Annotated in this window: 42 protein-coding genes (1 of these 42 running past the window's edge); 10 read left to right on the forward strand and 32 right to left on the reverse strand. The window is 39.7% G+C overall.

The window, feature by feature from the left end; genetic code table 11:
* Positions 1–3: 3 nt before the first annotated feature.
* The 5 genes from KK060_RS10720 to KK060_RS10740 all read right to left on the reverse strand — a co-directional run bounded on the left by KK060_RS10720 (position 4) and on the right by KK060_RS10740 (position 6,534).
* The gene (locus KK060_RS10720; RefSeq protein ID WP_254153724.1) at positions 4–690 is read right to left on the reverse strand and encodes a DUF2461 domain-containing protein; all 687 of its coding nucleotides are present in this window, start codon (positions 688–690) and stop codon (positions 4–6) included.
* A gap of 23 nt (positions 691–713) precedes the next feature.
* Positions 714–1,373, reverse strand: coding sequence for an HAD family hydrolase (locus KK060_RS10725; protein ID WP_254153725.1), 660 nt, complete (start codon positions 1,371–1,373; stop codon positions 714–716).
* Between the two features lie 116 nt (positions 1,374–1,489).
* Positions 1,490–2,878: a non-homologous end-joining DNA ligase LigD gene (gene ligD, locus KK060_RS10730; protein ID WP_254153726.1), complete on the reverse strand. Its 1,389-nt coding sequence runs from the start codon at positions 2,876–2,878 to the stop codon at positions 1,490–1,492.
* Between the two features lie 73 nt (positions 2,879–2,951).
* Positions 2,952–3,290: a TfoX/Sxy family protein gene (locus tag KK060_RS10735; RefSeq protein ID WP_254153727.1), complete on the reverse strand. Its 339-nt coding sequence runs from the start codon at positions 3,288–3,290 to the stop codon at positions 2,952–2,954.
* A 220-nt stretch (positions 3,291–3,510) separates the two neighbouring features.
* Positions 3,511–6,534, reverse strand: coding sequence for a PAS domain-containing sensor histidine kinase (locus KK060_RS10740; RefSeq protein WP_254153728.1), 3,024 nt, complete (start codon positions 6,532–6,534; stop codon positions 3,511–3,513).
* 265 nt (positions 6,535–6,799) lie between these two features.
* Between KK060_RS10740 and KK060_RS10745 the strand changes: the two genes are divergently transcribed.
* The 3 genes from KK060_RS10745 (at position 6,800) to KK060_RS10755 (ending at position 9,578) form a co-directional block, all read left to right on the forward strand.
* The gene (locus tag KK060_RS10745; RefSeq protein WP_254153729.1) at positions 6,800–7,726 is read left to right on the forward strand and encodes an SDR family NAD(P)-dependent oxidoreductase; all 927 of its coding nucleotides are present in this window, start codon (positions 6,800–6,802) and stop codon (positions 7,724–7,726) included.
* Between the two features lie 128 nt (positions 7,727–7,854).
* The gene (locus tag KK060_RS10750; RefSeq protein ID WP_254153730.1) at positions 7,855–8,628 is read left to right on the forward strand and encodes a DUF72 domain-containing protein; all 774 of its coding nucleotides are present in this window, start codon (positions 7,855–7,857) and stop codon (positions 8,626–8,628) included.
* Between the two features lie 44 nt (positions 8,629–8,672).
* On the forward strand, positions 8,673–9,578 hold the full coding sequence (locus tag KK060_RS10755) for a glycoside hydrolase family 43 protein (protein WP_254153731.1): 906 nt from the start codon (positions 8,673–8,675) through the stop codon (positions 9,576–9,578).
* A gap of 10 nt (positions 9,579–9,588) precedes the next feature.
* On the opposite strand, the gene KK060_RS10760 is transcribed toward KK060_RS10755, so the two are convergent.
* From KK060_RS10760 to KK060_RS10835, 16 genes are all read right to left on the reverse strand, one after another.
* On the reverse strand, positions 9,589–10,815 hold the full coding sequence (locus KK060_RS10760; protein ID WP_254153732.1) for an alginate lyase family protein: 1,227 nt from the start codon (positions 10,813–10,815) through the stop codon (positions 9,589–9,591).
* A 12-nt stretch (positions 10,816–10,827) separates the two neighbouring features.
* Entirely contained in the window at positions 10,828–12,234 is a 1,407-nt protein-coding gene (locus tag KK060_RS10765; RefSeq protein WP_254153733.1) for a BNR-4 repeat-containing protein, read from the reverse strand.
* Between the two features lie 5 nt (positions 12,235–12,239).
* Positions 12,240–14,186 carry a heparinase II/III domain-containing protein gene (locus KK060_RS10770; RefSeq protein ID WP_254153734.1) on the reverse strand — a complete coding sequence of 649 codons (1,947 nt, stop codon included), beginning with the start codon at positions 14,184–14,186 and terminating at the stop codon, positions 12,240–12,242.
* A gap of 48 nt (positions 14,187–14,234) precedes the next feature.
* Positions 14,235–16,109 carry a heparinase II/III domain-containing protein gene (locus tag KK060_RS10775; RefSeq protein WP_254153735.1) on the reverse strand — a complete coding sequence of 625 codons (1,875 nt, stop codon included), beginning with the start codon at positions 16,107–16,109 and terminating at the stop codon, positions 14,235–14,237.
* Between the two features lie 34 nt (positions 16,110–16,143).
* Positions 16,144–18,198 carry a right-handed parallel beta-helix repeat-containing protein gene (locus tag KK060_RS10780; RefSeq protein ID WP_254153736.1) on the reverse strand — a complete coding sequence of 685 codons (2,055 nt, stop codon included), beginning with the start codon at positions 18,196–18,198 and terminating at the stop codon, positions 16,144–16,146.
* 97 nt (positions 18,199–18,295) lie between these two features.
* Positions 18,296–19,282, reverse strand: coding sequence for a DUF4466 family protein (locus KK060_RS10785; RefSeq protein ID WP_254153737.1), 987 nt, complete (start codon positions 19,280–19,282; stop codon positions 18,296–18,298).
* Positions 19,283–19,293: 11 nt separating this feature from the next.
* Positions 19,294–19,698 (reverse strand): SGBP N-terminal domain-containing protein, encoded by a 405-nt coding sequence (locus tag KK060_RS10790; protein ID WP_254153738.1) that lies wholly within the window; start codon positions 19,696–19,698, stop codon positions 19,294–19,296.
* A 22-nt stretch (positions 19,699–19,720) separates the two neighbouring features.
* Positions 19,721–21,568, reverse strand: a complete 1,848-nt coding sequence (locus KK060_RS10795) for a RagB/SusD family nutrient uptake outer membrane protein (protein WP_254153739.1) — start codon at positions 21,566–21,568, stop codon at positions 19,721–19,723.
* A 15-nt stretch (positions 21,569–21,583) separates the two neighbouring features.
* The gene (locus KK060_RS10800) at positions 21,584–24,676 is read right to left on the reverse strand and encodes a SusC/RagA family TonB-linked outer membrane protein (RefSeq protein ID WP_254153740.1); all 3,093 of its coding nucleotides are present in this window, start codon (positions 24,674–24,676) and stop codon (positions 21,584–21,586) included.
* A 278-nt stretch (positions 24,677–24,954) separates the two neighbouring features.
* Positions 24,955–27,408 (reverse strand): glycoside hydrolase family 2 TIM barrel-domain containing protein, encoded by a 2,454-nt coding sequence (locus tag KK060_RS10805; RefSeq protein WP_254153741.1) that lies wholly within the window; start codon positions 27,406–27,408, stop codon positions 24,955–24,957.
* Positions 27,409–27,458: 50 nt separating this feature from the next.
* Positions 27,459–28,625 carry an alginate lyase family protein gene (locus KK060_RS10810; RefSeq protein WP_254153742.1) on the reverse strand — a complete coding sequence of 389 codons (1,167 nt, stop codon included), beginning with the start codon at positions 28,623–28,625 and terminating at the stop codon, positions 27,459–27,461.
* Positions 28,625–29,791, reverse strand: a complete 1,167-nt coding sequence (locus KK060_RS10815) for a BT3233 family polysaccharide utilization protein (RefSeq protein WP_254153743.1) — start codon at positions 29,789–29,791, stop codon at positions 28,625–28,627. The genes KK060_RS10810 and KK060_RS10815 overlap by 1 nt, the downstream gene beginning before the upstream one ends.
* Entirely contained in the window at positions 29,788–30,960 is a 1,173-nt protein-coding gene (locus KK060_RS10820) for a glycoside hydrolase family 88 protein (RefSeq protein WP_254153744.1), read from the reverse strand. The genes KK060_RS10815 and KK060_RS10820 overlap by 4 nt, the downstream gene beginning before the upstream one ends.
* A gap of 244 nt (positions 30,961–31,204) precedes the next feature.
* Positions 31,205–32,236, reverse strand: a complete 1,032-nt coding sequence (locus tag KK060_RS10825; protein WP_254153745.1) for a LacI family DNA-binding transcriptional regulator — start codon at positions 32,234–32,236, stop codon at positions 31,205–31,207.
* Between the two features lie 410 nt (positions 32,237–32,646).
* Positions 32,647–33,039: a DUF5655 domain-containing protein gene (locus tag KK060_RS10830; RefSeq protein WP_254153746.1), complete on the reverse strand. Its 393-nt coding sequence runs from the start codon at positions 33,037–33,039 to the stop codon at positions 32,647–32,649.
* A gap of 62 nt (positions 33,040–33,101) precedes the next feature.
* Positions 33,102–33,620, reverse strand: coding sequence for a DinB family protein (locus KK060_RS10835; RefSeq protein WP_254153747.1), 519 nt, complete (start codon positions 33,618–33,620; stop codon positions 33,102–33,104).
* Between the two features lie 201 nt (positions 33,621–33,821).
* Here KK060_RS10835 and KK060_RS10840 point away from each other — a divergent pair, with 201 nt between their 5' ends.
* From KK060_RS10840 to KK060_RS10855, 4 genes are all read left to right on the forward strand, one after another.
* Positions 33,822–34,637, forward strand: coding sequence for an AraC family transcriptional regulator (locus tag KK060_RS10840; protein ID WP_254153748.1), 816 nt, complete (start codon positions 33,822–33,824; stop codon positions 34,635–34,637).
* 65 nt (positions 34,638–34,702) lie between these two features.
* Positions 34,703–35,167: a VOC family protein gene (locus KK060_RS10845; RefSeq protein WP_254153749.1), complete on the forward strand. Its 465-nt coding sequence runs from the start codon at positions 34,703–34,705 to the stop codon at positions 35,165–35,167.
* Between the two features lie 211 nt (positions 35,168–35,378).
* Complete coding sequence (locus KK060_RS10850) at positions 35,379–36,113, forward strand: hypothetical protein (protein WP_254153750.1); 735 nt, start codon at positions 35,379–35,381, stop codon at positions 36,111–36,113.
* A gap of 195 nt (positions 36,114–36,308) precedes the next feature.
* The gene (locus KK060_RS10855; protein WP_254153751.1) at positions 36,309–37,193 is read left to right on the forward strand and encodes an AraC family transcriptional regulator; all 885 of its coding nucleotides are present in this window, start codon (positions 36,309–36,311) and stop codon (positions 37,191–37,193) included.
* A gap of 13 nt (positions 37,194–37,206) precedes the next feature.
* Here the strand turns inward: KK060_RS10855 and KK060_RS10860 are convergent, their stop codons facing one another.
* The 8 genes from KK060_RS10860 to KK060_RS10895 all read right to left on the reverse strand — a co-directional run bounded on the left by KK060_RS10860 (position 37,207) and on the right by KK060_RS10895 (position 49,421).
* A complete protein-coding gene (locus KK060_RS10860) occupies positions 37,207–37,671 on the reverse strand; it encodes a hypothetical protein (protein WP_254153752.1) in 465 nt (154 codons plus the stop codon).
* Positions 37,672–37,697: 26 nt separating this feature from the next.
* On the reverse strand, positions 37,698–39,071 hold the full coding sequence (locus tag KK060_RS10865; RefSeq protein WP_254153753.1) for a DUF4302 domain-containing protein: 1,374 nt from the start codon (positions 39,069–39,071) through the stop codon (positions 37,698–37,700).
* Positions 39,072–39,086: 15 nt separating this feature from the next.
* Complete coding sequence (locus KK060_RS10870) at positions 39,087–40,445, reverse strand: zinc-binding metallopeptidase (RefSeq protein WP_254153754.1); 1,359 nt, start codon at positions 40,443–40,445, stop codon at positions 39,087–39,089.
* A 19-nt stretch (positions 40,446–40,464) separates the two neighbouring features.
* Positions 40,465–41,958, reverse strand: a complete 1,494-nt coding sequence (locus KK060_RS10875) for a RagB/SusD family nutrient uptake outer membrane protein (RefSeq protein ID WP_254153755.1) — start codon at positions 41,956–41,958, stop codon at positions 40,465–40,467.
* Between the two features lie 29 nt (positions 41,959–41,987).
* On the reverse strand, positions 41,988–45,623 hold the full coding sequence (locus tag KK060_RS10880; RefSeq protein WP_254153756.1) for a SusC/RagA family TonB-linked outer membrane protein: 3,636 nt from the start codon (positions 45,621–45,623) through the stop codon (positions 41,988–41,990).
* Between the two features lie 180 nt (positions 45,624–45,803).
* Entirely contained in the window at positions 45,804–46,859 is a 1,056-nt protein-coding gene (locus tag KK060_RS10885; protein WP_254153757.1) for a FecR family protein, read from the reverse strand.
* Positions 46,860–46,884: 25 nt separating this feature from the next.
* Complete coding sequence (locus KK060_RS10890; RefSeq protein WP_254153758.1) at positions 46,885–48,747, reverse strand: T9SS-dependent choice-of-anchor J family protein; 1,863 nt, start codon at positions 48,745–48,747, stop codon at positions 46,885–46,887.
* 110 nt (positions 48,748–48,857) lie between these two features.
* Complete coding sequence (locus tag KK060_RS10895) at positions 48,858–49,421, reverse strand: RNA polymerase sigma-70 factor (protein WP_254153759.1); 564 nt, start codon at positions 49,419–49,421, stop codon at positions 48,858–48,860.
* Positions 49,422–49,697: 276 nt separating this feature from the next.
* Between KK060_RS10895 and KK060_RS10900 the strand changes: the two genes are divergently transcribed.
* Together KK060_RS10900 and KK060_RS10905 are read left to right on the forward strand one after the other, a co-directional pair.
* A complete protein-coding gene (locus KK060_RS10900; protein ID WP_254153760.1) occupies positions 49,698–50,498 on the forward strand; it encodes a sensor histidine kinase in 801 nt (266 codons plus the stop codon).
* Entirely contained in the window at positions 50,492–50,911 is a 420-nt protein-coding gene (locus tag KK060_RS10905; protein ID WP_254153761.1) for a sensor histidine kinase, read from the forward strand. The genes KK060_RS10900 and KK060_RS10905 overlap by 7 nt, the downstream gene beginning before the upstream one ends.
* Before the next feature lie 80 nt (positions 50,912–50,991).
* Here the strand turns inward: KK060_RS10905 and KK060_RS10910 are convergent, their stop codons facing one another.
* Positions 50,992–53,436, reverse strand: a complete 2,445-nt coding sequence (locus tag KK060_RS10910) for an ABC transporter permease (protein WP_254153762.1) — start codon at positions 53,434–53,436, stop codon at positions 50,992–50,994.
* Positions 53,437–53,700: 264 nt separating this feature from the next.
* Here KK060_RS10910 and KK060_RS10915 point away from each other — a divergent pair, with 264 nt between their 5' ends.
* Positions 53,701–54,192, forward strand: a complete 492-nt coding sequence (locus KK060_RS10915) for a DinB family protein (RefSeq protein ID WP_254153763.1) — start codon at positions 53,701–53,703, stop codon at positions 54,190–54,192.
* Positions 54,193–54,201: 9 nt separating this feature from the next.
* On the opposite strand, the gene KK060_RS10920 is transcribed toward KK060_RS10915, so the two are convergent.
* Together KK060_RS10920 and KK060_RS10925 are read right to left on the reverse strand one after the other, a co-directional pair.
* On the reverse strand, positions 54,202–56,982 hold the full coding sequence (locus tag KK060_RS10920; RefSeq protein ID WP_254153764.1) for an outer membrane beta-barrel protein: 2,781 nt from the start codon (positions 56,980–56,982) through the stop codon (positions 54,202–54,204).
* A 171-nt stretch (positions 56,983–57,153) separates the two neighbouring features.
* On the reverse strand, positions 57,154–57,671 hold the final stretch of the coding sequence (locus KK060_RS10925; protein ID WP_254153765.1) for a family 8 glycosyl hydrolase. Its footprint extends 943 nt past the window's final position; only the last 518 of its 1,461 coding nucleotides appear in the window; the start codon falls outside the window, past its right edge — the gene reads right to left on this strand; it ends in the stop codon at positions 57,154–57,156.

Raw genomic sequence — 57,671 nt, forward strand, 5'->3', positions numbered from 1 at the left:
CATTTACAACGTCTCCCCATTCAAATCCGTACCCAGCACCTCACTCACATAATCAAAGAAAGGACGTATGGCTTTAAAGCTCTTGTTAACATTCAGTAAGAAATCATCAGCAAGTACTTCTTTATCTGCAAACGATCTTTCGAACCACAATTGCTTAAAACGCAAGAGTCCAATAGCAGGATGATCTTTTTCGAAACCTCGCGGTGCCGTTCGTACCTGTTCGCCCTGCATCGCCCCAAATGTAGACACAACAGTTTTCAACTTCAAAAGCTTATACCAGTCTTCATAGTTTACCTCTATGTCTTGCCGAATTCGTTTCAAATCATCAGGGTTAGGATGGGCAAATCCACATGCAATACGTGAATTGCCAGGCTTGATCCAGAAATAATACCCACCACGAAGAAAAGGTTTCCTTCGTTTAAGATATCCTGCGAAACGTGGATTATAGGGTGTCTTGTCGTCAGAGAACCGGACGTCATTATAAATACGGTACAAACTCTTTTTTCCTGAGGGCGTCTCCAGGTCGTCATGCTCATTCATCTTCGCGATAAGCGCATCAATAAACTGCTCGGCATTTTCTTTTGCGCCTTCGTACTTCGCTTTATTCGAAGCGAACCATTCTCTATTATTATTTACAGAAAGCTTCTTCAGAAAATCAAATGTACTCTTCTGAATAACAAAGGATTTCATAATCTTAACTCAAACTATCTTCTTCACCACACCAATGAATTTAATGTCTTATCGTTGTAGTCGTTAATAACGCAAAGAACATTTGTATTTTGCAGCTCGTCAGCTGTATGATAAGAAGCAACGCCTACTGCCTTCATGCCTGCGCGTCGGGCAGCTTCAATACCTTTTGGTGAATCTTCAAATACAACACATTCTTCAGGCATAACCTTCAGTCCTTGTGCTGCTTTTAAAAACACTTCCGGATGCGGCTTGCTTACTGCTACATCATCCGGACCAATAATAACTGAAAACAAATTTCTTAGGTTAAGATTATCCAAGACATAATCTACATTTCCCACGATTGCAGCAGTTCCTATTGCTAACTTGATTTTTTCAGATTTTGCTCTGGTTAAAAAAGTATCTAACCCATCAATCAACTTTAAGTAGGGTAAAAATTCCTCGCGGTATCTTAACTCCTTTCGTAGAGAATGAGAATCCACTTCTTCTTTTGTAAATTTTGTCGCACCGAATACCCTTTCAAACAACTCCTCGTTCTTTCCATAAAGCTGATGTTTAAGTTCTTCTTGTGTAAGCGGTGCACCCAACTCTTCTACAATTACCTTATACCATGCAAGTTCATGATAATGCATATCGTTAATCATTGTACCGTTCATGTCGAAGATAAAAGCGTTGTATTTAGGCATAGGATGTGTAATACTTTAATTCAAATAACTGACGCGAAGGTAATGCTTACGATATTCAAAACAAGCACTTGATTCTTCAACTCGCGCTTATCCAACATCAGAGGCAAAGGAAATTCTTAAAACAAGAAAGCATAATTCTCTTCCAGCCTTTTTAACAGTGCCTCTGCATTAACCTTTTTCTTAAACAATGGTTCAAATGGATCTCCAACTTGTCTAAGTCTTTTTAAAACTGATTCCGGATTGAATTGTTCTGCCTGAAGCTCTTCCTTGACCTCATCCCACAAAAGGGGTGTTGCAACCAGTGCTGACTGCCCAGGTATGAACGAGTATGGCGCTATAACACTTACACCTTGCTTGTTAGCATGGTAATCCAAAAATACGCTCCCATAGGAGGCGTCAGAATCTTTAAGGCGAGCAAGATCTGGCAATTTAAGCCTGACAAGTTTACACAGATATTCTCCTGCTTTTTCACTTGTACCGAAATCACTTTTAGCATCTAGTGGTATATAGACATGCAATCCTGAATTACCGTTGGTCTTAACGAGGGATGGTAACTGAAGACCTGTTAAGATATCCCTTACTGTAAGGGTAACTTCGATCATCTTTGTAAATGCAGCATCTGAATCAACACCAATAACAATGTAATCAGAAAACGCGGTTGATTTTAAACGTGAATGACCAACATGAAATGCTATGCATCCAAGTTCAACATATTGCAGCAGGTCATCTTTGTCGTTACAAAGCAGTAATTGTTCTTTTCCTTTGGAAAGGCTAAGCCCATTCGTACGTTCTTCAAAGTCCTTACTTAACTCTGCTATATTCTTGTACACAGTATGCTTTTTGTTGTTGATCGAATCCGGTTGGATCTGCAGCGGTCGGTCTTTAAGATAAGGTAATATGAAGTCTGCAATTTTATTATAATAATCAAGCACGTCTTTCTTCTTCAATTGTGGCTGCCTGAAGAGTACCTTATCCAGATCAGTAAAATGGATTTTACGTTTGAGCTTGTAGTCAGGTTGTTTGGTGCCTTTATCTTCCGCCTTCACCTTAGGTTTCTGTACATCCTTCTCTTTTCTTAAAGGAGGAGTTTCTGTCTTTACTTTAGGCGAAGGAATAACAAATTTCTCTGCCTTCTCCTTTTTCCTCACTGTAGGGAGTTCTGGCAAGGAAGAGAATTCTTTTTTTACTGCTTCGTCAAATTCAAAAGGCGTCTCGTCCCATACTTTATTGGAGCTACTATGAAAGAAATAGATACCTGGCATCTCATCGCTTTCGTGCAGTTGGTGATTGGATGACTTCAGATTGTTTAACACTGCCTGAAAAGTCATCTCATAAAAAAGCGCTGACTCTCCCTGAATGCCTTCAATGCTTATTCTTTCACGAATGGTGTCGCCTGCTTTGGTAATGAAAAGCCTGATGAGCTTCTCGCGGTCTTCCATGCTCTGACATGCGACAACAATCTCTACGATGGTTTTAAATGCTTTTGTATTCTTTCGGATTAACATGTTTATTTTTAGCCATGCAAATATCAAATATAAAATGGATGGTTGTTGATAGATAGATAGATGGCAAAAGTTCTTACTTTCTTTTTGAACGTTTGGCTCTCTTGTTAAAGTCGAGACAGAGCGCTACCCAATATTCAAAATCCTTCGAAGACTTCATTCCTGTTTCATCTATAAGCACGCATCCCTTCATACGTTTACCTTCAAGCGTCATTATCCGACAACCTGGCTTTTCAAGTAAAGTATCTACTATCTCACGATCAATCCTGCACATCATTTCATCTTTCATGATTCCAATACACATCTTATCATTGACCATAAATATCAGACCTCCCATCATTTGTTTTTCATCTACCTTTGGTACTTCAGCAAGTCTTTCACGTATGCGATCGGCCAGTTTTTCATTATATGCCATACATAACAATTATGTTACAGATCTTTCTGCATATAGGGGTCTTCCTAATCCCTATTTGGAGAAAAGGTTACTTCAGTCTTCGTTTAAGTAAAATAGCGTAAAATGGACATCTTACAATTCAAATAACTTTAATGCTGCTTTTATACCTTTATTTCCCCTGAATCGTGTCAAAAAGGTCACTTTGTTACAAGGTACAGTATTAAAAGCAAGAACAGAGATTTTAAAGGATTACAGAGGCTTGTTTAATGGGTAACATTATCTGAAAGGTAGCACCTTCATTTTTTCTACCAGAAGCTCTTATTGATCCGCCATGTCGTTGCACAATCTTCCGGCAAAGCGATAAACCTAGCCCAGTTCCTTCAAATTTGTCTTTGGTATTTAATCTGATAAATGCGTTGAAGATCTTTTCAGCGTACTCTCCTTCAAAACCAATCCCATTATCTTTAATAATAATCTTGACAAAACCATTTTCTACGTTAGCTGCGCTTATAGAAATAAATGGAGGTTCATTGGGTTTAGAAAACTTCAATGAATTATTGATAAGATTATAGAACAATTGATAAATAAGTACACCTGCACCTTGGATGCTTGGCAAAGGTGTTGTTTTAATAATTGCCTGCTTTTGCTGAATAACTACTTCAAGATCGCTTTCAATGTTTCTGATTATCTGGTTCAAATCTATCTGATCAATCTTTTGCTCGAGTGCATTTACCGTTGAATATGCGAGAACACCTTCGATCATAGCACCCATTCTGTCTGCAGAATGTTGGATCTTCTGCAAAAACAACTTCGTTTTGTCTGATAAGGTATTCTGTAGCTCACTTTCAAGCCTGCTGGCGAATATTTTAATTTTTCTTACGGGCTCTTTAAGATCATGACTTGTAACATGTGCGAATTGAAGAAGGTCTTCGTTAGAGCGTTGTAACTCTTTGGTTCGCTCACCCACAAGTATTTCTAATTTTTCCGAAACTGTTTTTTGATCATGAATATCCGTACTGGTGCCTACCCATTGTACCACCTTGCCTTCTGAATTTTTTAGAGGATATGCCTGTGTTAAAAACCAACGGTAAAACCCGTCCCTTCTGCGCATAGGAAAAGTAAGTTCAAAAGGCTCACTTCTATCCAATGCCTCTTTCAAAACCGTGGTTGTATATAGTAAGTGATCAGGGTGTACAATTGTCTTCCAGCCATCACCCTGAACCTCTTCAAAGGTTGTACCAGTATAATCATACCAGCGTTGGTTGTACCAGTATATCCAGCCATCGCCATTGGCAGTCCATGATAGTTGTGAAATGGAATTAGCAAGTGTACGGAACCTTTCTTCCTGTTCTTTCAAGTTGGCCTCAAAGCGTTTCCGTTCAGTGACATCCTGCATAGAGCCTAACATCCTAATAGATTTGCCTTCGTGATTCTGAAGTACAAAACCTCTATCCAACACGGATTTATAACTTCCATCACTGCATCTGAATCGATACTCGTCCATCCATGAGCTGCCACCTTCATTAATTACCTGGTAAATACCCTTTATTACCTGCTCCCGATCGTCAGGGTGAATCCGCTCTTTCCACCAGTTAATAGAATTATCTACTTCGTCAGTTCGGTAGCCTAGCACCGTAGTTACAGCCTCATTCCATATCAGTTCATTTGTAAACAAATTCCAATCCCATATAGCATCGCGTGTGGCCTTGTTAAGCAGACGAAAACGCTCATCACTTAACTTAAGCTTTTCCAGTGCAAGCTTTCTTTCGTTTATATCTTCTATTACAGATATAAAATATTCAGGTTTGCCCTTACTATCCCTTACCGGGGCAACGGTAATGTTTACCCATATAATAGAACCACTTTTATGAATATATCGCTTCTCTAACGAATAATTAGGAATAGAACCATTGTATAGATGACGCAGTAGGTCAACGTCTTCGTTTATATCATCTTTAAAAGTAATATCCTGAAAAGTGCGCTGAAGCAATTCTTCTTCAGAATATCCTGTAATTTCGCAAAGGCGTTGATTAACGAGTAGCCATTTTCCTTCAGGTGAAACGTGTGATATCCCTACTGCAGCATTTTCGAAAGTACCTCTGAAACGCTCTTCGCTCTTTCTCAACTTCTCTTCAGTCTCCTTCTGACTTGTAATATCAAGGCTTACACCCGTTAATGTAGTGAGCTCACCCTCGGCGTTATGATGATACTTTCCCAATGATCTGATCCACCTCAATTCTTCATTATCTGCTCTTATTATACGGTATTCAGCGTCATAAGGAGTATGATTTTCATAAGATTGCTGAAGGAGTGTTAGTGCCATTTGCTTGTCAGCTGGATGAATCACACCGTGCCAATGGTTAAAATCCAAATCATTTCTTTCAGTGTCATACCCCCACATTCTCTTGAGTAAAGGAGACCAGCCAATTTTTTTGGTTTTAATGTTATACCACCATGTTCCGAGCTGTGCTGATTCTGTCGCAAGTTGAAGGTGGGCGGCAAGTCGTTGTAGCTCCACGTCTGCCTTTTTCCTTTCAGTAATATCAGAAGTTAGTACCAATATAGATACTACTTCACCCTTCTCGTCAAACTCGGGCACCAACCGCGAGTAACTGTGTACGTTCCAGCCTGGCATTTCATGCTCTAAGATATTCAGGCGCTTTGTCTGAAAGGCAATAGCAAGATGCTTATCAAAAAAAACACATAGCTCTTCCGGAAGTCCTACCTCTCGGTATGTTTTACCTATAACATCTTCAGCCTTTGCACCTATGAATTGGTAGATCTGCGGGCTTGCATATAGGTAACGGAAATTTCTGTCATGTCTGGTTATCAGGTCGGGTGAGTTCTCTGCCAGCGACCTGTAACGCTCTTCACTTTGTTTTAATTGTTCCTTGCTTTTCTTCTCGGCAGTAATGTCTTCAGCAAGTCCAAGAAGTTCTCGTGTACTACCGTCGTCATTCTTTACAACGGAAAGATTGAGCCTTATCCAAATAATCTCACCACTTTTCTTGATACATCTCTTTTCAACAGCAATTCCCTTGTCGTCTTCCTCAAGGAGCTGGTCGATATGTATGGTAAGTTTAGCACGATCTTCCTGATAAGTAAGCTCGATTAGTTGCTTATCCATCATCTCCTCTTCTGTGTATTCAAAAAGGCGCAGCCATACTTTATTAGCGTAAGAGACCTTTCCCCTTACACTAATAATGGCCATTCCTATAGGAGCATAGGCAAAGGCATTCTTAAACTGCTGCTCAATTACTTCCATCCAACTTTAGAAAAGACGATAAGAATTCTTAACAGAACCAGGAATAAAACCTTTCAAATAACACTGTCGTTGACGAGATGAAATTGTCTAAAAACGTTCAAACGGCTGAAGTGTTAATTGGAACGTGAATATAGTAGTTCTCGCAAAATAAAGTAATCACCCTAGATTAGTTTAACCATAATCAATTTATATACCGGTTGTAGCCATCAAGTTTACTGCTGCTTGTTAATCCCAGACAAAGTAATTCTAAGTTAAGCCTTCCTATATGGAATGGAATTTTACCGGTTATTCATTAAAATATTTGTATATGGCAACCAACAATGAAAATAAAAGAAATGAGTATGCTCTGGTAACAGGCGGTACAAGCGGTATAGGTTATGAGATAGCTAAGTTATTGGCGAAAGATGGATACAATCTTGTACTGGTAGCCAGATCATCAGACCGGCTGTTAGAAGTAAGTGATGAGTTCCAGGACCTGGGTGTAGACGTTTTACTGTTAGACAAAGATCTTTTTGAAGCTAACGCGGCAAGAGAAATATACGATGAACTTAAGGCCAGGAACATCCAGATAGATGTACTGATTAATAATGCTGGTCAGGGGCAGAAGGGTAAGTTTAACGAAGTGCCCTTCGAAAGACATATCGATGTGATCCAGCTTAACATCGTTTCACTCGTTTCGCTAACTAAGTTATTCCTTGACGATATGGTTGCACGAAATAATGGTAAGATCTTAAACCTTGCTTCCGTAGTTTCTAAAACACCAGCGCCTGAGTTCTCCGTTTATGCCGCAAGCAAAGCGTTCGTTCTGTCTTTCTCGGAAGCTTTAGCGAAAGAGCTAGCAGAGACGAATGTCACTATTACAGCATTGCTACCTGGCAGAACTGACACTGACTTCTTTCACAAAGCTGACCTAACCGACAGTAAAGAATACCAGGAGCATAAATTGGCTGATCCTGCTGAAGTGGCTAAAGATGGGTATCAAGCACTCATGAGCGGCAAGAGCCGTATTATTTCAGGAGCTCAGAATAAAGTGATGGTTGGGATGATGAACTCAATGCCTGACAGCGCCAATGCCGCCAACATGCAGAAAAACATGCAACCCTCAGATAAAGAACAAGGGGAAAGAAAAGAAAGACCTGGCCATGCTGCATCTGAACAAGAACGAGAAGCAATGGGAAAGGAAAAAGTTTAATCCAATATATAGTGTGTAAGTACAAAGGCCTGTTGTTGAAAGACAGGCCTTGTTATTTATTTATGCTGATATGACCGCTACATTCATATTGCCCAGATTGTGAAGTACAATTAAATACCTTATAATAAATGCAAGGCATACAAAACTTCTATTCCGGTCTTAGTGGTATAGCGCTTCCCAATCCAAAATATCAATATCCTACTGAGTTCCAGAAATCGAGTCGTCTAACGTATTACAATTCTCTGTTTAACAGCATCGAAGTTAACAGTACCTTCTATAAGATCCCAAGAAGCGCTACGCTGGAACGCTGGGCTTCTTCCGTTGGCGATAATTTTAAATTTACCTTTAAGCTCTTTAAGGAAATAACACACACCAAGAATCTTATGTTTGATGCGGTACACATTGAGCAGTTTATACGAACAATCTCTCATGCCGGCAAAAAAAGAGCATGCTTACTTGTACAGTTTCCACCAAGTTTAAAAAAAGAGAGTATTCGCCAGGTAGATCACCTGTTGGATAAGATCAAACTCAATGACGCTGATAATTTATGGAATATAGTGGTTGAGTTTCGTGACAAAAGTTGGTATCACAACGATGTTTATGAAATGTTGTCATTTTACAATGTCACACTTGTAATTCATGATATTCCCAAATCTGCTACACCCGTTAAAACTACTTCATCTGATGTTATTTACATACGGTTTCATGGGCCGACGGGAAATTACGGTGGTAGCTATACCGATGCCTTCCTCCTGGAGTATGCCGAATACGTAAGAGGTTGGTTGAATGAAGAGAAAAAGGTGTTTGTATATTTTAACAATACGAAGGGCGATGCCTTTAAAAACCTAAACACATTCAACAAATACCTAAGCGAATTAACAAGTGATGTGAACATGTACTAAAAAGAGTAAGTTAAATACTTTAGTAAGACTAAATTATTCGTGTTATGGAGACAAAGGAAATTATGACTAGCCTGGGCAATCCTATTATAAGGCATAAATTTACTGCAGACCCAACAGTACTTGTTCATGAGCAAAAAGTATACTTATATACAGGTCATGATGAAGCCTTACCTGACAGATATGAATATGTTATGAATGAGTGGCTATGTTTTTCTTCTGAAGACCTCATTCATTGGACAGAACATCCTGTTCCCCTTAAAGCAAAAAATTTCAAATGGGCCAGTGGGGATGCCTATGCCTCTAACGTTATCAGGCATTATGACAAGTTTTTCTGGTATGCTGCAGTTACGCATGCTACCATACCTGGAAAGGCTATAGGTGTAGCAATATCTGAACATCCAACAGGACCATTTAAAGATGCAAGGGGTTCTGCATTAATAACAACACAAATGGGTATAAAACTAGGTACCGACAACTTTGACCCTAGCGTATTGGTGGATGACGATGGACAAGCATATATCTTCTGGGGAAAGAATATTTGCTACTACGCAAAACTTAAGGAAAATATGATTGAGATTGATGGAACTATAAATACACTTAATCTTCCTGAGTTTCAGGAGGGCGTACATCTTCATAAGAAGAACGGATCGTATTACTTATCCTACGGTTATGAATTTCCTGAAAAGGTTGGCTATGCTATGAGTAGATCTATCACCGGACCCTGGGAATTTAAAGGCATACTTAATGAAATAGCAGGTAACTGCGAAACCAACAGACCTGCTATAATAGAATTCAAAGGCAAAGATTACTTTTTCTATCACAACGGAAGTCTTAAACATGGCGGAAGCCACCGACGTTCTGTATGTATAGATCACCTTTTTTATAATGAAGACGGAACGATGAAAAGAGTAATAATGTCTTCTGAAGGTGTCAGTAAGGCCACGCACTAACTCAGTAATATCAATAAAAAACGCTGTGTGTTATAAAAAGAACCGAATTACTATTTTCTGTTTTCAGTTTGTTAATTACAGGTGTTAGGTCTAAATTTGGATAATGTGGTTCAGCGATAATAATCAACGGTAGGAAGCTTTTCCATTGAATAGGCTCGATTTGCTGATAAGTCCATTGCAACTCCTCTTTGACATAAGGTAGCATCCATTCAAAAGCTTTTTTAATACTCTTATGATCAGATGTTTCATAATTCCATAGGTCAATTTCTAAATGCTCTGAAAGGCGGGCAAGTCCAAAAAAACCTTTAAGATTCATCGACGCATACCCCCAGGATTTTGTTCTTGCTAACTCGTGCGGTTGGCTTCCATCTTGCTTTATCTGCTCTGCAATTCGCGGTATAGTTTGTTCCATAATTATTTTCCTTGCAAGTTCCTTTTGATTGGTAAATAGGGCAAAGGAAACCACTTGCAGATCGTAATAAGTACCGTGGTTATTGTGTTCATCTAGTTCGTCTTTACCCAATGTACTTGTCATCATCCAAGTCATAAACTCTTTAAACCACTTTAATAATTCTTTATGATCTGAACTTGTCCAGGCTTTTGAATTTTTAATAAGCTGGACACCGTCTACAACATCAACCAATGGTTTGGTATCGATTAATCCAATTCCTCTTCCCTCAGTTATACCGGGGATGGCCTGGCCAAAATTCAGGTTAGGATTCATCTTTGTTTCTTTATTTAAAAACCATGTCTTCAAAAGAGATGCAGCGTGCTGCGCGTACTTTTCATCCTCGGTAAAATAAAACGTCAAACCTAGCAATTTAACATCATGTGCAAGTGCTTTTAGGTAGTCGGCGTCTTTAATTGTATGTCGCTCTGGATTTTCTTCTCCATCCCTTCGAATATAAGGAAGACCATTCGCCTTAGTGGTGTCAGGCCACCAATAGGGGCCAACGCTCATATAATCATGCTTGCTACCACTTGGCGGAATTTTACTTTTATAGACTACTGAGTAAGGTCGGTGAAGCAAACTTTCATCTGCTTCGGCTACCAAATTATCTAGTGCTTCTTTCAGCGCCTCATCTCCGTTTAGAATGTTTTTTTTACTTGCTTGGAGAACAGCCATATCTACAATAAATGTTTCAGGTTGTTTAAAAAACTGTGCTTGAGCCCAAAAAATACATGTTATACTTAGTATAATAGCAATGGAGCAAACTTTAATGATGAATATTCTCATATATGGGTATCTTTAACGTATTTGATGTGGCAACTCTTCCTGTTGTTGCATAGTATAGGGTAGCTGCCAGACATGTCCTTCATAATCTCCGAAATACAGGTAGGAAATACTTTGCTTACCCGGATCACCGTCCGACCAGAAGTAAATAAAAGGTGGCACTCCGTTTACAACCCGTCTTACATAGTTGTGGTTTCTATCACTTTGCTGTGTTACCCTTTTTATTTCCCTCCACGAATGTCCCTTATTCTTGCTTTGCCACATTGATATTTCTCCTCCGGACCCATGTACCTGTGGGCTATTTTCGGTTGGTGCTATTAATGTCCAAGTTTGACCGTTAACTATCAGGCTACCCATATCGTAATTATGATCTGAAGTGCAAATTAAATTATCTTCCCACTTTTTTCCGGTCCAGTACAAACACCGCCACTCACGGGGTCCATTTTGAGGACCAGGCTCATGTCCTTTACTTGTAAGGTAAATACAAATGGGATTGCCATGCTTGTCGAAAGTTACATCACAGAGATAAACGTTCTTTTGCTGACTGATGTAATCAGATACAAGTGCCATAGAGTTGACATCTTGCAGTGGTATATTGATGCTAATTCCGGTGATTGTTTGCCAATGTTTACCAAAATCAGAAGTTTCGAGATAATATATGTTTGTTCGTTTATCTACATTACCGTTGGGATGCCAATTGAAAAATGTTATTATTTTATTCCCATAATGGTTGCTTACCTGATAGTGTCCGCTCTTTATGTCTGAAGATGCCTTTATTCCTGCAAGCTTAATGTCATCACTCCATGTTTTACCATTAGTACTTGTTTCAAAATACAACTCGCGAACGCCAGTATATTTTGTAAAGAAATGAAAAAATCCTTGTCCCTTCACATGCCAAGGCTGTGGATATGTAAATACTTCTTCAGTTATCTGTTCAAATGCATCTATTGAATATGGTTGTTTGCTTCTGTATTTATAACCCTTCCTGGTCGTATTTCTTCCGCTTACAAATACCCAAACATAACCTTCACCATCAAGCATAATACTTGGATTGTCATGCGGGTCATCAACTCCCCCTTTGTCGTGAACAATAGTAGGCTTGCTAACCATCTTTGTTTTATGATCGAAACTACCGATCATACACAGTAAGTGCCGGGCCTGTTTATCAGTCGTTCCTCCGTAGACAAAAAAAGTTTTGTTTACTTCAGGTGCGTATATAGCCATAGGAATATGGTGTGCTGTATATGTGCCGAGTCCTCCAGAATATTTATCTCCGTAAGTAGAAAACTGGTTCAGCGTAAACCAGATACCTCTGTAACCATTTACAGTAGTATTACTCGAACCTTCCTTTTCTGATTGTGAAAATGTATTGAGAAAAGCTATCAGAAACAGGAATGTAAGGTTTAAAAATATCAACTGCATATTTTTCACTTTGCAGCTATTTCAAAACTTATCTTATCGGTTGTCTTCGGTACTTTTGATCTAAAATTGATTCTATAAATAGTATCACCCCACTTCGCAAGGATGCCCTTATCTTCAGGAGCAGTTAGAGGAACCTTTTCTATTGAAGCTTCAAGTTGATCGTTATTAAATCGCACTTTAAAATCTTTGTTACTTCCGTCAGCTGTTTTATAATGTATAATTACTTCACCCGCCTTTGTTACTTCTGAGGGATAGGAAGTCATCAAGTGTTCTGTTAATTCATTTGCAGCACTTAAATTAATAACATCTTCTACTGTTACGCTTTTTGATCGATTCAAACGAATAGTTCGCTTAAAATTCGTTACATGTGCTTCTTGAGGATAAGATTTAGAAATATCCAAAGAGAAAGATGCAAATGATTTTCCTTGTTTATACTCGACGTTTGTAGCTTTAAACTCTCCGCCTGGTGGCTGCGTCTTTCCATTAATGGTTGGCACATTATGATAATCAGAACAGTTATACCAGATTTCATAACGTCTTGCGCTAAATGTTTTACGTGTATAAGTTCCGCGGCCTACGTCAATAAGCAAAGGTTGTCCGTCGTAGTAAACAACAAAATTACCAATATCATTATGATTATGGCTTTCATCATTATTGCCTCCTTTAGCTGCCATAAAGAAACCTTTTGTTGAACCCTGATAGTCCCTCGCTGCCATAACCTGCAGATCAGGTAACCATACATCTTTAGGAAGAGGCAAACCCTGAGCTGCCTTATCATATTCCTGCTGAATGAACAACGAGAAGAAATTTCTGAAGTAATGAAACCGAGGAAGTAAACCGTCATTTGGCTTTCTGTAGTATGCTCCAAACTTCATCATGTCTTCATCCCGGATATCTTTGCCGTAACGATATATCATTGTTGCTGATAACCCTGGTTGAGGATCTGCATCGGCGAAGTTCAGGAAATACTTTTCACTGATCTGTGCGCGATATATAAACTTCCCCATATTTCTGAATTTTTCATCCCGGAATACATAACTATAAGCATCCTTAGTGGTAAGGTTTAACAATGCAATATTATCGTATAAAGAGGCAGCTGCGGCTCCCCAATAACTTGGCCCTTCGTCACATCCGCCATCAAGTGGATGCGGATTAAGATATTCATCTAGAACCATTAACGCTTTATGTACTCCTTCGGCGCGTTTATCCTCATTCTTTTCCAAAAGCAAAACAGAATTAAGCCAGTTAGAGCAAATCCATGGATTCCAGTTATTGGGTCTTCTACCATTGTCGTTGGTTTTCATCCAACCATGAGGCTTCGTCAGTAGTGGCTGAAAAACTCTATTGTTCGTCTCAAAGTAAATTCTCTTTCGTATTTGAGGAGAGACTGCATCCAGTTTATCTCCTAAATAATAGTCTACCCACGCCAGATATGTAGCAGTTTCCGCGGCAAAAAGATCAACAAAGGGAACAGAGACATCCATTAATCCTGCATATTCTTTGGATTGAGGTAAATGCGCGGGAACACCCCAAAACGACTCCTCACAAATCGACCAAACACCATCGATGATTGGATCTATAAAACGTCCTTTATTCTCTGCGATCTCTGCAAATAGAAGCAAACCCAAAACTTCCCGTTTTTTAAAACTTATGGTTTGGTATTCATCCCTGTCACCTGTGCGTGCAATCAGCAAAGATTTGGTAGCAGGAATATAGGGCCATTCGTAATTAATATAATTCTCCGCTTGTCTCAAGTATGCCTGAAGTGTTTGCTGGTCAGCTTTTGACCATCCTTCGCGATCATCCAACTTGGGAAAGGGATGCCATTCGGCCAGAGGAATCAATACTTTTTTTAACTCTTCGGGTTTATATTTTCCACTCAACAGATTTTGTTGTGCCATTAATGAAGGCACAACAAACAACATTAAAAATACGCACGGCAAATTTCTCATAAGTGATCTCCTTTGTTCTTTGACTATACTTACTGCAACCAATAATTGCTACCAGTTCTTTAGCGGCTTTATTTTCGCTTTTGCTTTCTTAGCTGCTTTTTCAGGAATTAATAGCACTGTAAATTGATTCTCTTCACTGCCCTTCAGGTTTACTTCAAAACCCACCAGTATGGTTCCAGGATTAGGAGCATCATAGTTCGTAGTAGGTTGTGTGCTCCATGTGCTTATGGTTGTGTTTGCAGGAGAATCAACCCTAAGAAAAAGTTTTTTTCCCTCTTTCGTAAGTGTTGCTGTATTCTTTCCCGTGATCTCAACATTAGCCGAAGTCATCATAACCCACTTTATAGTTGCAGGTTTATCAGTTGCCTTCAATTCATCATGTATGACAACATATTCTCCCTTTACAATTCCCACACCTCTTTTCACTGAAGCTAGCTGATTCTCATAAACAGTTGACAGGTCAGATACCGCATAAGAAAAGTCATGAGCATCAGAATGCTTATCAATCTTGGCATAGCCTTTCACGAGCTGCAATTGCCCATCTACTGTAAGAGTATTGTGAACATAATTATTCATTCGCAGGATTGTCCACCGTTGCGCATCCTGAGTGCGTCCGAAAATGTGCATACCTTTTGACTCCAACGATTCATACTCCTGCATTCCAAAATCAGAAGCCCAACGAACGCCATCAGATTCCATAACAAATGAGCCGACGTCCATATGACCATGGTTGACAGAAGGAGATCCCGCCTTAAAGCCGAGATAAATAGCGTTTGGATCACTCCATGAGGTACGCATTATGCTAACAGGATTGGCCCCCTGGCCCGTCCAAACGTTTTGGGACGGCGCTTCAATTTTATCAAATGAAATACCCTTTCCCCAGATCATGATTGCAGGTAAAAGTCTATCATTAGTAAAACCGGAAAAATCGCTTGTTTTTAAGTAATCCTTTTCCACCCACAGCAGTGAAGGATCGTTTGACTTTTGAGCGAACCAGAACATAGCAGGACTCAGATGACCTCGCATACCAGAATCGCCCCAGTTAAAACAAAGTCCTGTTGGGCCAGTCATGCTACGAAGAAATTTTGCAGTACTAAGAAACCCTGGTACTTGTGTTAACCCAAAATCAGAAGATAAAGCTTTCTCTACGGCACTCAAAAACATCACATTAAAAGAGGTCCCATAACCCCAGTATCCATATCCTTCCGGATATGCGCCATCGGGCTTGTATTCATCCATAGGAAGGTGAATAGTATTTATAGCGGTTGACAGAATTTTTTCAGAAAGCTCTGGATAATCTTCAGCTACAGCCAAGGCGCCGTAAGTCATACCTGCATTACAAACCTGGTTCCAGTTATGAGTTGCTTTGAGGTAGTGATTATAACGATTATCAAAGGAAAGTTCCAATCCTTTTTTTACGATAGCTTCCTGTATAATTTTTTTTGATTCAAGAGAAAGTTTATCAAAAAGCCAATCGTAACCAATGGCAACTGCCATTGTCATCTCTGCTACATCAAGGAAATGGCTTGGATTCCAGTCGCTGAATTTTGAGACCGCCAACAACTCTTTTTCCGCACGTACAAAATATTTGTCGTCGCCTGTCATTCTTGATGCATACGAAAGATAGAAAACCCTACGAAGGCATTCTCTCGATTTATCAAGAAGACGTCGCCCTATCTGAATTCGTTCTACAGGAGGTAGCGCAATTATCTTGTCACATTCTTTAAAAATAGCTTGATCCATCGCGGCCCAAATTTGATTTTGCGAAATTGCTGTTCTTATTATCTTCTCCTCATCCTTGAGCAATAGTATTCTAGGATGTCCAGGAAGTTTTGAAAAATCAGGAGCTTTATGCTGCTGTCCTGTTACAACAGACAGTAAGCCCATACTAACAATAAGAAGAAGTAAACATTTCTTTTGCATATCGAATTCCTTTTAGTAAAACCTAATCAAATCATTACTCCATTATAATGTACTTTTCAGTACTAAGCTTTTGCTGATCTTTATGTTTGCCATTACCAGCGTAAGTGTTACTTTCTGCTTTTATATCTTTTACACCATACGATTCAACGCCATACCCGTTATTATAATGAATTATGTTTTTTTTAACGGAGATGTTATCTGAACCATGGTAAAGGAACTCAGTCATAACACCACTGCGATCATTTGCTTCTATGAGGTTGCCTGTTATAGAAATGTCACGGCTCTCTGAAATCAGAACGCCATAATAACCGTTTCGTGCAATTTCGCAATTGGTTATCATTCCCTCTTTACTCTGACTTATCGAAACTCCACAGCCAAATGGTGAAGTATCGAGCCTACTATCTTTTACAGTAATGTTTGAGCAGTGGGTAAGTAAAAGGTTATGCTGCAATTTTGGTCCTGGAACAACACTTGAACCGTTCTCGTTGAGGTCGCAATTGATGACATTAACATTAGTAGCACCGCTAACAAGTACACCATTATAAGTACAATTTTGGACTGTTACGTTGATGAAGCTAATGTTTTTCATGCCGCCTTCTTTCGATGCGAGGAAAATTATTCCTCCTCTGTTAGCTCCATTCCGATAAGAACGCGACGAGTTTGGATCACTCGGAATCTCTGTTTTTAAGGCTCCCTCAACAACAAGATCACGAATTGTTACGTCATGCATATTGTCATCAGTGTTCGCGATTGCATCTCTTATCCCAGAGGAAGGATCTAAGAACAATACTGTCCGAAGTCCTTCTCCAGCTAACGTTACGCCTGAAGGTACCTTAAGAGTTGTTGAGAGTGTATGAATACCTGCACCTGCAATTACCCATTTTCCAGTACCCGAGGCTTCGTTCAATGCGTTTTGTAAAGACTCTCCTGGTGCCACCTTTATGGACTCTGGCGGGTGTGCAGCGCTGATTTCCATTGCTCCCGCCGGATAAGCTATTCTACCAGGTTTAGGAGTACCGGACTTCCTTTTCCTATACGAAGATGGTGCACGTTGCGCTGTAAGGATACTTCGTGACGCTTTAGGACGAATTAAATCAGCTGCAGCTTTAGTGTAAGGCACCTCCAACCCTTCCGCCGAATAGTGACGGTAAACATACTCATAATTATCCCTAACATCCTTTACTCTTTCTGAGATTGGACCGTAGCCATGGTTTTTTTTGCCAAGAACAAAACTAGCAGTGTATTCGAAGCCTAGCGCAATTCTGTTGTCTGCTATAGTAAAAAGATCAACACCTTGCGTATATGCTATACGTGCTGCGCCTGCAAATTCACCTAGCCCAAGCTGAACATGCCCCTGATCTCTTGTACTCTCCTGGCACTGTCCGCTGGGATATATATATTTAAATACACTGCCATTAAAAGGCGCATGCAGGAAATGATCTATCGCATTATCGAACATTTGCCGGTTATCCGTGAATACACCAATCGCCATGATGGAGTGAATGATAGCACCATCCCAATTGCCGTTTGCTTGTGTATAGTAAAAACGCAGTAAAGGATAGTAAACACCTAAAAGCAAATTAACAAACTCATCCGTATTCTCTTTTTGCCATCCGGATTCTGTATACCGAAGAATCTCCGCGGCGTTACAGAGCAAGTGTCCTGTCCATCCGGCAAGAAGTTTTGCATCATTATAGTCGAAATCCCATAGCATCGTAGACCACTTGTGGATTACTTCAATTGCCTTTTTCGCGTATCGTTTATCCTCAGTGATATACCACAGCAAAGCACAATTATAAGCCATATTTGCTCCCTTCGAAAGGTCATCACCCCCGAAGTTAGGTTTACCGTAGGGCCCCCGTAGCACGTGTGTAAAGGGTGTTACAATAAAATTCAGATCAGTTTCATCTTTTAGCTTGTCAAAAGCATTCTTCCATGGTTGCTCGCCCTTGAGTACCTGGTTCTTCATGTATTCCAGGTCTTCCTTTGTTTGGTCAAGCCCTGGATGAATAATTTTTTGTGCACATATCCTGTTCGTAGTAAATAGAACAACTAAACAAATAATGAATAGCGGCATGGATATTCGCATGAGTAGAAGTGTTAGTTCAGAACTAAAATCGGAGGGCCTTATAAAAATAATGGCCATTGGAGAACATCCAATGGCCACTCATGTAAAGTATCAAAAATTAAAACATCGTTAATCTCTTCATGCTAATTACAGCAGAACCATTTGCATTTACTGAGTTCACATAAATATATGCACGATATTTACCGTCTTCAGTTTCTACCCATGCGCCGCTTTCAGCTTTAAGGTTAATTGCAAAATTAGATGCAGTAGATAAATTAAGATTTCTAAAATCTACCTCATCAACATACACCCCGTATTGAAGACGAGCGAGGTGCTGGTCACGAAGGTTCAGCGTTTCAATAATCTTTGTATTGTTATCTACACCTGCAGGTAACGTTACTCCAGGAAGATAAACAGGATCTGCTGCAGGAGCAACTAATGCGTGATTGAAGTTTTTGCCACCGATACTTCTATATAAGTATACAACATCAATTTTATCAGGCATGGTTGCTGCCTGTGCTGCATCATATACTGCCATATCCGCTACAGAAATGTACATAGCTGTTCCATTTACTGCTCTATCCAATGCCATGTCCATATTTGAAATCTCGTATGGCCCCATGTCATATTTCACAGTTTTTCCGTTAGAATCCTTCGCAGAAAACGTGAAGCTTACCGACTGGCCACGAGCTTCCTCCGGAATAACATAATAGTAACGCAATGTTGTAGCAAATGTATCTCTGGTGAACGTAACGTTTGTAAAGTTACCTTCTGTGCTGGAAGGAGAAGCAACCTCAATGCCTACATCAGCACCATTGCCTGCTGTATAATAAGCGAGGTTATCAAACCTTGTATTCGCAGCACCAGGAATAGAAGCTTCAACCTGTGCAGAGGCCAGAGCTCCCAGATCAGGAGGTAGTGCCATTGCATAAGCAAACTCGATTCTGTTACCAACGAGGTTTGGACCAATTGTTCTCTTTATACAATCATTCTGAAATTCATTTTTTGGTTGGGGTAGTGAATATTCATCATCCTCACAACCTGTGAGAACAACGAATAACATACCTACAATCGTTACTAGAAAACCTATATTTTTTAATGTCATAACTTTAAAGTTTAAGGTTGTACCGTGATATAGACAGTATAAGTCTTTCTCACTTTACGGTTTCCTGATATAACTGTGTATTGTTTAGGATTTGCAAGGTCTGAGAAATCAACCTTTCCTGTGATCTTAGGATCCAGTTTTGCATCCGTTACCAACGTAAACTGAGGGTAGAGGTTCTTTAGATCCGTACCAAAAGCAACTTCTACATTAATTGTTTGAGCCGTTGTGTCTATAGCCGCAGCTTTTGTTCTTACGGTTTGAAAATCTGTACCTAGTAATTCGAAACTACTTACATAACATTCTGACCTCCTGGTTATCAATAGGCCATCTTCATCAATAGGAAGATCATCAGAGCATCTTGTTGATAAAACCAGAACAAGTGCTACTATTAACGATATCTTAAAATACTTTTTCATATTTGAGTTCTCAGTTTAAAAATTACAACCAAGGCTTATTCTGCGTTAAATTGCTATTGCGATCACGTTCGCCTGGCGGAATACGGAATATATAATTCTGCTGATATGTAAGCTCAACTGTATTGCGATAGTACACATCGCGGTTTGCACCATGGGTATCTCTTGTTTGAATACCATTTCCGTTTGGTGGTCCCCAAACTCTTTCCAACGCTCTCCATCTTCGCAAATCAAAACCACGATGTCCTTCAGCAACAAGCTCTATGATGCGTTCCTGTTCTATCGCAGAAAAGAGTGCTTCAGGGCTTGCAGTCATTGCAGCAGTAAGCGGAGGAAGATTACCACGATGGCGGATTTTATTAACCAGGTCAATTGCATCAGCCTGGGGACCAAGAACAGCATTTGTTGCTTCAGCATACATCAGGTAAACGTCTGCCAGTCTCATAACAGGCCATGCAAAATCACCATCGCTACGTCCTTGCCCTGCATAGTTCCGTACGAATTTTCTAAATACATAACCAGAGTTAGACCCGTCTGTATTATAAGTTGTATAAGTTACTCCATTAATGGCCACCTTCTGATTCCATGTATTATAAATAAATGGTACAAAACCTGTTGATTGAAGTGAGGCCATACCTATACTCATTTCGTAATCCCATTGAATGGAGGATTTCATTCTGTAGTCTCTATTTGCATAGGACAGAGGATTTACAGCCGAATTAATAGTTGTTCTTGCAGCCGCATTTGTTGTAGGGTTCATTGGAACCAATTTAGGTGCAAACTCACCTGTAGTAGTTAATTGATAACGGTCTGCTATTTCGTAGCGGGGAGAAACCCAACACTGGGAGCTTTCATGAGAACGTCCTGAAAAATCCCGCATTAACTCCTCTCCCTGACTTGTACCTGTTCCTCCATGTGCAAAATTCATAATAAATTCAGCATCGCCATTTGCAGCAGGGAGAAACAAATGATAGTAGTTTGGTAAAGTATCTGGTTCACCCGACCTGTCCATGTCACCAGGAGTGCCGCCTCTAAACAATATTAAACCATAGTTATCAATTACAGCTTTAAAATCAGCTGCCGCATTTGTATACGCAGTAACTGCTGCAGCATCATCTTGCGTAAATCCCTCCAACTCGGGCCATCCAAATCTCTTCCATGAAGCCCAATAAAGCTGTAGCTTACCTCTGAACGCCAAGGCTGCAGGTTTTCCTGCACGACCGATACCAGGTTTTTTTTCCGGAAGCTTGTCAAAAGCATACGTAAAGTCTGCCATGATAGAATCTTTCACTACAGCAATGGGAGTGCGTTCAATGGATGCCACCTCATCATTATCATTAACTACCTTATTGATATAAGGCACATCACCCCACATGGAGATAAGACGAAAGTACACCATACCCCTTAGTAGACGAGCCTCTCCAACGATGGTTTCAAGTCTTTTTCTTACCTCTGCATTAGAAGTTGTTGTCAACAACTTCCGTGTGTTTTCAATAACATAATTGGTTCGGTTTACACCTCCGTAAAGGTATCGGAAATACTTGTCAAATGAAGAACCATAACCTGATGGGTTATAGTTGCCATTATGATAAGCATCTCCTAACCGGAGATTACCATCTGTTGCGCTTGTACCTCTTACGCGCGTATACTCTCCGTGGCCATCAAAATAATAATCACGGTCAAAAAGAGGCCTTACACTTGAGTATGCACCCATTAAGGCAGCCGCAGCATCATTTTCATTTTTCCAGAAAACTTCAACCAAAGGCTCTGTCGTAGGTTTTTGATCGAGAAGGTCTTCTGAACAAGAAGCAGGAAAGAGCATTAGCGTACTTAATGTAGCAAATACTCCTATATTAAAAATTAATTTTTTCATACTTAAAAGTGATCTTTAGATACCAATGTTAATTCCAATAGCATAAGATTTGGTCAAAGGATAGGCATCACTTCTATTGCCTATTTTTTCAGGATCAAGACCACGGTATCCTGTAATTGTCGCGATGTTTTCCGCTGAAGCATAAATCCTCGCATTGGCCACACGAATTCTGCTAAGCACATTTGAAGGAATTCTATATCCAAGTTGAATGTTTTTCACACGCAGGTAACTCATGTCATCCAGCCAGAAAGTAGACTCCTCTCTGTTTGCGTTACCACTTAAACGAGGCCACTCACCATTTCTGTTATCCCAGTTCCATGGATTATTCCAATGGTCCCATGTTGAAGCATAACGTTGCGTTGGAAAACTTACGTTGTTGTAATTATTCAACCAATGATCTTTTCGTCCTGTAGCGCCTTGAAGTAAGAAGGTAAGATCAAATCCTCTCCATGCAACGTTACCAGTTAAACCAAAGTTTGTTGTTGGTCTGTCGCGTTGTACATTCTTATACGCCTTTCTGTCATTACCATCAATTCTACCATCACCATTTAAATCCTCGCGTAAGATATCGCCAGGAGACGCCCCCTGAGGAGTAGCGTTATAAACGTCTTGCCAGGTTTGCGCTATACCACTGGCAACATAGCTGTACACATAGTTATAAGGCATTCCAACAAAAATATTATTACCAGAGTAAGTAGTTCCTCTTCCCACAAACTCACTCCAGTTTTCAATGGTGTTTGCATTATACGAAGCATTCAAATTAACAGAATAAGAAATTTCTCCTATTTGATCACGCCACGTAAAATTACCTTCTATACCTCTGTTGCGCATATCTCCTATGTTAGCACGAGGTGCATCGTATGCGCCTCCCAGGAAAACAGACATTTGAGAAGGGAGAAGCATTCCCTTTGTCTTTCTATCATAGAAGTCAAATTCTGTAGTAAGACGGTTGTTAAGGAAACCGAGCTCAAGTCCGACGTTTAACACTTGTGTCTCTTCCCAAGTAAGATCTTCATTGATCATTTTCCTATATACCAAGCCTTTTGTTACATAACTACCATTCATATAATGGCCTCCTGAAAGAACATCTTGTTGCTCATACCGTTGAACACCACTGTTGTTACCTAAGCCACCAAAAGAAGCGCGAAGTTTCCCGTTGCTAAGCCATCCTTCACTAGCCATAAAGTTTTCTTCTGAAAAGCGCCAGCCTACAGCAACAGAAGGAAAGAATCCGTACTGGTGTCCTTTTAAGAATTTAGATGATCCATCGTAACGGAAGCTTGCTTCTAATAGATACTTATCAAAAGCAGAATAATTTATACGACCGATGTATGACCGAAGACCTTCTTCATTTGAATTACCTTCTGTAACCTGAACCTGAGGAAGGGCTGCGTCTATTTCATGAAGAGATGGATGAAGTCTGTCATTCCTTGATGTTAATTGATAACGGTTATACCAATACTCCTCACTGTAAACTACTAAAGCAGATAAATTATGATTCTCAGCCAATTTCGTGTTGTAACTAATTCGGCCTTGCAATTGCGTCTTATAACCAGTGTTGGTATAGTTTGCAATACCTGCATTGTCTCCTACATAAACCCTTGAACCAAATGCATTCGCCTGAAAATTATAAGCACGGTTGGGCATTGGAGCTAGGTAGCGAAACTGATTGTAGTAATTTAATGCATAGTCAAGGCGAGCTGTTAGTCCTTTTATAGGTGACCAGTCAATGAAAATATTAGGATTTATCTCCTGGCGATTTTGCTCATTAATGTTATTCATGTAAACCGAATACGGATTATATGCCTGAACATCTTCACCGTAAGACATTACGCCGCCGTAGTAACCAGACACAGGATTGTAGGGAGTAATACCAGGAATAGCGTACTGCATATCAAAACCTGCTGTATTGGTTGGATCATCATCTGTAAAACCATCTTCAAGTGAATATGTGAACTTTGACCAGTTACCATTGAACCTGATCCCCACGTTCATGTTCTCGCGAAGCTTATAATCGTAATTAAACCTGGTGTTGTAGCGAGAGAAGTCGTTGTTGATTTGTATACCGTCCTGATCGAGGTATCCAACTGAAATAAAGAAATTCGATTTATCGTTTCCACCTGATGCTGATAAGTTATGATTCATGATCTTTCCATCACGCACAATGATATCCCACCAGTCAGTATTAGGAAAACGTAATGGATCAACCATCCCCATGGCCATCCATTGATCTATGGTACCATTTTTAAAGATAAAGTTCGATGGAAGGGTATTTACGGCTGCAGCACGCTGATGAAGGGTAAGCGTACGCGGGTAGTTGGCTAAGAAATCATAAGACTTTACTGGCTCTTCAATAGCATAGGAGCCAGTATAATTAATCTGTGTCTTTTGCATTCCTTTTCCTGATTTTGTAGTAATCAGTACAACACCGTTAGCACCACGTGAACCATATACGGAAGCTGATGCTGCATCTTTGAGTACCGAAATGCTCTCAATATCATTAAAGTTTAAGCGGTTAATGTCTACATCAGGCATACCATCTACGACAATAAGTGGCCCGCTATTATTCACGGAACCGAGACCGCGGATGAGTAGTGAGGCATTGTTATTACCTGCCATACCCGAAGACTGAGTAGCAGTTAAGCCCGGAACAAGACCTGTAAGTCCAGAAGAAACGTTAGTTAAAGCGCGGCCTGTGATCTTCTCATCTATCTTTACAGCAGAAACAGCACCCGTAACGTTAACTTTTTCCTGGGTACCGTAACCTACAACAACAACTTCGTTTAATGTTTGAATATCTGGGGTTAGTGAAATATCTACAACAGTTCTGTCTCCAACAGGGATTTCTTCCGTTACGTGGCCAATGTAACTGAAAACAAGTACACCATCAGCAGGGACAGAAATGGAGAACTTTCCTTCAACATCTGTAATGGTACCTATGGTAGAACCTTTTACAACAACGTTTACCCCTGGAATTGGGTCTACTCCATCAGGGGAAGTGACACGCCCTGTTACGGTCGTCTGCGCTCGTGCGCTATTGGAGATCCCCACCACTATCAGTAGCAGAGCCAATAACTGACAAAGCTTTTTCTTGTACAATTTTTTCATGAATGGTTTGAGTTTAGATAATTAAAAAGCCTCCAGGTATTTATAGCAGTACCTGATACTCCCTTAATAAGGAAGCATACAAGCTTACCAGTATTTCAATTAGTAAGACGTCGAAAACCATTGCATACCTTACAAGAATTAGTAAGGACATTAAAAAAAAATTAAAACCAGTTAATGAATAATACCCTTAACGTATTCGTCGACCTCAAACGCAGATAAACGTGGCTTTTTTCGAAATTCTGTAAAAGCTTTAAGATATCTTATCGCAATAAATAGTGTTACAACGTTATAAATGCAGTTAATAAATCTTCACCCCTTACACTTATTACACTTTTTCCTTTACTTCTTACTTTTATTATAGCGCGGCCGTTGTAAAGTTGCACATAATTAGAACCTGAAGATGTGCCTTGATTGTCTATTAGTTCTCCATCACCAGTTATTGAAAATCTCACAAAATTCATAGCATCCAGGCAGAGCACGCCTTTTTTATCGATTACTTTTGCCTGAATTGTAGTGATTCCATTATCCTCCCCAACCTTTTCAATTACAAGTTGCGAAGGCCGATCCCATTTCTCAATCTGATAAATAAAAGTTATTTCATCCTCTACCTTAATCTTACCCTTCCTAGCCACAACATTTATTTTGTTCTCGCCTTCATTAAACCTTAATAACCATCGCAAACCTGCTGCGGGAAAATCCTGGCTGTTTCTCTTTTTAATACCAAAAGACTTTCCATTCAGAAACAACTCTACTTCATCGCAATTGGAATATACCTTTACCATCTTCTCTTCGTCTTTTTCTCCCCAACGTACCGGCCAACTGTGCCCATAAATATGGACCATGGGTTTTTCCGTCCACCATGATTGAAAAACATAATACGACTCTTTCTTGGTAAAGTCTCTTTCTACTACTCCTTTCTGATTCATGTAAGGAACAGGATTGTCAGGACGAACAGGTGTAGAAAAATCTTTGAAAGGCCAGTAAGCAGTACCTGTTAACCAGGGCATGGTTTCCTGTTCTTTTAAATGCCAGTCAATAAGATTGCAGATGTAAGATTCACTCCAATCGCCATCTTTAGATACACGGGCAGAGCCACCAAACAACGAAGCATCACCCGCACGTTCGTCTGCACCTTTACCTGTCAACACTTTACTTAGTATCTGATCTGGATTTTCTGAGTGTCGCCTGGCGTGGCTATCACCTCCCCATTCTACATGGATAAAGTGTTTTACCTTGTCTTTTTCGGCTTCTGAAACTGATTTGTATTCCGTGTAAATTCCGCGATACCAACCAGCCCAGATGGAAGGTGAATACACATCAACAATGTCTTTACAAAAATCGCATCGGCGTATGGCTGTTTTTCTTGAGGGATCAAGCTGATGAGAAAGATCATTAAGCTCCTTCATAAACGTCCTGATCTTCTCTTTATCAAATTCCGGAAAATCTCCCGGCCAGTCGTTTTCATTTCCAAGTCCCCATATAATAATGGAAGGATGGTTGTAGTGTTGCTCGATCATGTTTGCGAGCATGGTACGTGCCTGAGCTTTATATACATCACCACCAAGTCCTCCCCTGCACCATGGAATTTCTTCCCACACAAGAATACCGAGGCTATCACAAAGGTTTAACACAATCCGCGATTGCTGATAATGGCCAAGCCTGATAAAGTTTACACCCATCTCTTTCATCATCACCATCTCTTTACTGATCATCTCCTCCGTCATTGCGGCACCTACGCCTGCATGATCTTCATGACGGTGCGTGCCCCTCAGCAAAAGTCTTTTGCCATTGAGCATGAAGGGGCCCTTTTCTACGAATACAAAATTTCGAAAACCAACCTTTTCGGTATACGTACTTTCTGTTTCTCCTACCTTAAAAGATATCTGTACGGTATATAACTTTGGAAGTGTAGTAGACCACAACACTGGCTTCTTAAGATCAAAGGATACCAGCTCTTGTGTACCTGATATCGAACTCAAGGCAACGTTCTGTTGTTTCACTACTTTTCCTGACGGATCTATTAATGTAACAGAAACATCGGCTTTTGAAACATTAGCCGGATTAGCGAAGCGCGCCTTCACGTTAATGCTACCCGTCTTTCCATCCTTGTCCGTTTGTGCAAATGCAAAGATCTTATCAGGATAAACGGAAGGTGTGTATACCAGATTAAGGTAGCGATAGATACCACCATACAAATTGAAGTCAGACAAATCAGATGGGATCATTTCCAAATCACGAGAGTTGTCTGTACGTATGGACAAAGGAATTTTTCCCTTAAACTGCTTTTGATAAGCCTCAGTTTTCTGGAATGCAGCAACAGCATCGGTGATGTCTACTGTCCATTCATCATAGCCACCTACGTGCTCTCCTACTTTTGTTGTATAAATATATACCTGTGTTTTTTGTCCGGCTCCTTCAAAGTGAAGCAGGGTGCGGCCATTAACGTAAGGATTGTTAACCGATAACGATGTTCTGTACCAGGCAGGTCCCTGATAATAATTAATATCAGGATCAACGGCATCAATAGCGTTAACACAATGAGGCAAGGAAACAGAATCCCAGAGAGGCACACTTTCGGGTGCTCCCTTTCCTACGGGGCGAACCGCCTCCCAGATACCGCCCAGGTCTTGCTTCAAAAATTGCCAATGGTCATTAAGGCGAATATTTTGCTGGCCAAACGCCACCGAGCACAACGCAGTAATAACAATTATAAAAGAAAGGGTTCGCTTCATTATTATGTTCAACTTTATAATTGTGTTGTTATCCATTTAGCTAAAACAAATTAATTCAACCAGATCAAAGGGTTTCTTATCGGGAGGTTTCTCAGGACTTCTTCAACTTCAGGTTTATGATCCATCTGCTCCCAGGTGCGAAGCCACTCCTTTTCATTAAATGCGGCTGCTCCAAATAATAGGGCAGGGTGTGCAACTGGCCAATTATCCCAATACATTACATCTTTTGCATACGGCCATGTCGATTTATCTTTCAGATAAGGAAAGAGAAAGTTTATTCCCTTCCTGATTGACTTTCCATCTGCTGTCCGATACTCCCATAAATTATCTTTTGAATCAGAAAGGATCTGGCAGATCACTGTCATCGCATCTAAATTGAAAATGGAGTAACCGTAAGGTTTAGTACGCTTAAGCTCTAAAGGAAAACTACCGTCTTTCGCCATTTGATCGGGCAGTAAAACACCTTTATAGCGCTCGCGACAAAAGTCCAGTATCTGTTTGTTTTCTGTTAGCCTGGCAAAAGATGCAACCTGCATTACCCAGCATGTACCGTGATTATTCTTTGCATTCATTTCGTCTTTGCCATACTGATGGGTAGTGAGCCATTCCAGGTATTTTGAAAACCAGGTCACAACTCCTTGTCTTGTCTCCCTATCAAAAGCAGAGGACTTACTCATTACCAGTACCCCTTGAGCTACTTCCATCAGATGAATAGTATCAATGATACCGATACCCCTACCGGTAACTCTTCCTTTAATGGCCTGGGCATATAATAAATGCGGAGTCATAAATGTTTCTGCATCAATAAACCAGGCACGGAGATGTTTTAAGGCATGAAGCACATATTTATTATCTTTTGTAATGACATAAGCTGAGGTAAGGGCGCCTATAATTCTGCTGAAGCGAATCATGGCCAAGCGATGATCAACGAAATTATCAGGATTTGTCATCCCATCGCGTTGTACATACGGACCATCAATATTGCTAGAATCGGGCCACCAGTAATCTCCCTCTGAATAGAAGTCGTGTTGGGTACCCGCACTGCGTGGTGAATGTGATGCCGTTACTGTAACAGGTTGCTGTTGCAAGGCCCACGTTGCTTCTGCAAGTATCTGATCCTGAAGAACGGCAATTACCTTGTTCCTGTATGAAATTTGTGCTAAACCTTCAGCTGAAACTAAAAAGAACAACAGTATGACAATCCAAGCCCTTATCATCACTGAATAGTAACCACTAACGGAGTAGCAATACGCTGAGCAAAGCGCCCAAGGTAATCATTCCATTCGCTTTCGCTTTGTATATACCCTGCTTTCTTCCAGGCAAAACCTGTATAGTATGTAACTTTATTTTCAGGCTTTGTCATAATGTAGAGCTGGCTGAGATCTTTTTTACGGGTTCTGTAATCGCTATGCCCAATAATTTGGATTGGATCAACAACAACACCAGTACCTATTTCTGAATCGTCTATAGGTTCCCAATAGCTGAACGTACCTTTAACTGTATCGGCATGGGTTCTGCCTTTTGCATCATGAAGCGTGATTCCAATGGCAACGTTGGGCAAACTACCTGAAGCATTAATCATATCCTCAACCTTATACAACTGGTTTCCCAGGTCAATGGTAATTCGTTTTGTTTCGTTAATAGAAATGCCATCAGCCTGCCAGGGTGCATAAGTTAGTTCAAAGATATTACGCACAGGTCCATCCGCTATTTTCTTCCACGACACAAAATTCCTGGATACATAAAGGGAGTCGTTCTTCCATACGCCAATGCCACCACAGCCGCGACTAATCCCTACGTGGTAAGGGTCATATCCTTCTCCGTCATCTTTATGGTACGATCCTCCTTCTGCATTCTTCTTATACCATTTATCAATAACAGGATAATTAACCCGCTTGAGCCAGCAATCCAAACCACTTGATAATGTTCCTGCCTTTTCGCCCGCCTCTGCCATACGTTGCGCTTCTGGCCCGTAAGTTCTGAAAGCAACAAGATCATTCTCCCACGCGTAGTCGTCAGTACGTTCAGGAACAAACCTTGAATACGTACTTACTTCCGACTTTACATCAGTTTTGTTAGCTGTTGTTTCTATCTCAAAAGTTTTCGTTTCCCCTGCTTTAAGCGAAGCAAGAAAAATAAGCTCATCGGCTACTGAATCCGCATCTGTATCTACAAGCTGACTTAACAACTGTTCATTGCCCGATTTAGCAACCCAGTGGGTATGTTCCTTTACTCCCACGTCTGCCAACTTTATGGCTACCACCTCCTGGCGATCGAAGTCAAGCGTATTCTTAACTGAAATTTCTTTCTTTACAGAAGGTTGACCACAGGAGGCAAGAAACAGGAGTATACTTACAGAAAGTAAAGACGAAATCAATCTCATGACTTAACCTTTGTTTCAAACTTGTTTCTATAACGAAGCAGTGCTTCTATATAATAGTAATCGCCATAAATAAGCGGAACATCAATTTCTGATTTGGCGGGCTTGTGACCGGTGCAGTGCATCAAAATAAAGTCGTGATTAGTGCCTGGCTTTGCCAGATAAGCATCACTGCTTAAGCTTGCAAGAATTTGTTCTGCAGCGGAGTTGTACTTCTTACCATCCTTTACATAATCGCTTAACTCCAGCAAACCTGAAGCAAGAATAGCTGCCGCAGAAGCATCTCTTTCTTCGTTGGGAATTTTAGGTGCATTGAAATCCCAGTATGGAATTTTGTCTTTCGGAAGGTTGGGATGACTGAGAAAGAAATCGGCAATCTTCACGGCCTGATCAAGGAAGCGTTTATCTTTTGTTTCGCGGTAGGTAACGGTATAGCCATACATACCCCAGGCTTGCCCCCTCGCCCATGCTGACTCATCCGCAGCGCCTTGATGCGTTACCCGCGATAATACTTTCCCCGTAAGGGTATCGTAATCTACCACATGGTAGCTACTGTTATCGGCACGAAAATGATTTTTAAGGGTTGTATTTGCGTGTGTAACTGCAATCTTATAAAAGCTGGAATCGCCACTTACCTTTGTTGCCCAAAACAACAACTCCAGGTTCATCATGTTATCAATAATAACGGGGAATTGCCATTTGCCGTGATCCCATGATTTTATAACGCCTGCCTTTGCATTGTAGCGTTTGGACAACGAGCGCGCTCCCTGCAACAATACTTCTTTATACTTCTGATCATTGGTTAACCGAAGACCATTCCCGTAAGGACAATACAACATAAAGCCGAGGTCGTGAGTGCGGGTATTGAATTTCTCCTTCTCCATTGAGGCAGTCCACGTGCGTGCGGCCTGCTCCCATTTTTTATCTTTCGTATATTCAAACATATACCAAAGTATTCCCGGATAAAACCCACTGGTCCAATCCTGCGAGGGAACGCTGTGCAAGGCGCCCGCTTTAACAGAACGCGGAAATTTTAAGGTATCATGATAATTCTTCAACCGGTTTTCCATGTGTTGCTGAACAACCTGGAAGCTTTTGGTTGTATTAAACTTTTTAACGGCAATAAAAGAAAGCAGGGCGAAAAAGGGAGCTAAAAACAAAATTCTTTTCATCGTATTCATTTTTCACGGTGATCCTATGTGCTACAGTATTTAATGTAATCTTCTTTATGCCTAAGTTAAAAAGTAAAATGGGAGGTTGTCCGAATAATTTTACCCAAACTAAACCAGTACTTTGTACGAAGCCCGGACCAACCTCCCATTCCCATTGCCTTAACCCAAAATATGCACAATGGTTTTATAGGAGACGTAACCATTTAGCGTCACCCCTACAACGGGAGTATTTATTTTTAAATGACTAACTGCTGGTTCTTAATGAAGAACCTCTGACAATCAATTCGGGCATCAACACAACCTTTCTTGGAGAAAATTCTGCTTGGCCATTGAGCTTCACCTCATCAAGAAATATTTCGCATGCAATATTTCCCATACGTAAACAATGCTGGTCGACAGAAGAAATAGGCGGATCGCTGAAAAGGGTAAACGGATCGTTGCTGAAGCCTACAATGGCAACCTCATCAGGAACACGAATGCCATGCTCCTTTAAAACCTGCAGCGCGCCCATCGCCCCAAGATCACTCGAAGAAAAAACACCATCGACAGATATTCTTTCATCCAATAATTTCTGCATCGATCTCCTTCCATCTTCAAGCTGCATATTGCTCTCAACAATCAGCTCATTGACAAGCGGAAGACTATAGTGTTCCAACGCGGCGAGGTAACCGCGGCGTCTTTCTTTATAGATACTGACGTTCTGAAAACTTGTAAAGTGCCCTATTCTCTTACAACCTTGCTGTATGAGGTGCTCAGTAGCCTTGTAAGCACCCTTAAAATCATCGATCAGAACTTTGCTGATATCCAGGTCATCATTGGTTCTATCGAAAGAGATAACAGGGATTCCCTGACGCTTTGCTTTCAGAAAATGATCAAAGTTAACCGTGTTCTTCGAGAATGATGTTATGATACCATCCACCCGCGAATTTATTAATGCCTCAACAGCGGCGGCTTCCTTAGCGGGATTTTCATACGTCTGACAGATAATAACCTGATAGTTGGCATTCATAGCCACCTCTTCTACGCCCCTTACAATAGACCCGAAGAAGTTGCGGTCTGCCGTAGGAACAATAATTCCAATAATATTACTTCTGCCATTACGCAGCGCTGCAGCAAGCTTATGAGGCTGATAATTGAGTTGTTTGGCGACAGACAATACGGAATCCTTCGTCTGCTGACTAATCCTCGGACTACCGTTTAATGCCCTTGAAACAGTGGACGCGGCAATTTTAAGCTCCCGAGCTATATCGTGGATAGTGGCCTTATCTGCCATCATTTATAGTTTCTTTCCAATATAACTGACGTTTTTTTTGAAAAAAACCCTTACTAACGTCTAAGCGAACCGAGATGGCTGAAAGATGGACATTTTATAACCCAGGAGGCTCCGAGTAGCTACTATGACGCATCCGAGCAGCCTTCATGGTGAGACGGTGGTGATAGGGTGTTTGTTCGGTTGTGATAGGGATAATGGGCCTTTTTACGGTCAAAAACCCTATTTATCCGCTATTTTCACCGTTTTTGCACTGATTATCCATAGAACCTGCTCTGAACCGCCACTGGTGATCTATTAATACCAAACTAAGGAACCTACATTTTAACGCATACGTAACCTCATTGTGGGTTTGGTATAGTCTTGGCAATGGCACCAAATCAACTTTTCAGAAAGGAGCTTGAATGGAAGTGAAATTATTTGTCCTCAGTTCCGAGGCGGTATGCTAATTCCATAAAGGATAGTATCTCAGAATTTAAGTCTTCCTTGTCATACATCCTGAAATGATGGTTGAATTGCTTTACATCACCCGGAACTTGTGCTATTTTTTGAAAGCAATCATTCCCGGTGTAGGGTTGTTTAAACGGAAAAATGACGTGAACAAAATTCTTTCCTAATTGCGTAACGTAAGCAATACGCCTGCGCGGAGTAGCAATACCAATCATCGTTTTGGCCGGGTGAACAGTTACTCTTCCTACTTTCTGAAATTCAGTTATAAAGGCTTTAAAAAGGCTGACAGTATGATCTGACTTTCCTGTAAGAAAATCTTCCAACGCTTTGTCACCTTTTACTGCCCGTCCTTTCTTCATGTAGCTAAGTTATTACAGAAAATTGAAAGAAACAGTAAAGGTACTGAGAGCAGCATGCCCTTTTAATGCTTAACCATAGCTTTAATTATTGCTTCAATCTTTTGAAGTTGATGATGGTGTCTTTGAGTATGAACAATTAGAAAATGTACTATTTCAAGACGAGTTGATTCTTTAAATTCAGGTATATCAATATCCAGACAGGTTTGAGTAAGATCAATAGAGCCTATCTGTTTTGTCAGCATTGCGACGATTTCTCCAAGATTACCATCTATTTCTTTTTTACTTGTAAATATTCCTTTCGGGATGATGAATTCGGGAGAATTCATTTTGAATGAAAAATCTAAAAACATCTCCCTGATCTCATTCACGTGAGCATCTGGTTTTCGCTTTGTTGGTACTGAATTACCAGTTATAAATCGATACATCCCCTGGTCAGACAAGACAACATGTTCTGCAACTTCAGCCGCACTCCAGCTGCCAGGTTGCGGAGACATAAAAAGCTGCTCTTCTTCAAACATATTTAAAGTATTATTGAAATCAGCATTTACTTTTATAAACTCTGACAGCACTTCCTTATTCATACATGTATTATTCATTAGATTTAATACAAAAGTATTTGGACGTATCCTTCTGTAAGCGGTGGGAACGCGCCAATTACGCGGGGCAAGCGCGACATTCTCAACGAGTAACGGTAATGAGATGCATGACTAAAATATTTGCGCAAAGCCTTTACCAGTCTATTTAAAACAATTACTTTTCTATACAATAAACAACACAAGCGTTTGATAACGATCGGTAACATAGAAAAGCTTTATACACCTGTTCAGCCTACGGTAAAACAATATACCGATGATGTTGCTTATTGTGAATTTTCGCCTGACAAAAGTCTTCAATCAGTTATTTCCTGCTACTGGCAACTGAAAACATTAAAACCTGTTATCAATTCGTTTAATTATCGTGTAGTGGCAGACGGATGTATCGACATCTTCTTTGAACTTGACAAACCACGCGAGAATTTTGTAATGGGCTTTTGTGAGAAGTTCACCGATTTTGTGCTTAGAGGAGCATTTAATTATGTAGGCATCCGTTTTTTTCCTACCATGTTTTCTCAATTGTTTAACTTAAGTGCAAAAGACTTGAGCAATCAATCAGAACAACTAAGCGCAGTGGTTCCTGAAATGGCTGGCTTTATTCAAGACAATTTTGATGGGAGTGTTGACCACAACGACATTAAAAAATTGCTTGACGCTCATTTCACAGATCTTGTAAACAAGACTACATTTAATAATGATGTTCGGCTCTATGGAGCGATAAATATTATTCTCGAGAAGAAGGGCGTAGTTGATATTGAGAAAGACATTGACACTGGTATAAGCACCAGGCAACTTCGCAGGCTTTTTGAATACTATATAGGCGATACACCAAAAACCTTCAGCAAAGTAGTTCGCTTTCAAAACATACTTAAAGCAAAACCATCAGGAGAAAGCCTTAAAAAGGATAAGCTTTTCTTTGATGCAGGCTACTATGATCAGGCCCATTTTATTAAAGAATTTAAGGACCTTTACGGTGTCACGCCTTCAAAAGCATTCGGGCGTTAAGATGTCCGTTTTTTACAATACTTAAATTTTGTTAATGCTCATGTTTGTACCGTTAATTTAACAGTATGAAACACGTTCTTGTTGTTATGATACTATCCATAACATCACACCTTTATGCACAATTAGGTTCAACAAAAAAAAACATCACTATGAAATTAAATGCAGGTATTATCACCAGGAAAATTTCAGAAACAAAAGATTTCTATATCAATGTACTTGGTTTTGAAGTAACATTCGAAAACGACTTCTATCTCCTGCTACACACACCCGATGGTCAATCAGAAATAAGCTTTCTACTTCCTGATCATCCAAGCCAACAACCCTTGTTTCACAAACCCTTCCAAGGACAGGGAATATATTTAACGATAGAGGTAGACAATGTTGACAATATATATAACGCATTAAAAAGTAAAGGAGTTGAAATTAAAATAGATCTACGAAATGAAACTTGGGGAGACAGGCACTTTGCTATTGAAGACCCTAATGGGGTGGGCATTGACATTGTCCAATATATAGCGCCAAGTAGGTAAGTAAGCCGGACTCATTGAGCAAGTAATAGGTTTAATAACCTTAACTTCCGGAACACTCAAATAACATATGTAAGATTACAAGAAGTTAAGAAGAAAGTTCTTTTAATCTTCGTTTTAAATTTTGGTATACTTGTTGTGTATGGCTGCTTAGTACTTAAAAGAATCAGCTCATTATATCAAATCATTATAAATTGAATTAAACCCCACTATTATGTTATTAAGAACATTGTGTCTTGTATGCTATTTAACAATTTCTGTGTTCACTGTTAAGGCACAGGACCCTGGCCCTGGATCAGTAACAGTATATTCAGAGGATGGTGAAAATTTTACGCTTTACCTCAACGGAGAGCAAAAGAATATTGGTCCGTCATCAAGAGTAGTCGCTGAGAACGTGAAAGAAGTACCTGTAGCATTTCGCATCGTATTTCAAAACGGGGCGAAAGAGATAAAGAAAAACGGCATTCGTCAGGGCACACACTGCTTATATGCAATTCAAAAAAATAAGAAAGGCGAACGGGTATTTAAAATGAAGGGTTGCAGTGAAGATGCTCCTGTTGCTCAGAGTACTTCATCTGCTGAACAAAGTGCTTCTTCATCAACGGTTACAACTACCACTGTTACTTCAACGCCTGCACAATTATCCGCAACGTTTAGTAATGGAGTAATTAGCATCAACGATGGAAGAACGATTCATGTGAAAAAGGTGAAGGCTAATGGCATGTCCTATCCGCGTGTATTTATGAATGCGCTTCCAGGTGCACGTGTTTCTATAACCTATGATGACAACGACGAGAAGTACAATGCTGAATCTCCCTTTAAGTATGAGGTGAAGGACTACAGCAACAATAATTCTTATCTTACACTTACAGTTGATGAAGGCGGGCCCCAAAAGACATGGCACGTTAAGCTTCAGAATGCTAATGGCTACGACATGAAGATCGAATAAGGAGTTTATATAATGGCAGGAAAGGCAGGTAGTAAACAACCTGCCTTTTTTCATATGCGGCGAATGGAAGGAACTAACGTAAAAACGATATTCTAGGAATAAATGGTCTTTTCCTTTAAAAAGTGTTTTTCTTGAAATCGTTACTCATCACTGTATTTCTAATTATTTTGGGGCAGTATTTATCCAAGTCTTAGCATGGCAAAAAAAAGAGAGGCTCCCTTATTTCATTTAGACGCATTTAGTAAGAAGGCACAAGAGAGCTCTTTTTATATAGAGAAACTGGAGACACACTTACGGAATCATAAATTTGTCAGTAAGCCACACAACCACGACTTCTATTTGCTGCTCTATATTAAAAACGGCGGTGGTGAACATACTATCGACTTTAAAGCATATACAATCTACGCTGGAAGCTTTTTCCTGATGACTCCAGGCCAAGTACACTCCTGGAATTTAAAAGAAGGAACTGAAGGGTATATTATTTTCTTTCTTCCCGCATTTTATAAAATGCAATCACAGGAGAGTAACTTGCTCGCGTTTCCATTCTTTCATTCACTTAGTGCCAATCCACATCTTATTGTTGATGACGACACAAAAAACGTTATCGATTTTATAATGAAACAGATGCTCAAAGAATTTGCAAAGTCTGCGAAAACAGACCTACGCATTCTCAGAAACTATCTTGAAATAATCCTGCTTAAGTTGAGTGCTATTTATCCAACGCAAGAAGCAAAAGATTTAGTAAATGGAAATTCATACAAAATACGGAAGCTTGAACAACTTATAGAAAAACACTACTTAAAACTAAAGCAACCAAGCCAGTATGCAGAGCTAATGAATCTTTCTGCTTCTTACCTCAATTCATTATGCAAGCAAACATTGGGAAAGACTCTTACTGATATGATCTCCCAACGGCTTATTCTCGAGGCAAAAAGGCTATTCTCCTATTCTGATTTAAACGTGAACCAGGTTGCTACCCAATTAAACTTCAGCGATCCTTCCTATTTTATTCGTTTTTTCAAAAAACACACAAAACAAACTCCCGAGCAGTTTAAGGACACCATGCAACATGCAGTGTAAGAATTCTAAACCCTTAATCTCCTACTCTTATAAAAGTGAATTTCCAATTTCCGCCGATTCCTTTAACTCTACCACCTTCGGCGCTATCACTGTGCCTAAAGTACATGATCAACGATTTCTCAGCAATTGAATAATCAATTACAACTCCATCATCCCTGGTCATTGAACCCGAAGGCCTTTGGGAATGGAGAAAAAACATGCCGATATTTGAAGGCCAGATAGAGTTGTAAGAATTATTTTCTATCGTATAAGAAAGTCTTTCTTGTACTTTGGATTCTGAAATACCAAGTATAAAGTGTTCAGATGTGTTCTGCGTGATATTATCCTTTTCAATCAATGTTGCCTGCCACGTACCTTTCAATTTTTTAAATATTTCATTGTTTACTAAATCATTTTTATCATCCTCACTGGAACAGCCAGCAAGAACAATGAATAATGAGATGAACAAAGAACGTATTGTAACTACCAAGCTTTTCATTAAGCGTAAATTTAAATTCTCCCTTTTTATTTCTGTAAATGACCACCAAAATGAAAACCTGGCTCCTCTATACTGAAAAATCCACCTATTAAATTAAAATCCCCACCTACATACTCTATAATAAAAGTATCATTATCGAAATGATTCAATACTCCGATCATATCAGCATAAAGCGCACTTGCGTTTTGGTCTGTACTTTCTAATTTGAATTTCAAAATTCCTTCAGCACGCACCTGGTAGGAATATGTATACATCGCCTCAAATGCCTGTACACCTCCACTACTTGTTGGTTGTGTTACCAACAGTGTTATTACCATACGATCAGTGTTTGGTACAAAGGTAAATTTTATCTGACTTAATGTAAGACGATATTCTCCTTCATACATTTGTTGGGCTGCAAATTTATACGCTTGAGTAAATTCTTCCGATTGACCAGGCAGTGGATCATTACCTGCCTCAGAAGGTATAGTCACTGCTACAAGCTTTTTACCAAGTAAACTATACAAGGGAGTAGACGGTTTAAAAATGTAAGTTTCATTAGTACCGGTAATTATTGCCTTGTTCTCAAAAGGCACATAATATGTATTGTTACTGTCATCCCAGATTAACTTATTGATTTCATATTCAAAGATCTTAATGGGATCTTTTAGCGCAATCCCTTCAATAGTAAAGGTATAAGAAGTAAAAGGGATCTGGATTGTATTTCCATCACGGTCAAGGTACTGGAAAGCTATCGTTTTATATGGAATATCTAAAACCATAGGTATTACGGTTTTATTGGGTAAAGTGAGCCTGTAACCTTTGTAAGAACCAAGGTAATTTGCTGTATGCTGTAGTACTTGCTGAATGCGTTTATTAAGAAAAGCTTGAGTCTCTGTTTCGGTAGCGCGGACCAAGATTATTTCAGAATTATGCTTAAGTCCTTTCATTTTTAAACTATCGCCCGAAGGTTCAGTTATAGCAAATTCAAAATCAGACAACAATCCACTCCCTGGCAAGCCATTATTTACATTGCCATCAGGGTCTGCTGGCAGGTGAATGTAAGAATACGTTGAGAATGTTAAGGTGGGTCTTTGTAATGCCTTTACAGTCCACGTACTTTGCATTAGTTCGCCCGCAGAGGTAACGTTGAAATCAGAAAGCATAGTAACATTCCCGTCTTCATCAAAGTCAAAATAATAAAAATAGCCAGTACCTATACCTGTATAAAGCGTAGCCTTCCAACCATAAGAAGCCCCTGTGAGTAAAGACTTGTACTGAGTAATTGTTGCCTTAAGACGCTCATCGGGTGTTTCTTTGAAAATTGTCTCATAATCATTACTGTCACATGCGTTCAATACCAACGCAAGGACCGCTATAAGAAACAAATTGTTAATTCCTTTACTATTGTTTTTTAACATAGGTCTCTGTTCGTTTTAATTTTCTAACATCCCATAACAAAAAGTTTCTGGATTGTCTTTAAGGTGAAATCCTACATAAACTTCATCACTACAGGTCTGAAGCCAATCAATTGTAAATGTTCTGTTGGCAAAAAATGAAGGCAGTGCAGTTGCTTTTAATCCTTCCAGGTAGTAACCATTTTCATCAGCAAAACTTGCGGATATAATAATCGACCCATCATCGCGCTGTATCAATGTATAATAGAAATTGGCTTGTTGGTAGACCCTATTCTCATCATTAAGATTATAATAGTAGATCCGTAAAGCAAGCTCATCTTCAGCAGTAAAACTCATTTTAAAGTTATAATCAAGCGCCAGTCCGTTATTATGCAGCACTCTGTTATCCTGATTAAACCTACCCGTAAATTCTGCTGGCTGGTTAAGTGTTGAAAGATCAAACCGGACAGATGTCTTTTCCTTCCCGTACCCCCACACATCAAATAATGGAGGAAGTTCTTCTGGACCTCCCTGAGGTGGTGCTAACTCATTTATTGCCTCCTGTACTTTTGATTGTAAACCATAGAAATCAATATTGAATGCTTCCTTATAATACTGCACCACTAGCTGTTCCTTTTTCCTAAGCATCTCAAGTGATGGTGCATTTGTTTCACATTCCAGAATTGCTTCATACCCTTCTCTTCCCTCTATAAGCATTGTGGCTACCATTTCAACAAAATCTTCATCAGGAGAAGCCATCGCATAATTTGTTATAAAACCGTTCGCCCTTGCTTGCGTTACAGAGTTAAACCGCCAGTCACTGGTATATAATCCTGCAGTAATGTCTCGAAAGGCCGATGGGTAAGAAACTTTCTGATTGAGGATATGACCAAACTCATGATGTACGATGTGCATCATAGTTTTTAATGCAGAGCGTTCTGTTGGAGAAAAATTATTAACTACATATAACACTACTTTTCGTCCACCTTCCGCAGTGCCTAGTGTAAATGTTCCATCCGGATTATAATGCGCACTACCTACCAGTAAGAATTGCTTTGGGCAGTAAGTTTTAATAAATGTTCCTCCTGCAATTTCACTGTAGGGAGTGATCCATACATCGTTTACTGTTTCCATTACTGGCTTAATCTGTGATACTTTGGGAGGGACAAGCGTTCTATAAATGTCACCTTCAGAAGCATCCCAGCGATATTTTACCTCTATATTAAATGGATAAGTAAAACTATTCAGAAGCCATGTATCAAGCTCTGTAGTTTGTGGTTCTTCGTTTCCAAGATAATCTGTTTTTGAAGGATCTACTTTGTCATTATAGGCATCTTCACATGCAAGTGCCATAAGAGCAAGAACGAGAGTAGATAAAATATATTTTGTACAACGCATAGTCGTTATTATTGAGTTATCAATGCCGGGGATTAGGTTCAAGACCGCCAACGGATATCGCTTCGGCAGGAATTTGTAATATTCTGCGAGGATCACTTGGTTTTAACTCAAGCGTTTGCCCTTCTATTGTTGTATGAAATACGGGAATCTGGTGTCTTAGGATATCAAACCAGCGAAGTCCTTCATGCAAAAACTCTATTCTTCTTAATTCAAGTATCCCACGAACAATTGCCTTTTTATTATCTGTTTCCTTATAAAGATTATACAACCTGTTATAAGTTACATTGTGTCGTTCAGGATCATAGTTTAAAACCCTTACACTTATAAAACGATTCATTTCATCTAATGCCTTTCTAAACTCAGATTGCATGGCATATGCCTCTGCACGATTTAGTAACACCTCTTCTGTCGTGAATAGCGGAAGGATCGTATAGATGTACCCAGTTGTAGCGTTTGTGCCAATACGTACAAAATGTTCTCGAAATTTATGGATGAAATTTATACCTGTTTGCGTGTAGAAATAAGAATAAGCATACATGTCTGCTGCAGGATTAAATTGAAAGATCATCTCATTCATTCTCCCTGCCCCCGTAGAATACCGCATCTTGTTGAAAGTTCTCCCCCAATCTGATTGTGTTTCACACAGCAAAAGATTCGCCTTTTCTGTAGAGCGTGTATAAGCAATAGACAGTTCGTTAGTTGTATAGGTGCGATATATGGTTGTCCATGGGCGAAGAGAAGAGATAACGTCACTACTACCCATCAGAACTCGGTCAGCATGTTCAACCACTTTGTCATATTGTTTTTTATAGAGGTAATACCGCGAAGCAAACGCATGAGCCGCAGCTTTTGTAAAATGAAACTTGGCAATATTTGACGCATTATTACTTTGTTCACCATATGACTGGTCATTTATAAGTGGCAGCCCTACTATAAGATCTTTCTCTATCATATCATAAACATACTGTACAGTTTTTCTTTCGTATGTTTTAAGTGAGACAGTTTCAAGGTCCGTTACATAGGGAATGCCGGGGTCTATATCCGCTGTTTGTGGGTTATACATTTTGGCGAATAAGCTTACCAGCATAAAGTGTGAGTAGGCTCTTGCAATCAGCGCTTCACCTTTTTGTGCGTTATAGTTCAACGAGTCATTACTTTCCCTGATAGCCTTTAAGGCGTGATTAGCTGCTGCAATTGCAGCATAACAAGCATTCCAATAATTTTCGGGTGAGTCTTGCCAGGTTGCAGCGCCATCTCTCCAGAAGTATGGGTCTGCGTTAGTAACATCCTGGGTTCCTCCAAAATTATCTTCAACATTGTCTGACATTGCCTCACAAAAAGGAATGTAATTCCCTTCGGGATAAGCTGAAACCAAAAGCTCTGCAATCTTTTCCTTTGTATTAACTGTCGCCCTATTATCAGGCGTTTCTGAAAGAAAATCATCACATGCGGTAAATAGAAGAGCTGATGTTACAAGTACCAACAGACCTTTGGCGATGTTCTTCTTTAACATATTTTTTTGATATAGTTGTATCACACGCATTAGAAGCTAAGTTTTACGGATAATGTTATCTGTTTTGCCACAGGCAATGCTACCCCACCCGAAGAAAAGAACTCAGGGTCCTGTCCATATAACTTTTTATCTGCATACAGAAGCCAAAGGTTCGTACCCGTAAGGCTTACAGAAGCATTGGTAAAAGCATTGGCAGGAAGAATCTTTTCAGGAACATTATAGCTCAATGAAACTGTACGCAAGCGGATAAAAGATCCATCCGCTACCCTTTCAGTAGAGTAGTTGTAAGAATTATAAGGATAAGTAGCACTTAGCGCAGCAAGGGTAGTAAGGTCTGGTATTGAAGGAATATCTGAAGCTCTTTCATCACCAGGTAAAACCCACCGATCAAGAAACTCACGAGGCATGGCATCGAGGTCTGAGTAAGCGCTTTTAAAAGCCGGGTTAAGCCTGATCTTGTTTCCAGCCTGATAAGTCAAGAAAACGTTTAAGCTGAAGTTTCGGTATTGTAATGTATTTGAAAACCCACCTGTAACTGTTGGATCTACAGGTCCTTCATATTTTAAATATTGTGTATTGAGACTCTGTAAAAAAACGTTATTGCTCAAATGGCCATTATGATCAATAAAGTTAGGCACTCCTGTCTCGGGGTTAAGGCCTTGAAAGTCGATAGAAAAAAGACCACGTACCGGGTAACCTTGTTGTGCTCCTCCATCCTGGAACACGAGGTTGTAAATCCTAGGCATGTTTTTAAGATTTGTAATTTTGCTTTTGTTGTAAGTGAAAACAAAATTTGTCGTCCAGTTTAGTTTTCCCTGGTTCAGAATTGTAGCACCTAATGATAAGTCAACACCATGCGATTTCATATCCGCATAATTGATCGCTTTATAAGGCTCACCGCCAATACCGGACGTCTTGATAACGCTTATTAAATCGAAGTGATTACGTTTATAATAATCAAATGTTATTGTAAATGTTTTTAAAAGTCCTGCGCTTAATCCAAGGTTAAGCTCATACTGTTTCTCCCATGTCAGGTCCTGGTTTTCTAATCCTTCGATAATGATCTGAGCTTCTTTCTCATCAAGGTGTGGCCGGCTCGTCGTTGAACTGCGGTATACAACAGAAGAATTGGTTGCATTTCCGACGTTTGCTGTAAGTCCATAGCCAGCCTTTACTGTAAGAAAATCCACCGCCCGTATGGATTGCATAAAAGTCTCCGTGTCGATATTCCATGCTGCGCTTACGTTCCATGTCGGAAGCCATCGTGCTGTACGCGATTCACCAAGACGATTAGATCCATCTTGACGAAGTGTAGCATTAAGAATATACTTGTCATTCCACGCATAGTTTGCACCTGCATAAAAACTTGCGTAGCGTTCTCGAGAATACCCCATACCGAAGTAGTTAAAATTACCCTCAAGCAACTGCTTTATCATGAGGTAATCTGTAAAAGCAAGGCCTCCTTTGTTGAATTGATAACCGTATCCATTACTATAAGAATTCTGTCGATTGATTAACCTTAGCTCTTGGCCTGCAACCACGCTTAAATTATGCTTACTATTGAAAGAATAATTCCAATCAATTTGATTTTTTAAGTAATAACTTCTCATCTGGTCATCGGAGCGATTATAAAACCCTCCCTCTGGGAGAACTACAACAGGATCAAGGTTCGGATAGTCTGGATTGTAGTATAAGAACTTATTACCTTGACGGATAACCTGGGTACCATCAGCCCGATAGGCTTCCGCCATATTTGATTGTTCTTCGACCTTATGTTCAGTAGTAGTTCTTACATCGCGTACAGCACCCACAAATTCATACTTGAAGTGTTTTGTTATGTTATAAGTGAAATCGCCCTGCAAACGAAGGTCAAGAAGATTTAAATCAATGTAATTTGACGCTACTTCCTTGAGAATGTTAAAAGGCGAATAGTTGCGAGTAAAATACTCCAGGTTTCCGTTCTTATCGTAAGGAGTAAGCACTCTGCTCGTATTAAGCGCATAGCTAAAAGGATTAATGTCGAAATCACGGTTATAGCGTCCTTCAACAACATTTACTTCTCTTGCGACTGTTCCTGGTACACGCTGTATTCGAGAAGAACCATTTGCGCTTAGTCCAAAACCAATTTTATCTGAAATTTTAAAAGTACCACGTGCGTTGAGCGTGTACCTGTCAACCTGATCTGCAATTGTCCATCCGCTGTCATCATAATAGCTGGCGGAGAAATAAAGCTGCGAAGCATCGGTACCTGATGATACACCTAATGAATGTTCCTGAACAAAGGAATTTTTAAAAAGAATATCAAACCAATCTGTATTAGCTAAGGCATAACGCTGAAGGTAAGCCTTACGTTGCTCCGGTGTATTCAGAAGTTCAAATTGATCTAACTGCTCATTGTAAGAATCATTAATAATGTCGTACATCTTTTTATACACACCTCCATCGGGAAGCATCGACATTGCTGCATGATTTAGCAGACCCTTTCTCTCCATTTCCGCATACACTGACATCTGGTCTACTGAATTCAGTATATTAAAGTTATCATAGGTAGGCTTGAGATAAGATGAAAAATTACCTGAATACGTTACCTGTGCTTTTCCCACCCGCCCGCGTTTGGTCTTAATCACAATTACACCATCCTTTGCTCGAGCTCCATATAAAGCAGTTGCAGAAGCATCTTTCAGTACGGTAATACTTTCGATATCATCGGCATTCAAGCCGGCCACAGAGGATCCTATCAATGTATTGGGGTCACCTGTAGTCAGTTGCTCGGCAGAAACATTTACTACATCTTCAAGCACAACATTATCTATTACCCAAAGTGGCTTATTATCACCAGTAATAGAAGTAGCACCTCTTATTCTGATTTTTGGTGCGGCACCAAAAGTACCCGAAACGTTTTGAACCGACACCCCTGCAGCCTTCCCTTGAAGCATACGACTAAGATCAACTGTCCCCTCTGCTTTAAACTCTTTTGAGTCGAGCATCACGGCAGAACCAGTAAACAATCTCTTATCCATCTCCTGGTATCCGGTGGAGACCAATGAAACTTCAGTTAGTGTTTGGACGTCAACTTGTAATTCTACATTAATAATAGTTTCTGTAGTTACTTTAATTTCTGATGATGTATAACCTACAAAAGAAAACACGAGTATTTCACCACTTGCCGCATCAATTGTATACTCTCCGTTTGCATTTGTAATAACTCCTCGGGTACTACCTTTAATAGTAACGTTGACACCAGGAAGCGATTCTTTTGTATCAGCTGCCACTACCCTCCCCTTGATACGAATATCTTGCTGGCTGTCTTTGAGTACAATTACGATAAGCTTACCTTCTAAAAATTTATGAGTAAGAGACGTGGGACTTAACAGTCGGGCGATTACGGATTGCAGCGATTCGTTTTTGGCAGAAATTGAAGTAATCTTTTTAAGGTCATCAAAAGAATCGTTATAGAAAAAAGAATACCCGCTTTCTCGTTCGATTACCTGAAGCGCTTGGCGAATAGTAACATCTTTTAACTCTATACTTAAAGTTTGAGAATAGGCGTTTTCAGCAAAGGCAACACCAATAGGTATTAACAATAAAAGCCAGATTTTCATATTCAATGCTGTTTTTTCTAATACAGACCAAATTAACAGTTGGCCGTATCTATTTTTTTTCATAGACTTAGTTTAGGATTGGATGAATTATTTTGTTCCTCACCGTGCGAAGGTTGGGTTACAGACTGTTTGCTAGTCCTACGGGATCATTTGATGTGCCAGCATCTTTTGGTCCCTCATTTATTCTAACGGAACAGCTTATTATATGTAGTGGTTATTCATAATAGTGGTTTTATTGGTGAGCTAGGGCTTCTGACTTTGGTATTTTGATTTTGTCAGCTCATTTTCACTTAGTATTACATTCTTTTCATGTATTGTGAACTTTACCGGTGATGTTAATGCAAGAGCGCTTAACACCTGCTCAAGACTGAGTTGCTGAATTCTTCCGTTGTATCGATATGTTTTCAGGCTTTCATCTTTGAAATTAATTTTTACGTTATAGATCCGTTCAATTTTCTTAGATAACTCATTAAGCGATTCTCCCCTTACTGTAAGCCAACCATCTTTCCAATCGGCATCTGCTGCAGCATCTACATTTTTCTCAAGTACCATCGCTTCAGCCATTCTTTGCGTAGTAGTTGCACGTAGTATAATCCTTTCATTCGGCTTAAGAACAACTTCTTCACCTTTACCAGAAGCTCCAACACGATTTACTTTTAAAGAACCACGAAGAAGAGTTGTACTGAAAACGTCCTCCTTATCGTATGCATTTACATTAAAAGCAGTACCAAGAACAGTAATGTCAAATAAGGCAGTATGAACTTTGAATGGAACCGTTCGCTTCTTCACATCAAAGAACGCTTCACCCTCAAGTGTTATATTACGGTTTTCTGCTCCAAATTCTTGATTATATGAAATCTTACTTCCCGCATTCAACCATACCTTAGAACTATCAGGAAGTGTAATTAGTGTACGCGCTCCATTGGGAGCTTCTACGATTGTAGCAACATTAGTAACATCTGTGTCGGTAGCAACTTTCCAAATAAGAACTGAAGCTATCAAAACTACTGCAATAACAGCTGCATAACGCAGTAATTCTATAAAGGTAACACGACGCGTATCCGTTGTTTGCTTACGCATCCGTTCCAGCACTACCTTCCAATCCTGGTCTTTGTCTATCTGTAGATAAGGCAAATCCTCGCTCCTACTCCAATATTTACTAATCAGTTCAAACTCTTTTCTAAAAGGTTCATCCTTAATTATCTCTTCCCATTCTAATCGTTCAACAGGCGTTAATGAATTAGTTAATAAGCGTGTTGCGAGATACCACTTGCGTTCTTCTGGGTCTAATTCCTCCATGTTATTCATTTTAGCGATGACTATCTTATTTTGCAATAACCAATATTTTTCCTGTATAAGGTCTAGGGCTTCCTTGCACGACGATTGAATATGTGCCTGAAGGGAGATGTGAGACATCTAAGGGGAGGCGCTCATAACTTCCTGAAGTTAATGAACCTTTGTCACTTGAGTGAACTACTCTACCCATGATGTCAATAACATTTAAAACTACCTTTGCTGGTCTTTCTAAAAACAGGTCTGTGTATACAATTCCGTTTGATGGATTAGGATAAAGAGCTATAAACTTCATGGGATGAGGACTTTCAACACCAACAGGTGTGTTAAAAGAGAAATCCATATGAATGACACCATTTGCAGCATTAGGATCATCAGGACCTGCAGCCTCGCCCGTTACACGGATATAATAATCAGAACCTGCTACAACTTCAAAGTTGCTTATCCTGGATTGAAATATCTGTGATAATTCATCTATATCTTTACTGCAAGCAAGTTGGTCTAGATTCTTGTCTTGTATAAGTAGTAATGTATTAAAATCACAATCAGATAGATCGACTGTAATCATTCCGTTGGCAGGTGCCTTAAAATGCCACCATACTGAGTTTGAACCATCCATTCTTGATTCACCTGAACAATAAGCTAATCTTTCGAATTCTGTTTCATAAGTTGCTCTATAATTGTAGGATCCATAGCGAGCAGGAATAGAAGATGGTTGAAGTTCTATAGCATCTGCATAATTATCATTTACAGGTCTACGTGGAACTATCGGATGTACTACAGTAATCGATGAGGTTAACGTTGCATATTCCTCACCATTTACCACAACCTTCTCAAAGGTGGTGCCCACCTCCGGAAAAGGATAGATAAGATCATTTTCATTGGCTTCAAGGGTATAAACAAGCCAGAAATATGTATCTCCTTGTTCGAGAACCTGATCACCCTCAATAACGAATTTACTTTCCGGATCTGTTACTGTTCCAAATATATCGGCATCTACCACTCCTTCGTCTTCAATGGTCGAGATAAAGGATACATCGTAAGTAGTGTATAATTTTGCTTCCTTTATTTTTATCAGCGGAGACGTTTCTGGTGTAGTAAAAGTTAAAGAAGTAATATTGGCTGTACCGTTGTCACCTGCCGCACGAACAATAAGCCCCATAATAATAGTAGTTTTTGAGTAAGCTAGTCTTACCACATTGGTATAGGCACCAAATATCTCTGCACCATTAAATTGCATTTGCTGCATTGGTCGCACCCATACATTATCTAAGTACCAATTTTCTGTTGGTGGCTGAAAGTCGGGATCCTCGCTCTCACCCGTGACGGGATTCTTATGAACAAAGGCTATATAAATAGGAATACCTTGGTAAGCTGAAAGGTCGAGAAATAATCTGTCCTTATAAATATATCGAGGAAATTCTGTTTCATTCCAAATGGCAAGCGTTTCCGTAAAATCTGACCGATTAGAAGAAGCCGTTGAAATACGTACTTCAAAGGTTGAACCGAGGTCCTCCAAAAGTTCCTGACCAGAATCAAAAATAAGGTAATCATTATATGCGGGGGTAATCTGCGGAGTAACTAACCAATCCTCATCAATTTGTCCTGGAAGTGCATACTCAACCCCACTTGTCATTACTTTAGGTCCAAAGAACCCGTATGTACTACGTATCCAATTATTGCCACTTCCTCCTCCTAAAGAGTACCATTTCCATCCTTCTGGCACTTCCCCCAACGGAGTATCGTCAAAACTTTCATAAAAGGTAGCATTTTGACCGCTAACATCTAATGATAACTGCAATACTGCAGCGGTCATAAGTACGGTCAGGAAGCTTTTATAACACCTTCTTAATACTGATATTAGAACAAGATTGGCAATAGAGATTTTATCCATAGTTACCCCCAGGTAATTAGTTTGGCTTAAATTGTTCCTGAGACAGGAAATCGGAAGACAACCCCTAAAAAGTTTCTGAAAAAATTTTAGGCTGAAGGCTTACAGGCTGGCTAGTATCTTAATAAAAGGAAAACCAGAAGGGTTATAAGCGACTGAAGCAAACGTTTTAAAGCAATGGATATTTGGGCTTCAACTGTTTTCACAGAGATCTGAAGTTGATTTGAAATAGCTTGATTTGAAAGTTTATTCATCCTGCTCAACACAAAAATCTCACGGCATTTTTGTGGTAGTTTGTCGATGGCCTTCATGAGTAATTCTTCCTGCTCTGCTAATATCAAGTTCTCAAGTGCGTTCTCTGTTGAGAGGACCGCTTGACTGTAGTTCTGCATTCGACGTTGCTTAACTTTATTCGTTTCCAAATAATTCAAACATGCATTTTTTACACTTTGATATAGGTACATCTTCAATGAAAATGTAATCTTTAGTGAGTTGCGCCTATACCAAAAACGCACAAAAAAATCTTGAACTACTTCTTTTGCCTCCTCAATATCCGCTACATATTTTAAAGCAAAAAGGGTTAATGGCCTGTAGTATTGATCAAAGACGAACTTAAAAGCGATTTCATCTCCTTCGCTAATCCCATGAACCAGTTCATCTTCAGAATACTCTTTCACTCTTTAATCATCTTATTCAATAAAAAGAAGGTTTTAAAGGTTAAATTATCAAATTCTTGAATATCTGTAATAAAATATTTTTTTAAATAAAACATAAATAAGACAGCGCGCTCGCACGTGGGGAAGGACTAAGTCAAAAGTGAAGTATTAAGAAGTTAATTAATTCCTATCAACTCTCACGTGTGTTCTAACCTGTAATTCTCCTTTGTTGTTATATGGATTTTTTTATATTTGAGATACCTTCTCTAAAAGTAACTATGCTATTAAATTCAGACTATGAATGCAGAATCAATGAGGCTTTTAGTGAATACGGTACAGGAGCTCTCACTTGCGAGAAGTCTTGATAGCGTGATAGAAATTGTACGATTTGCAGCAAGACATTTAACGGGAGCTGACGGCGCTGCCTTTGTTTTACGCGATGGTGATCGTTGTTTTTATGCCGATGAAGATGCCATTAGCCCATTATGGAAAGGAAGTCGTTTCCCGATTGATAGTTGCATCAGTGGTTGGGCTATGCTCAATAGGCAGCCCGCTGTCATTGAAGATATTTACCTTGACAACAGAATTCCTCACGATGCTTATCGCCCTACTTTTGTTAAGAGTCTTGCTATGGTTCCCATCAGAACCCTTGCTCCTATTGGAGCCATTGGAAATTATTGGGCAGAGAAACATATACCCACTCAAGAACAAGTTGCAATTCTGCAATCTTTAGCCGATATCACTGCCGTAACTATAGAAAATATTAATGTGTACAACGAGTTAGAGCATCGTGTAAAAGAAAGAACAGCTCAACTCGAAATCGTAAATCAGGAGTTATTATCACTTAACCAAGAGCTTGAAGCATTTTCATATTCTGTTTCTCATGATCTGCGAGCCCCACTACGATCGATTCTAGGTTATTCAGATATTCTCAAAGAGGAAAGTTTTGAAAACCTAACAGCTGAAGGAAAAGGTGCCCTTGAAACCATTCAACAGAATGGAAATAAGATGAACAATCTTATTAATGACCTTCTTAAATTTTCAAAACTGGGAAGAAAGGAACTGAGAAAACAGATATCAATACAAATGTCTTGGTAAATGAAGTCATCCGGGAGCTAAAGCCATCCTCGGACAGGATTAAATTTCTTATTCACGACATCCCTACATCTTTTGGTGATTATGCTTTGCTTAGTCAGGTATGGTTGAACCTGATTTCAAATGCAATCAAGTACTCCAGTAAAAAAGGTTCACCTGTAATAGAGATTGGGTCTTTCAGCAACCAAGGTGAAGATGGTTTTTGTATTAAAGATAACGGTGCCGGATTTGATATGAAGTATGCTGATAAGCTATTTGGTGTTTTTCAACGCCTTCATGGCATGAAAGATTTCGACGGCACCGGTATTGGCCTTGCCCTTGTTAAAAGAATTGTAAATAAACACGGAGGAAGAGTATGGGCGCATGGAGAACCCGGCGTTGGGGCCACATTTTATTTCACACTCCCCAATTTATAACACAAGAAGAGGCTGTCCCATAAGTTATTGAACTTTTTGAAACAGCCTTCTTTCCCATATTATTCTCTTAGATCAAGAGCTTATTCAGATCGTAATATTTTAGCCGGATTAATATTTGCGCCTCTCAAAATCTGCAGACTTACAGTACCCAGCGCTATTACACTTAAAATAACAATTGGAACAACAAACAAGTCCCACTGGATGCCTATCCGAAAGGCAAATGTACCAAGCCATTGATCAACACCGTACCATGTTAATGGTATAGAAATCAAACATGCAATTAATACGAGTTTAAAAAACTGCCACGACAATAGCGACATGATGCTTCGTGTTGACGCTCCCAATACTTTTCTTATTCCTATTTCTTTTAACTTTAATGTGGTAGTAAAAGAGGCTAAACCCCACAAACCGAGACATGCAATGATAATTGCCAGTACGGCAAAAAGACTAAATATCTTAGCAAATTGTTGTTCATCTTTATACTGTTTGTTAAAGAAGTCATCAAGGAAATAGTAATTGAATGGATTACCGGGAAAAGCTTCTTTAAACAGCGCCTCTACTTTACTAATGGTTTCAGGCATGTTTTTACTTTCAAGGTGAATTGAATAATTCCTTCCTGCAATGGTATCTGCTTTTAATAGCCACGGAGAGTGCTCAATCTTCAGCGAGTTCCAATGATAATTCTTTAAAACACCCAGAATAGCTACAGTGTCACCACCTAACACAATACGTTCCTGAAGTGCATGCTCGGCATCTCCTAAGCCAAAAGATTTAAGCGCCGCTTCATTTACCAAAACTGATTCCATATCAGAACGAATGGCAGGGTTAAAGTTTCTTCCTGAGAGAATCTTTATTCCGTATGTTTCAATAAAGTCCGGATCTACCCAAACAACACTTCCCCCTTTGTTCTCTTCACGAGGTGCGCCGTCTCTTCTCATACTTGTTCCCCAGTTATACCCGCCACCAGGAATAGACGCCGATGTTGCTACTTTGCGTACCCCAGGTACTTCAGCAAGCTGGTTTTTAAAGGTCGTTAATCGGGCTCTTCTTTCTTTACCTGTTTTCCAATCTACAACTTTTGGTCCGTCTACAATAAGCATCTGCTCCATGGTGAGGCCCTTATCCTGGCTGCGCATAAATATCACTTGCCTGTAGATAGTAAAAGTACCGGCAATAAGAATTAATGATGAAGCAAATTGAAATACAACTAATGCTTTCCGTAGTGAGAAACCACTCGTTAAATTCTCTACCTTTCCCTTAAGCACCTGCGTGGTGTTAAAAGAAGAGAGTACGAAAGCAGGGTATGCGCCAGAGATAAGCGACCCTGTAACAAATAACCCAAACAGGATAAGCCAGAATCTATAATCTGCAAAATCAAATCTTAAATTCTTATTTACTATTTCACCAAGCACAGGCAGTAACGCAAGCGCTATCAGCACGGCTAATACAACACCGAGCAGATTAACAAGCACCGATTCACTAATGAACTGCCAAACTAGCTGGCCTTTGACTGCTCCTACAGCCTTCTTAATACCTACTTCACGCGCTCTTTCCATCGCCCTCGCTGTAGAGAGGTTAATGTAGTTGATCCACGCAATAGCAAGAATGAAAACTGAGATAATAATAAAGAAGTATATAGAATTAATGCTTACGGTGGGGCTTGATTCAAGATCTAGCCCAGGGCTAAGATGAATATCAAGAATAGGCTGAAAATTAAAGACCACTTTCCCGTTGGACTCAGCAAGTTCCTTACCCCGATACTTTTCAACAAAAGCCGGAATCTTTGCTTCCACTGATTTTATATCAATACGGTCGTGAAACTGAACATATGTTATAAAGTTATTCCATCCCCAGCCATCTTTATCCTGTTGGTATTGTTCGCCTTTTAACAGATTATGTATTGGAAAGAGAAAATCAAAGTCGAAATGTGAGTTTTGCGGCACCTCTTTTAGTACTGCAGTTACTTCATAATCTCCATCCGCCCACCCTCCGGAAATCTGAAACGTCTTCCCTAATGGATCTTCTTTACCAAAGTACTTCGTAGCAGTTTCTTTTGTTATTACAACGGAATTGGGGTTATCAAGAGCTGTATTCAGGTTGCCTTGAAGAGCTTCATAAGTAAAAACATCGAAAAAGGTGGAGTCGGCAAACTGCATATTATCTTCCTGGAAGATGGAAGGATCACCCTCATTTCTTTTATATGCCGCTACAGCGCCTCCATACATCGGATGCGTACGGACATACGTCTTTACTTCCGGGATATCAGAAGCGAGAGAAGGTCCGAGTGCATACCCTGAAACAACATTAGTACCTCGTAGCTCCCCGTTCTGAAAATAGGTTGTAGTGTTTCTATAGATTGTTTCCGCCTTTTTGTGAAAGCGGTCATAGCTTAATTCAAAATCAACATACTTAAGGATAACAAGACACACGGCTACACCAATAGCAAGACCGAAAATATTGATGAACGAATACAATTTCCTTTTCAAAAGGTTCCTGAGCGCGAGGGTAAAGAAGTTTTTAAGCATGATGGTTACATTATGTTCTTATGATGAACTTTCTCCAAATTAAGTTGTATCATTTACAATAATTATTCTTTGCTGTCGCAAGTCCCATAAAAATGTATCCAAACTGCATTTCTGCGTATTGAACTGTAATTAATAACATTGACCAGCCCAGGTATTACCTTCAAAATAAAAAAAGGTTACAAAATATTTTAAGTAGTTAAACCCTGCTGACATACGCTTGTCACACGTTCATCGCTTCTTTGCTTCATAATTAACAATAAAGCAATGACACAACTTGAAGCCTTACGTCGGGAATTTGAAAAGGAAGCAATCACTACAAGAAAGATGTTAACCCAGGTTCCAACAGATAAATTTAACTGGCAACCCCATCCTAAAAGTATGACCATAAAAAGGCTTGCAGCCCATATAGCTGAACTTCCTACCTGGATAGGTATGGTCTTTAACACGGACGAGCTTGATTTTGAGAACAACCCTTATCAGGTAGAAGATGTAAATACTACTGCGGAACTGTTGGCTTATTTTGAAAAGTCAGTTGAAGACGGTCGCAAGCATCTTAAAGACGGTAAGGAAGAAGTTTTAGATAAACCTTGGACTTTGCGTAGCGGGAGCACTATATTCAGCATTGATCCCAAACGCGATGTACTGAGAATGGCTTTCAGCCAAGTTATTCATCACAGAGCGCAACTTGGAGTTTATCTACGACTATTAAATATACCCATACCAGGAAGCTATGGTCCCAGTGCTGATGAACTATAGAAATTCTAATTAACGACGAGAATTAAAGTTGCCCAGCCTATAGGTAACCGTAAATAAGAAGTACCGGGTAAGTACATTGCTCTCCCGGTCTTCTATAAAAGTCTCAGTAATGTCACGGCTAATGCTGTTGTTCTGATTAAGAATGTCAAAAGCATTTAACTTAACCTCCAGCGATTGATCTTTCAGGAATTTATATCCCAAGCCTGCATTCCAATACCATATCGATTGATCAAACTGCGCTGACAAACCGTTATACATAATGGTGTTAAGATTGCTTGAAAAAACAAATCCTTTCCAAAAGATCCAGTTTAGCCGAAGGTTCAAATTCTGGTTTAAATAGTTATTATCTGATTGCTGCTGAAGCGAATTCTTTACAATAGTATAATTTGCAGTATAGCCGACTGTAAAATCTATTTTCTCATTAATGTTACTGCTAATAATAATACCCTGACTGATTCCATAATTGCGAGCAAGGTTCTGAGCTCCATTAATAAGTGTAGGGATTCGATTATAGTTTAAACCTGAAGTAAAATTAACATTTGACTTGATTACGGAAAGAGGGATGCCATAGGTGATCATTGTTCTTGCGTTTTGATACCCATCTACATTAACAGGAAAAGATAACTGTGTACCTCGTGTTAACGTAATACCATTTACAACTGTGTCTTTAACTGCTATTATAGACGTGTTGGTAATATAATTTTGTGTGAGTCCTGCATTTACCATTACCAGAAGACTAGATGACGCATTCGGATTTGTGTTACCATAACGAATGGTGACATTGTGACTATAGTCCTGCGACAAATCTGGATTCCCTGTTCTCAAAAACAAGGGATTCCTGTTATCGATTACGTTCTGCAATTGCGAAACAGAAGGTGCATTAGTAGAAGACCTATATTGAATTCGCACATTTTCTGTTGATGTGAATTTATAATTTAATGAAAATTGTGGCAACACGTTGCTAAAAGAACGGTCTACAGAAAAGACGTAAGGAAAAGATTGATCACTAATTAGTCGCGCCTGCTGATAATTTAAACCGGTGTTAAAATTGAGCTTTTTGTTGTTGTACCTGTAGCTTACACCTCCACGTTGCGTAATATATTCGTTATCAAAAGTGTTGGAGAGTAAACTATCAAGTACAGTATAGGTTTCAGTAGAAGAGGCATAGTTAAAAGTTTTCTTATCCGTCTTACTATTCCTATAACTTGGTGAATAATTTAATTGCAACTGACCGCGTTTGCCTACAGGCTCTGTAAATGCCAGGTTAGGAGATATAGACCAGGTATCGGTGAAATTATCTGACTGCTGATCTCGTACATTTGTTTCACCTTCTTCCATCTCATCATCCATAGAAAACAGGGAGGTATTTCCTTCTCTATTATTTATCTCTGTATTTATTCCTACAGAAAGTGATCTTCCTCTTTTTTTGAATCGATGCCTAAACAGTACATTATTGGCAAAATTGTAACCGCTATTGTCTGCATTGTTCTGGTTAGTCAACATTCTCGAAAAATTACTTTGCACTCCCGAATAGCTGCCATTAAGAAGAGAACGTGCATCATTTTGTTGGAAACTAAGACGAGGTGTTATAACAAGAGAGTTTGCTGAATCAATGGAATACTCCAGTCTGCCGTTGAAACGATGGTTGTAGTTCTTGCTGTTAGAGCGATCACTTTCCCGATAGACCAAGCCACTATCAAGAGCAGTAATATAAAGCCTGTTCAGGTCGGTAATCCGCTCGTTTTCGGAAGCGTTGAAGAAGTAACTTCCACTAATTTTCATTTTCTTACCCCACTCATCACTATAATTTAAGCCAACGGAATGTGTTGTAGATATTCCATTTTGCTGACCAACAGAAAAATTGTTCTCACCTCCACCGCGTTGGCCGCCTCCGCGGTTGCCGCGTCCTCCTCGGCCACCTCCACCGGAAGTATTCATAACACCTAGCAAATCTTCACTGCTAAAATTTTGCTGATTGACATTATTAGAAAGGCCGACAAGAGAAAGTCTGCTAGTGCCCTTAAAAGCATTGATGTTTCCTCCTGCAGAATAAAGACCGTCCTGACCTATGCCTGCATACACTCTTCCAAATTGTCCATTGTTCATTCCCTTCTTTGTAACTATATTCACAGTCTTCCTTGTTTGTCCGTCATCAAATCCGGAAAACTGTGATTGCTCACTCATCCGGTCAAATACTTCTATTTTATCAATAATTTCCGCAGGCAAGTTCTTTAACGCAAGTGCTGCATCATCTCCGAAAAATTCCTTTCCGTCTACCAATACCTGTTGTACAGTTTCTCCCTGTACTTTAAGACCTGAATTGTCCGATGTCATTCCCGGCATCTTTGCAATTAAATCTTCAGCAGAGGCATCGCGGTTTGTTTTAAAAGCATTGGCGTTATATTGAACCGTATCACCTTTTTGTTCTACCTGTATTGCGTTCCCGGCTATTTCAACACTTTTTAAGGTTGTTGTTCCCTGTGACAGTTTAATATTTCCAAGATCTATTGAAGCACCTCTTATATTCACTGCGACTTTTCGTGAAGAATAACCCAAATAAGAAATACCGAGTACATAATTACCTTCTGAAATATTATTAAACAAAAACTTTCCTTCTACATCTGTGACAACTCCGCTGCGTATAGTTGTGTCCTGGGCAGGATATAACCATACGGAAACTCCTATGAGAGAACTACTATCTGAACTATCTTGTATTTTTCCTGATACAGAAAAGTTTTGAGCAAAACCAACGGAACATAGTAACGAGAATAAACATGCTAAAATCTTCATCACTGAACTATAAATAAGGTATGAAGATTAAAACAAAGATTAAGCCAGACAAGCAATTAGATTTCCAGCAGTATTAGACCGATACAAAAGGCAAAAAAAAGAAGTCAGATAAAAATGAAAAACTACCAGGATATACGTAGGTCATACCCTAATTAGCAATTAGAGCCCTAACTACTTCTTTAGCGGATCCCAAAATTTACCACTCAGTGTAAACAAGTATAAACATCTGGTATTTAAGTTGAACCAATAAGTATCGTTTAATTTGCTCAATTCCTGGCCAAACGTGTTCACCGTTGTCTGGCTGTTTGCCATGGCTGCAACAGCAAATCCGCCTAGAAAAGCACTATTCAAGCCGTTGGTGCCTCTTGGCGTTCCATTAAGCTCGTATCCATCAACGATCTTTGAAGGTCCAACCAGAGAGGCCCAGTTCGATATTTTCCTTGACCAGGCTTCTGCTTTATCGTTTCCATTCCAGAGATAATCTAAAGTTATTCTCCAGGGCGCACGACATGCGTCGTATCCATAGTGTCCTGCTCTATTATTGGGGCCTGGAGTTCCTGTTGCTGTCTGCCAATCCGGAACCAAACCAGTAACAGGATGTGCGCTTGCGTTTAATGTAATATAGGTATCATCTGCTAAGTTATTCCATGTGTTATCACCAGTAACTTCAGCAAACACACGGAAGAATG

Origin of the sequence: Chryseosolibacter indicum (genome assembly GCF_018598585.1) — a bacterium.
Taxonomy (GTDB): Bacteria; Bacteroidota; Bacteroidia; order Cytophagales; family Cyclobacteriaceae; genus Chryseosolibacter; species Chryseosolibacter indicus.

Bases quoted from the DNA above. Each gene is read 5' to 3' on its own strand.
- KK060_RS10720 (WP_254153724.1), bottom strand. From the start codon at position 690: ATGAAATCCTTTGTTATTCAGAAGAGTACATTTGATTTTCTGAAGAAG.
- KK060_RS10725 (WP_254153725.1), bottom strand. From the start codon at position 1,373: ATGCCTAAATACAACGCTTTTATCTTCGACATGAACGGTACAATGATT.
- ligD (WP_254153726.1), bottom strand. From the start codon at position 2,878: ATGTTAATCCGAAAGAATACAAAAGCATTTAAAACCATCGTAGAGATT.
- KK060_RS10735 (WP_254153727.1), bottom strand. From the start codon at position 3,290: ATGGCATATAATGAAAAACTGGCCGATCGCATACGTGAAAGACTTGCT.
- KK060_RS10740 (WP_254153728.1), bottom strand. From the start codon at position 6,534: ATGGAAGTAATTGAGCAGCAGTTTAAGAATGCCTTTGCCTATGCTCCT.
- KK060_RS10745 (WP_254153729.1), top strand. From the start codon at position 6,800: ATGGAATGGAATTTTACCGGTTATTCATTAAAATATTTGTATATGGCA.
- KK060_RS10750 (WP_254153730.1), top strand. From the start codon at position 7,855: ATGCAAGGCATACAAAACTTCTATTCCGGTCTTAGTGGTATAGCGCTT.
- KK060_RS10755 (WP_254153731.1), top strand. From the start codon at position 8,673: ATGGAGACAAAGGAAATTATGACTAGCCTGGGCAATCCTATTATAAGG.
- KK060_RS10760 (WP_254153732.1), bottom strand. From the start codon at position 10,815: ATGAGAATATTCATCATTAAAGTTTGCTCCATTGCTATTATACTAAGT.
- KK060_RS10765 (WP_254153733.1), bottom strand. From the start codon at position 12,234: ATGCAGTTGATATTTTTAAACCTTACATTCCTGTTTCTGATAGCTTTT.
- KK060_RS10770 (WP_254153734.1), bottom strand. From the start codon at position 14,186: ATGAGAAATTTGCCGTGCGTATTTTTAATGTTGTTTGTTGTGCCTTCA.
- KK060_RS10775 (WP_254153735.1), bottom strand. From the start codon at position 16,109: ATGCAAAAGAAATGTTTACTTCTTCTTATTGTTAGTATGGGCTTACTG.
- KK060_RS10780 (WP_254153736.1), bottom strand. From the start codon at position 18,198: ATGCGAATATCCATGCCGCTATTCATTATTTGTTTAGTTGTTCTATTT.
- KK060_RS10785 (WP_254153737.1), bottom strand. From the start codon at position 19,282: ATGACATTAAAAAATATAGGTTTTCTAGTAACGATTGTAGGTATGTTA.
- KK060_RS10790 (WP_254153738.1), bottom strand. From the start codon at position 19,698: ATGAAAAAGTATTTTAAGATATCGTTAATAGTAGCACTTGTTCTGGTT.
- KK060_RS10795 (WP_254153739.1), bottom strand. From the start codon at position 21,568: ATGAAAAAATTAATTTTTAATATAGGAGTATTTGCTACATTAAGTACG.
- KK060_RS10800 (WP_254153740.1), bottom strand. From the start codon at position 24,676: ATGAAAAAATTGTACAAGAAAAAGCTTTGTCAGTTATTGGCTCTGCTA.
- KK060_RS10805 (WP_254153741.1), bottom strand. From the start codon at position 27,408: ATGAAGCGAACCCTTTCTTTTATAATTGTTATTACTGCGTTGTGCTCG.
- KK060_RS10810 (WP_254153742.1), bottom strand. From the start codon at position 28,625: ATGATAAGGGCTTGGATTGTCATACTGTTGTTCTTTTTAGTTTCAGCT.
- KK060_RS10815 (WP_254153743.1), bottom strand. From the start codon at position 29,791: ATGAGATTGATTTCGTCTTTACTTTCTGTAAGTATACTCCTGTTTCTT.
- KK060_RS10820 (WP_254153744.1), bottom strand. From the start codon at position 30,960: ATGAAAAGAATTTTGTTTTTAGCTCCCTTTTTCGCCCTGCTTTCTTTT.
- KK060_RS10825 (WP_254153745.1), bottom strand. From the start codon at position 32,236: ATGATGGCAGATAAGGCCACTATCCACGATATAGCTCGGGAGCTTAAA.
- KK060_RS10830 (WP_254153746.1), bottom strand. From the start codon at position 33,039: ATGAAGAAAGGACGGGCAGTAAAAGGTGACAAAGCGTTGGAAGATTTT.
- KK060_RS10835 (WP_254153747.1), bottom strand. From the start codon at position 33,620: ATGAATAAGGAAGTGCTGTCAGAGTTTATAAAAGTAAATGCTGATTTC.
- KK060_RS10845 (WP_254153749.1), top strand. From the start codon at position 34,703: ATGAAACACGTTCTTGTTGTTATGATACTATCCATAACATCACACCTT.
- KK060_RS10850 (WP_254153750.1), top strand. From the start codon at position 35,379: ATGTTATTAAGAACATTGTGTCTTGTATGCTATTTAACAATTTCTGTG.
- KK060_RS10855 (WP_254153751.1), top strand. From the start codon at position 36,309: ATGGCAAAAAAAAGAGAGGCTCCCTTATTTCATTTAGACGCATTTAGT.
- KK060_RS10860 (WP_254153752.1), bottom strand. From the start codon at position 37,671: ATGAAAAGCTTGGTAGTTACAATACGTTCTTTGTTCATCTCATTATTC.
- KK060_RS10865 (WP_254153753.1), bottom strand. From the start codon at position 39,071: ATGTTAAAAAACAATAGTAAAGGAATTAACAATTTGTTTCTTATAGCG.
- KK060_RS10870 (WP_254153754.1), bottom strand. From the start codon at position 40,445: ATGCGTTGTACAAAATATATTTTATCTACTCTCGTTCTTGCTCTTATG.
- KK060_RS10875 (WP_254153755.1), bottom strand. From the start codon at position 41,958: ATGTTAAAGAAGAACATCGCCAAAGGTCTGTTGGTACTTGTAACATCA.
- KK060_RS10880 (WP_254153756.1), bottom strand. From the start codon at position 45,623: ATGAAAAAAAATAGATACGGCCAACTGTTAATTTGGTCTGTATTAGAA.
- KK060_RS10885 (WP_254153757.1), bottom strand. From the start codon at position 46,859: ATGGAGGAATTAGACCCAGAAGAACGCAAGTGGTATCTCGCAACACGC.
- KK060_RS10890 (WP_254153758.1), bottom strand. From the start codon at position 48,747: ATGGATAAAATCTCTATTGCCAATCTTGTTCTAATATCAGTATTAAGA.
- KK060_RS10900 (WP_254153760.1), top strand. From the start codon at position 49,698: ATGAATGCAGAATCAATGAGGCTTTTAGTGAATACGGTACAGGAGCTC.
- KK060_RS10910 (WP_254153762.1), bottom strand. From the start codon at position 53,436: ATGCTTAAAAACTTCTTTACCCTCGCGCTCAGGAACCTTTTGAAAAGG.
- KK060_RS10915 (WP_254153763.1), top strand. From the start codon at position 53,701: ATGACACAACTTGAAGCCTTACGTCGGGAATTTGAAAAGGAAGCAATC.
- KK060_RS10920 (WP_254153764.1), bottom strand. From the start codon at position 56,982: ATGAAGATTTTAGCATGTTTATTCTCGTTACTATGTTCCGTTGGTTTT.